The sequence below is a fragment of the Gordonia sp. IEGM753 genome (assembly GCF_050321825.1).
Taxonomy (GTDB): Bacteria; Pseudomonadota; Gammaproteobacteria; order Pseudomonadales; family Pseudomonadaceae; genus Aquipseudomonas.
On record NZ_JBNQGB010000001.1, the window covers coordinates 1,811,060 to 1,868,730 of the forward strand.

Sequence of the window (57,671 nt, forward strand, 5' to 3'; positions counted from 1 at the left end):
TGAATCTGGGCAATGCACAGAGTGTGTGCATGACGAAGATCCACTGTGGGAGACAGCCTGCTGGCGATGGCGCCAGCCGATTCAGCAATGGGCCAGGATTGCTACACACCGTTGAGGCAAGCCTGACAGACCGGGGCGCGTTGTTATTTGGCTTTGAGCTTCAGATACGACTGATGCAGGTCCGATGCCCAGCCATCGATCACGCTTTTTACATCATCGGCCTTCATCACTTGCGAATCGTTCTCCAGCGGCTTGCCGGTGCCTTTGCGTACTACTTGCGCCAGTACGTGATTGTCGCCGCCATCCAGGAACACAGCTTCGGTAGCCAGGTCGGTTTCCTGGTCACGAATGCCGCTGGCACTGCTGACCGCTGCCGCTACCAAGGCAATCGGGATCACTTCATAAGGCTTCAAGCCTTCGGTTTTACTGCTGACGGCGGTAATCGCCGCCCGCACCACGATCACACCGGGGCCTGGGCCGGTTGCCAATGGCAACGATTTACCCAGTTCGCGCTTCAGTGCCTGATCGTAATAACCAGTGATGCCATTCAAGGTGGATTGAGGGATTTTTACAGTCGGTTGCGGCTTGGGATAAAGCTGCGTCGGTTCGATGTAGACACTGGTGAATTTATTGACATCAAGCTTGGGGTCCATCCAGCGCATCACTGTCGCGCCCGATGGGGATTGTGCTTCTTTGAGCTGACTATAGTCCTTTAGAAATCCTGAATACTGATCCGGCTCGACGACTTTGCTTGCACAACCCACCATGCCAATCGAGGCAATGCACAGAGTGCTCATCATTAACGCTAGCTTCATGCTGTAACTCCTGTAAGTCGACAGATAACAGTGCTGGAAAGAGTGTTACAGGTATAGCCAATCCACAGCGTTTCGCCTCACTAAATCACACTATTCATCTAAGGCTGCGAGCCCGGTCACACGCCTCATTTGACATGTGCCAGCCATCCAGCAAAGCTGCACCCAGCTTGAACGCGCGCCGCCTGGCAAACGCACCTGGACTACGGAAGTCGCAATGCCGAAACATAATAATAGAAACGAAAAGCCAAACCCTGATTCGCAACCGAACCTTGTTAACCGCTACGTGTTTCCCGTCACCATCGGCGTGTTGTTACTCGCCGTTGTCGGTATCGGCTGGTTTTTGTTCAGCAGCAAGCCGAAGCCTGTGGCTTATGCGCCGGCCAAGGCGCCCGTGGTCCAGCCTGCCAAACCGCAACCTGTTGCCATGGCCCCCGCGAAGATGGTCGATGAGCAGCAGTGCCAAGGCTGCCACAGTGAGCAGGTTAAAGACTGGCAAGGGTCGCATCACCAATTGGCGATGCAGGAAGCCACTGCCGATACCGTGCTGGGTGACTTCAAAGACATCACCATCAAGGCCGAAAACGAAACCACCCGTTTTTCACGCAAGGGCGATGGCTTTTGGGTTAACACGCCCGGCATCGATGGCAAGAACAATGACTTCAAAGTGGCCTATACCTTCGGCATCGCGCCGTTGCAGCAGTATTTGATCGAGGTGGGCGAAGGCCGCTTGCAAGCCTTGGGCGTGGCGTGGGATACCGAAAAAAACCGCTGGTTTCATTTGTATCCAGGCCAGGGCGTGAACTTCAAGAACCCGTTGCACTGGAGCAAACCGAGCCAGAACGCCAATTTCATGTGCGTCGAGTGCCACACCACGGGTTACAAGCGTAATTTCGATGCCTCCAAAAACACCTTCGACAGTCACTGGAACAGCTTGGGCGTTGGCTGCCAGGCGTGTCACGGCCCAGCCTCCAATCACCTGGAATGGACGGCGAAAAAAGGCGATTTGATTCATGCAGGGTTTGCCGTGGACCTCAAGGACAAGAACGCCACGGTCGAAATCGAAACCTGCGCGCGCTGCCACTCGCGTCGTGCGCCGTTGGGTGACGGCTACACCGTCGGCAAGCGCTTGATGGATGACTACCTGCCAAGTGCCCTGACCCGCGAACTGTATGCACTGGACGGCAAGATCAAGGACGAAGTGTTCGAGCACGGGTCTTTTGCCCAAAGCAAGATGTTCGACAAAGGCGTGCGCTGCAGCAACTGCCACAATCCACACAGCACCGAGTTGAAGGCGCCCGGCAATGGTGTGTGCCTGCAATGCCACAACACGGCGGGCAAGACCACGGTGGAAGGTGTCGATGGCAAAGGCTTGCAAGCCAAGAATTATGATTCTATCGAGCACACCCGTCACACCATGGGTCAACCTGGTTCGCAGTGCGTGGATTGCCACATGCCCGGCAAGTTCTACATGGGCAACGACTTCCGGCACGACCACAGCTTTAGCATCCCGAACCCGGAACGCGCGAAGAAGCTCGGCACGCCCGACGCCTGTCTCACCTGTCACCAAGGCAAGGCTGGCGATAAGGTCACCGAGCAATTCAAGCTGTGGAATACGGCCAACGCCTCTGCCGTTCAGGCACCGCGCTACGACGAAAGCCTGTGGTTGATTCGCAATGGCCAACCGGGTGCCGCAAACGCCTTATATGAACAATTGCAGCGCAGCAATTTGCCCGCCATTCAGCGCGCAACCTTGCTCGCCGAATTGCCGCTGTACCCAAGTGAACAAGCGCTGAAGTTGGCCACCAATGACTTGCGCAACCCGGCACCGCAAGTGCGCGAAAGCGCCGTGCGGGCCATCAGCGCTTTCTTGCCACCACCAGAACGAGCGCCCTTGCTGACTCCGTTGTTGAGCGATCCGGTGAAAGCGGTGCGGATTGCCGCAGCACGTGATTTGCTGAGTGTGGCGCGCAATGGTTTGGGTGATGCGCAGGCCAACTGGAACACAGCAATCGCCGAATATGAGGACGTGCAAAAGAGTCTCGCCGAGCGTGCTGAAGCCAACCTCAACCTGGCCATGTTGTATCAGGCCAGCGGCCGCAGCGGGGAGGTCGAGGCGTTACTGCGTACGGCACTCAAGCGCGACCCGGATTTCTACCCGGCGCTGGTGACGCTGGTGCAGTGGCTGGAGGCCAATGGTCGCGGTCAGGAAGCTCAAACGCTACTGGCGCAAAGCGTCAAGGAGCACCCGGACGCGGCGCTGCTGCAGCACACGCAAGGCTTATCGCTGGTGCGTGCAGGCAAGACCGAGCAAGCCATTGCGGTGCTGCGTAAAGCCGCGCAACTGGAACCGCAGAACGGCCAGTTCGGTTACGTGTTGGCGGTGGCGTTGCACGACAGCGGCAAGGTCGATCAAGCCTGTGAGGAGCTGGAACGACTGCTGAAAGTCCAACCGGCCAATCGCAATGCGCGGCTGTCGCTGATCCAGTACTACCTCGAAAATGGCCAGGAGCCAAAAGCCCAGGTACTGCTGCAAGGCTGGAAGAAGATGAACATGGGTGATCCAGCGTTGAAGTGATCTCCCTGACGGGCGCGCCGGTACCAAAAACCATATCAGCCCGCGGCAGAACGCCGCGGGCTGATGCGCCATCTGATCCGTATAAATGATGTTTTCCTGAGTCTGTTTTGTTCAGGGCAGTGTTTCTACAGTGCACGGCATGTCAGGCCGCAAGGTCTGGAACGCCTTTGCAACCGTGGAAGCATTGACCATGAGCACAGCAACAATCGGGCAGGCCTATAACTACAAGGTCGTTCGCCAATTCATCGTCGCAACTATCGTCTGGGGTGTCGTGGGGATGGCCATGGGCGTGTGGATCGCCTCGCAACTGGTGTGGCCCGAAATGAACCTCGACCTGCCATGGACTACCTTCGGCCGCTTGCGTCCACTGCACACCAGCCTGGTGATTTTCGGTTTCGCCGGCAGCGCGCAATTCGCCGCCAGCTATTACGCGGTGCAGCGTACCTGCCAGGTGCGGCTGTTTTCGGACACGCTCGCGGCGTTCACGTTCTGGGGCTGGCAATCAGTGATCGTGATCATGCTGATCAGCCTGCCGCTGGGCTACACCACGACCAAGGAATACGCCGAAATCGAATTCACCGGCGCGGTGTGGATGACCGTGGTCTGGGTGGCTTATGCCGTGGTGTTTTTCACCACCGTGGTGCAGCGCAAGACGCACCACATCTACGTCGGCAACTGGTTCTTTGGCGCGTTCATCGTGGTGATTGCCATGTTGCACGTGGTCAATCACCTGTCGATTCCAGTGAGCTGGTTCAAGTCTTACCCGGTGTATTCGGGCGCCACCGATGCGATGGTTCAATGGTGGTACGGACACAATGCTGTCGGTTTCTTTTTGACCACCGGTTTTCTCGGGATGATGTATTACTTTGTGCCGAAGCAGGTGGGTAGGCCGGTGTATTCCTATCGCTTGTCGATCGTGCATTTCTGGGCACTGATCACCCTGTACATCTGGGCCGGCCCGCACCATTTGCACTACACCGCACTGCCAGACTGGGCGCAGTCGCTGGGCATGGCGATGTCGTTGATTCTGCTGGCGCCGAGCTGGGGCGGGATGATCAACGGAATGATGACGCTGTCGGGGGCCTGGCATAAATTGCGTACCGATCCGATCCTGCGGTTCCTGGTGCTGTCGCTGGCGTTTTACGGCATGTCGACGTTCGAAGGGCCGATGATGGCGATCAAAACCGTCAACGCCCTCTCCCACTACACCGACTGGACCATCGGCCACGTTCACGCAGGTGCCTTGGGCTGGGTGGCCATGATCACGTTTGGCGCGGTCTACCACATGGTGCCCAAGGTCTTTGGTCGCGAGCAGATGTTCAGCACGCCGCTGATCAACCTGCACTTCTGGCTGGCGACCATCGGCACGGTGCTGTACATCGCCTCGATGTGGGTCAATGGCATAACCCAAGGCTTGATGTGGCGCGCGATCAACGACGACGGCACGCTGACCTATTCGTTTGTTGAAGCGTTGCAGGCGAGTCATCCGGGGTTCGCGGTGCGTTTTGCTGGCGGCGTGTGCTTCCTCAGCGGGATGCTGCTGATGGCTTACAACGTGTGGCGAACCGTGCGTGTGTCGAGCGTCGAGATGGCTGAACGTGAAGCGCAGATAGCCTGAGGCGGGAACTTGAGATGATCGATTTTGTGCTGGGAAGTTTAGGCGTCGTGGGGCTTTGGCTGGCGGTTGGATACAGCCTGAAACGGCAAACGGCGCAGAGTCTTGAGGAGGCCAGCCTGATACCGTTTGCGGATGACCCGCAAGTGGCCCGGCGTGTGGAGTTGGCAACCGGCAAGACTGTGAATGCGGTTGCGCCAGAGGTCGCCAAGCCTGGGTGGGTTAATTGGGAGGTTTGAGCCAAGGCTACGGGCTCCATCGCGAGCAGGCTCGCTCTCACTCTGGTTAGGCGTTGAGCACGAGGTTTGGGATCAGCACTAACCCCTGTGGGAGCGAGCCTGCGCGCGACGACGGCGGATCAGCCTGCATCAATTTTGAATGCCGATCCGCAACCGCGAGCAGGCTCGCTCCCACAGGTTTTGCGTGTATCTTGGGGATCAGCCGCGTTCGCGGGGGATCAGGCTCTGCAGCTGCTGCGCCAGGAAATTTGCGTCGAAGGCGAAGGTGTCCGGGTCTTTCAGGCCGTTGGTCTTGCGCCACTGCCAGCTAGTGGACGGCGGCAGGCAGACCAGCGAAATGCTGCCATAACGCGCTGCGGTCAACCCCATCACGGCCAGTGAAATCTGACCCCCGGCGCCCATCACATCCGGCACGAACTCCACCGGTTTACCAGCGATCACGATAGACAGCTTCTCGGTTTTGAAGGTGGACGTTTCGGCGGGCACACTCGGCCCGGAAGCGATGTACATCTCGCGGCTGACCTCCAGCAGGTTCGGTGCTTGAACCGGTTCCAGCCACTGCTGGATCTGGTCGAACAGCTCACCAATGCGCGTCGCCCACACGGCCGATTGCGACTCAAACATCTGCTTCTTGTGCGCTTCGCTTTCTGCGTAGTGGCGAAGCATCTCGCCCAGTTGCTGTACGTCATCCATTGCGGTGTTCCTTTGGTTGAAGCAGTGCTGCGGACTTTGAGCATGGCAGATGCGCGCCATCGGCGTACGACTAAACGCCAATTGGTAACTTGCAGGTTTACGCGGCACTGGAATCGCGGGCACTGTAGGATCGTCCGTCAGCCCTCAACAGGAACACATCATGCGCACAATCGGCCTTATCGGCGGCATGAGCTGGGAGTCCAGCGCCGAATATTACCGCCTCATCAACCAACAGGTTCGCGACCGCCTCGGGCCGTTGCGCTCAGCGAAGTTGCTGATGTACAGCGTTGACTTCGGGCCGGTCGAACAGGCTCAACACGCCGGACGCTGGGACGATGCAGCAGCGATTCTGGTCGACGCGGCCAAGCGGCTTGAGGCCGGCGGAGCGGACTGTGTGGTGCTGTGTACCAACACCATGCACAAAGTGGCCGAACAGATTCAGGCCGCGATCAGTATCCCGTTTTTGCACATTGCCGAACCTGCCGGCCAGGCAGCGGTCGACGCGCAATTGCTGAAGGTGGGGTTGCTCGGCACAGCGTTCACCATGGAGCAGGATTTTCTCAAACAACGTTTGACCGCAATGGGTTTAACCGTGCTGGTGCCAGAGGAATCGCAGCGGCAAGCGGTGCACCGAATAATTTATGACGAATTGTGTGTGGGAGTGATCAGCGAGGCATCGCGCAAGGTGTATCAGCAGGTCATCGAAGCCCTGACCCAACGCGGCGCCCAGGCAATCATCCTCGGCTGCACCGAAATCAGCCTGCTGATCAAACCCGAAGACAGCGCCCTGCCCTTGTTCGACACCACCGAACTGCATGCGCAGGCGGCGGTGGCGTTTGCTCTGGGCGACTGACTCAACCCGCCTTGGGCGTGCGCCGCAGACGCGCCATGCTCAAGGCATCTACCAAGCCGCCGTCGCGCACGGCATAGTCACGAAACAGGCCTTCGTCCTCGAAGCCGAACTTGCGGTACAACGCAATGGCGGCTTCGTTATCGGCGTACACCGAAAGCTCCACCCGGTGCAGGTTCATCCAGTTGTCGGCGACTTCCAGCGCCGCCGCCAACAGCTTTGAACCCACCCCTTTACCCTGCCACGCCTGCGCAACGCCCATACCGAGGTTGCCGGCATGACTGCGGCGAATCCGCGAAAACTGCTCCAAGCCAATATTGCCGACAACAACGCCTTGATGCAGCGCTACCAGTTGCACCACCCGTTCATTGTCCGGTGCCAGGCGTTTGCGCCAGACCTCGGTCGATTGAAAGGGCATTTGCAGCACCTGGCGGGTGATGGCCGGATCGTTGTACAGCGCGGTAATGCCCTCAATGTGGGTTTCGTTGAAACGCTCGAGGGTGATAAAGGAATCAGCAGCGGTCATGGGTGGTTCATCCGTGATACAGACATGGCCGCTTACTCTACAACGCGGTAATTCATTGTGGCCAGAACCCATGCGAGAGCCTGGCTTGCCAGTGATGGCGTCTTCGGAATCGCCATCACCGGCAAGCCGGTTTCCTAAGGGATTTGCGTTAATCACAACAATCCGGCCTTCACCACCGAACCGTAGGAGCCTGCGTTAACCACAACAATCTCGGCCTTCACCGCCGATCAGCTGTCGAACCACTCCCGGCGTTCGTTGAAGGCGTTGTGAATCAGCTTGACGATCATCCGCACTTGGGCCTCGCCTTCGGAGCGGGCATTGACCGCCATCCACGCCTGGCGCTGCATTGGCTGGCTGAACAGCCCAGGCAGAGCGATCAGGCCACGGTCGAACTGGCTCATGTAGCCTGGCAGCAAACCAATGCAGGCGCTGCATCGAATCATCTCCAGCATCAATTCATAGGAGTGCAGTTGCACCACGCCAGCCAGGCGTTGCTCCACCAGACTATTCCAGGGCCCGAAGCTATCGACTTGGCTATCGTGCTGCCATTGCACCAACAGGAAATCAGACAGATCCTCCAGGCTGTCGGGGCGCGACGTGACCCGCGAATAGCGCTTGGCAATGTGCGGCAGGTAATTCAGTCGCGCCATCGGCAGCGGTTCGCTGATGGCAAAACTCGGGCCGGGCAGCGATGAATTGGTGTCGGCCAGCCACAACACCACATCGGCAGTCACCGCTTGCAAGCTCAGCTCACTGTCCAGGGTAATGATGTCCAGGCGCACACTGGCGTTGCGTCGCAGCAACGAAACTAGGTCTCGGCCGAGAATGTCATGCAGGATCGACTCGGCCACGGCCAGGCGAATCAATGGTTGTTCGGTCACCGGCATGTCGCGTTCGTGGGCCAGCGCTATCAGCTGTGCTTGCAATTTCTGGCCATCGTGGCTGAGCGTCAAAGCACTGCCGTGAAACTCGAACAACGTGCGCTGCAACTGACTTTCCAACTGCGCCAAGTCTTTGCGCAACAGGCTGGCCCGCACGTTCAGGCTGCGCGCCGCCTGCATGAAACACGCGCAGCGGGCGCTAACCATAAAATACTGCACCACCTGGGCATCGATCTCGCCGGCCAACGCCAGCCAGGATTCGGATGCCAGCCCCGAGGCCAGGTATTGGCTCACACCTGGATGCGCCATGGGTTGTGTAAACGTCATTTAATGACTCCCTGTCGATCTTGTTACGTTGGCGCTAGAGTTTTTCCTCCAGCACTTTGTTCAGCGCGGCCCCGTCGATACTGAGCGTGGCGGTATTGAGCATGCCGTCCAGATATGCCTTGGCAATTTGCTCCTGGCGCTGGGCACGCAAGGCCTGGGTCAAGCGTTCGCGCAGTTCGTCCAGCGATGCCACGCGTGCAGGTTGCTGCTCAGTGAGTTTGATCACATGAAAACCCGCAGCACTCTGCAGCGGCTCCGACACCGCCCCCACTTTCAATCGCGACACCGCACCGCGCACTTCAGGAACCAGTTGCTGCAAGGGTTGCAAACCGGTATCGCCCCCTGTTTCGGCGCTGGCACGATCTTGCGAATACTGACTCGCCAGCGCGGCAAACTCGCTCGGTGCTGCCTGGGCCTTTTTGCTTAATTCCAAGGCTTGCTTACGCACCGCCTCAAGGCTTTGCGGATCGCTGACGCTGAGGAAAATCTGGCTGACCCGGTACATCGGTGGCGTTACCCAGCCCGATTTACCGGCGTCGTATGCCTGCTGCAACTCGGCTTCGGCGGGATAACCTGGCGGCACCTGGCTGACCGACTGCAAGTAGTCGCGAAAGATGATTTGCTCAGTGGCAGCACGCATTTGCACCTCAATGTCGGGCCGCTGACGCCAGCCTTGGGCATCGGCTTGTTCGAGCACGGCTTTCTCGGCCAGACGCGAACGAATCCAGCCTTCAAGCGCCTGCCGATTGCCCCTCAGTTGCTCGCGAGAGGCTGGCGGCAACGTGGCAAGTAGCGCTTTGAGTTCTTCAGGTGCAACCCTTTGATTGCCAAGTTGCGCCACGGCGGGCTCATTTGCGGTCGGTGCCGAACGCACAGGCTGTGGTGCCGCCACCGGATCGTTACCCGGTTTTACACCCAACGCCACTGCGACCACCAATACGGCCAGCGCACCGGCGCTGGCCACTACCGTGCTTTTTTTCACAGGGCTGACTCCTCGTGTTCCGGCGCTTCTACGGTCGCATCAGGTGCCCGCATCTGCGCAGCGTTTTGGCTGAACTCGCGCAGGTAAACGATGAACTCCTGAAGCAAGCGATCCCACAGTTCAAGGTTGCCACGCAGGTGATCGGCGCTCACGCCAGCCGCCACCACAACGTCCATTTCCATCACCAGGAACTCACCCTGCACTGACAATCGGGCGAAGCGGCGCGAGGCATTCCACAGTTCTGCAATGCCTGCGGGCAATTCGCCCTGCACGCGCAGGGCGCAACTGAAGGTGAAGTCCACAAAATGGCCATGCTCCAGGGCCGGGTTGCCGAAACGCACGGAATAGCCGATGCCTTGGCTCGCGCTCAACAACTGTACGATGCCGTTTTGCTCGGTTTCGTTCACCCGGTAACCGGCGGCTTGCAGCACTTCGGTCAGGGCCAATGGCGATACGTGCGAGATCAATTGAGTCATGTGAAGTTCTTCCCTGGTGGTTAGTGAGCGACTGCGGCCCGAGGCGCGTCGAATTGCGTTTTGTAGAGCTCGTCGCCAAAGCCTTGGGCCAGCTCTTCGAACTTGACCCGTGCGCCACCGGCAAACGGTTGGCGTATCTTCATGACCTCGGCGACGTCGATTTTTTCGTAGGCCGCAAGCAGCTCTTTAGCCACGCCGTACATCTGTTGATTCTTGACCGAACATTGCTGCATTTGTGTGTCACGTTCGGCCAATTGCACTTGAAGCTTGGCGCGCTCGGTTTCTTTGGCTCGAGCCATGACCAGCAACTCGTCGTAGGCCTGCTTGAACTTGCCAATTTGCTCGCTGCTGTTGGCTGCTTGTGCCTGGGCCTGGCTGCGCAAGCTGTCTTGCTGGCCGGCCAATTGCTCGGCCATGCCTTTGGCCCTGGCCAGCTCGGCTGTCAGTTGCTTGATCTGCGCCTGCGCAGCCTTGGCCTCACCCTGCGCCGCCAATTGCGCGGCGCTGACTTGGGCTTGCTGGGTTTGCAGGGCTTGCAACTGTTGGGTGGTGCTGCGCAATTGAGTGCGCAGGCGCTCTTCCATGCCTTCGGCGCTAGCGCCCTGAGCCACCAGCAGCGTGATCGCAAGCAACAGGAATTTTGCGTTCATGTAGCCTCCTGCGCCTTAGAAGCGCGTGTTGATTTCTAGCTGCAAGACATCGATGTCGAACGGCGCGCCGTACACCGCCTCGGAACTCAACCAGCGACCGGTCGCGACCACGTTCTTGGCCAGACCGTAGTTGCCACCCAGGAAGTAACCTTTGGCGTTAGTGCCGCCGAGGTGGAACGACGAATCGTTGAAACCGTCCGGTAACGCATCGGGCTGGATGTACTTGTAGCCAGCAAAGAAATTCCAGTCGCCCTGCTTCTTCAGCTCCAGCTCGTTGCCGAGCGTGAACTGAACCATCCAGGCATTGGCGCCGCTTTCGATATTGCCGTCGCTGTCGAGGTTGTTAACTATCTGCCCGCCCGAGCGTTTGCGCATATCGCCTTCGTCATATCCAAGGTTGTGGATGTAGTTGCCCTGGCTGCGCAATTTGAAGTTTTCAGGCAGGTCGGCGTCCCACACCACGTTCAGGTCCAACAGATTGAACTCGGACGCCAGCCCGACGAATTGAGGCTGCGGCGTGGTAGCCGGGCTGAGTGGGTTGGGGGTGATGTCGCGCAACAGGAACACGCTGTTGCCCTTCTGCATGAACGCCGAACGGGTGCCATCGGTGTCGCAGCCCGGTGCGCCGGCCCACGGTTCGCAAGGGCTCGAGCGTTGGCCTTCGATGTCGTCGAAACGGTAATACGCCAGTGCACCCTTGAGGCGGTTATTGCTGTTGATTGCCCACTTGGCACCAATTTGCGCGCCGTACAGCCACTTGTTGGCGCTGTCTTCCTTGTCGAAACCGTTGCTGCTCGTGGTGTCGTTGGTGTACTCCACCGGGAATGCGCCCACGGTGCCAAACACCCCCCAATCGCGGTTGAGTTTGCGGTCGAAAATCGCCGCCACACCGTCAAAATTCAAGTCGTTGGAATACAGCATGTCAGTGGACAGGAACGGATTGGCAAACCGTCCGCCGGTCAGCGTCAGTGAGTCCGACGGCTTCCAGTTCAGATAACCCTGGTCCAGCCAGATGTCTTTCTTGGCGAAACCACCACCCAGCGTTTGAGTGGTGGACACCGGGTTATTGTCGGACCCGGTGCCAATGCGGATACCGGCGGTCCATTCCGGTGAGATCACCGCTTTCATGCCAAGGCGTGCCCGCAGGCGGAACAGGTTTTCGCGGTCTTCGCGGGTGTTGAGCAGCGGCGGCAGGCTGGTGCTGCTATTGGGATTGACGTCGTAGGGGCCACTGTTATTGAGCTTGGCGAAGTCGACGATTTCGTTACTGTTGGTGCCTGAGTAATAGCGCGACTCGTCACGCAGGCGTATATCGCCGTCGAAACTGATGCGTGAAACCCAATCCGGGAAGGTGTTGGGTTGGGCCCAGTTCTCTTGCTTGGCGGTGGCCATGACCTCAGCCTTGACCTGGTCGCGAATCTGATCACGAACGGCCGTCGGTACGTATTGCACCCGCACATCACCCGGCGCTGCGACTGGGCCTGTAGCCACGGCGGTTGGTGCATTGGCCGACTGGCGCGCTTGCGTCGCTTCGTTTTGGGCCTGGGCAATCAGTGCGTCAGCCTTGTCCTGTTTCAAAATGCCCTGCTCGACCAGTAAGCGGATCAGATTGATCGTGGCGTTTTCCGAGGGCGCAGGCGTTGCCAGCGCAGGCCCGATCAGGGTCGCCATGACCATGCCGACCGCCAGGGACAATCGATTCACGTTGAAAATCATTTGCACACAACTCCTTTGGGCAAAACTGAAATTTGGGTTAACCCGGACGCCGTCCTTGCAAGGACAGGCGCACGGGTAAAGTCAAAGTGGCCGGAGGCCGTTCGTTCAGGTGCGGCGCGCTACGCAATGCATCCATAACCTGCGCGTCAATCTCGGGTTTGCCACTGGACCGGATCAGCTCGACGCGGGTGATTTCGCCCGCCGCGCTCAGCCACACATCGGCCTGTAGCGAAAACGCCAGGTTGCGCAGCTCAGGGTTCTCCCGTAGCAGGCGCTGGAAAGTGAACGCGAGGAACTGGCTGTAGGTGCCGTTGCCCACACGGCCCCCACCGGAACCGGCCATGCCGCCGCCCTTGCCCGCACCGATGTTGAAACCGTCGTTCCCCGACTGCGCATCGCCGTCGATTTGCATCGGGTTCGCCAAGTCATTGGCGGGCGACGGCGGTGCTTCCTCCTGCGGCTTGACCTCTTCGGGCTCAGGTGTGGGTTGCGGCTCGAGTATTTTTTCTTCCACGGGTGTTTCCGGCTCCGGCGGTTTTTCCGGAGGCGGAGGTGGTGGTGGCGGCAACGGAATAATGGTCGGCACCTTAGGTGCTTCGCGGCGTATACCGCTCATGTCGTTGGCCCACTGCCAGAGAAACCAGGCAGCGAAACCCGCGATCAGTACCCCTGCACCCCACTTCACAAGGCGCAAGGGTGGCGTTTTGCGCGACACCGGTTTGGAGGATTGTTGTGCGGTCATGGTCAGCCCTGGTTCGGTTTGCCGGTCACAAGACCGACCTGGGACAGTTCCAGGCGACGTAACAGGTCCAGGACCTCGATAACCTTCTGGTACTGCACCATGGCGTCACCGCGCACGATGACGGGAAAATCAGGGTTCTGTGCCTTCTCGATGCGCAAACGGTCTTCCAGCTCCGCGAGGGTCACGGGGTAGGCATCGAGGAACACTTGACCGCCATCGTTGACCGAGATCGCCTTGGTCTTGGCTTCGGACAAAGACACCGAAGCGCTGGCCTTGGGCAGGTTTATCTGAATACCCGACACCTGCGCAGTGGCCGTGAGGATGAACATCACCAACACCACCATCAGCACGTCGACCAAAGGCGTGATGTTGATCGTGTCCACGGCCGCGTCATCTTCGTCGTCGTGGGAGACATTTACAGAAGCCATGGCGATCCTCCTCAGGCCGTTACGGGCGTGTTGGTGTGGTTGCCACGGCGATGAGCCGCTTCGCTGAACTGACTTTCGCCGTGCATTTCCGCCAGACGGGTAATGAACTCGTCGACAAACACGCGCATGTCAGCGCTGACTTCCTTGTTGCGCGTGATCAGGCGGTTGTAGCCAAACAGCGCAGGGATCGCGACGAACAACCCCATGGCCGTGGCCAGCAACGCGGCGGCCATGCCGGGTGCGATGGCGTTGATGTTGACGTCGCCGGCCATCGCCGTGCCCAGGAACACCACCATGATCCCCAACACCGTCCCGAGCAGGCCGATGTAGGGCCCGCCGGCAATGGCATTGGACAAGGTCGAGAGTTTTGAGCTGAGGGCCTGGTTTTCGCGGGTGCGCACGCCGTCCATCGAGCAGCGGATGGCTTCGATGGTCGCCGCCGAAACCGACGAAGTGTCAGCGCCCTGCTCGCGGCGGGTGCGAATCTCCTTGACGGCTACCTGGTACAGACGCCACAGCGACGAATCCTGCAGACGTTGTGCGAGGTTTTGGTCGTCGGCAAACATTTCCAGGCGCGTGCCGACTTTGGCGAACTGCTCGCGAAAAGCCTCATTGGCGGTGCTCACCCGGCTGACCATGCGATTCTTGCGGATCATGATCACCCACGACTGGAACATCATCAGCACCAGCACCGCGATGATCACCCAAGCATCCATCGGTACCGCGTTTAACAGAAAACCGAGACTGCCGAAGCCGTAACCAGACTGTTGCTCATCGACGCCGTAAGCCACCAGTTTTGATTCGGCGCCTTGAGCGCTCGCCTCGGCCAGTAACTGCGCAGCAGGCCGCGCGACCTTGGACAGGCGCAATTCATCCATGGCGCCGGCAAATGGCACGGAAAGCCCTGCGGCGAGGTCCGCGCCGACGGCGATGACCGAGTTGAAGGCGGGCATGGCAAGCGCGAGGCTCGCGGTTACCCGGCCTTGTACATACAGCAAAACATTGCTGCCTTCGGCGGTCAGTGCCAGGTGTTGCCATTGCCCGGGGTTCAGGGCTTGAGTCGATACAGCCCGGTGACCGTCGATTTCCACAAACGGCATGCCCTGATTCAAACCCAACAGCAGGCTGTGTTCGCCCTCGCGGCGGGCCAACAGCAACTGCTCGCCATTGGCCTGGTCCAGTCGCGCCCAAGCGCTGAAGGTGAACGCACTGCCCGCGCTGTGTTGCAGCGATGGGCTGGCTGGTAACAGTAGCGGCTTACCCTCGAACAGCAACGCCCGCCCGATCACACCATCGATGCTGGAGCCGGTTGCACTTTGCGCCGTGTTGCCATACGCCGTGGTGTCTTTGGCCGGTGTGCCACTGGCGCCATCGAAGTGGTAGAGCGCGGTGTAATTGGGGTCGAACGTCAGTTGCCCGTTGCCGGTGGCTGGCGCTTTCGGGTTGCCGTAATACATCCAGAGGTCTTGACGCTGGCCGCCCTCAACTTTCGGTACATCCACCCAGATCAACGCCATGCCCATCAGTGGATCAAAACTTTCGATCTGATAATTGAGCACTGTCTTGTCGTCGGCAGCGACAAAACGCAGGTCCGATCCGTCCTCCTTCACGCCATCAAACGTGAAGTTGCCGGTGTGCAGGCGCACCAGCAATGCGGTGCGACCCAATGCCTGGTTGATCGCCGCGCCCTGAGGCGTGGTGTCGATCGATATTTGTTTGCGGTAATGCCAATCGTCCTGCCACCAGGCCTGCGCGGTTGCCGGAAGCACGAAGCCCAGGCAGATCAAGAATGCGAGAAATAAGCGCTGCATGAAAAATTACTCCGTAGGTTCAGAATGTCGCTTGCAGGTTGAAATGCAGGCGCGATTCCTGTTTCGAGGTGTTCGGCCCTTCAAGCAACGGGTAGCCCCAATCGAGGCTGCCGGAGAGCCATTTGCTCAAGCTTGCGCGGGTGCCGAGGCCGACACTGGCCAAGGCATAACTCGCGTCCTGATCGGGAAGTTCGTCGCGCAAGGACAACTGGGCGCCTTCGGCGAAGGCATACAAACGCCACTCCTGGACGTAACTGCCCACGTACTTGGCGAGGGACGGCGTGCGCAGTTCCTGACTCAGCAGGAACCCGTCATCGCCGGTGCGTTCGGCGGCCAGATAGCCGCGAACCGATGTCGCGCCGCCGGCGGAGAATTGTTCGTTGGAGACCAGCGGTCCGGAGGCCAGTTGAAACGCGGCTTTACTGGCGCTCTGCCAGTCGTTGCCAAACGTAAAGGTGTACGTGCTGTCACCCTTTAGCACGGCAAAACTGGGGCTGGCGCGGTAGCGTTTGTAGTCGAAATCTTCATCGGAACTGCCGTAGCCGAGAAAACTGCGCGTGCCCGCGACCAGGCTCAGGCCCAAGCCCAATTGCGAGTTTTCGGTGTAGCGAAAGCCGTTATAGGCAAAGGTGAAAGGCGCGTATTTGAGCGGCACCTTGTCGACGTCGCCGGAGAAATTCAGCTGCTCATCGAAGTCCTTGAAATCGACACCGGCTGACAGCGAGTTGGACCAATTGCCACTGGAGGGCAATGTGTAGATCGCCGACACACCATAGGAATGGCCCTTGCCAAGCACATTGCTGCCACCGATGGTCGCCACGTTGCTGTCGGACTGATAACCGGAGAACTGCACGCTCCAGCGCTCGCTGATGGGCGCGGTGTAGGCGCCCGACCAGACTTTGGCGTTGGAGGTGTCCTGCGGTGCAGTAAAGAACGTGAGGGAGACGCTGTGCCCCAGTTGCCACAGATTGTTGTAACCAAGGCTGGCGACACTGCGCAGCTTCTCGGTGTCGGCGCTGTAGTCGTTGTTCAGGCCCAGACTGGCTTGCCATGGGTTTTGGTCCTCAACCTGCAAGTCCACGTCCATGGTGCCCGGCCGTTGGCCCTCGCGCACCAGCGGCATGACCTGCCGGCCTGGGTTTTTGTTGAGCTGTGCCAGTTCGGTCTGGACCTTGGCGAAGTCCGGAACCTGGTCCTCTTGCAGCGCCGGTACGTGGTCACGGATCTCCAGTGGGGAATAGTGCTTGGCCCCCACCACACGAACCCGGCCGACCTTGGTTTCGCTTATTTGCAGATAGACGATGCCGTCCTCGACCTTCTGTTCAGGCAACTCGACAAACACCGATTGATAGCCGTGTGCCTGATACGCTTTTTGCAACGCATCGCGAGCGCCTTCTATATCGGCAAGGGCTTTTTGCGGACCGAGAAACGGATAGACCGCTTCTTCGATAGCCTGGGCATCGAGCACCGTATTGCCGCGAACAAAATACTCGTTCACATCGACCAATCTGGTCGGCGTCGTCGCATCTTCAGCGAACGTCGGCTGAGCGCTGACGGCTACCAGCAGCCCGCTCAATAGCGTCACCCGCGACTTGAAAAAAAGCTCCACACCACCCCCTGAGTTCGAAATACCGAAACCGTCTGCATCTCGCCATCGTCCGGAAAAGTTGCCTTGCGGCCCTCCTCAAGCACGTCACATAGGCATGACCGGGCTGGCGAAGTGCTACCGAACTTTTGTCATGAAAGCTTCATTCAAAGAATCGGATGAGCTGAATCCGGCCTGTGAAATCGCCGTCACCGGCAGAGGGTTTCCTAAAGGATTGGGGAGTGAAAATCGGGTCAAAAAAAGGGCGACCCGAAGGCCGCCCTCACTGCTGCTCAGGAGCGTATCAAAGCGTAAGGCTGCTCTTTTCTTCGTCCGTCAGTTGGCCTTCCACAGCACCGGTGCCGAGCACCTGCACCGGGCTGTCGGGGTTGTATACCGGCGTTGGCGCACGGCTCGCACCCTCACGACCGGGCACCAATTGCTCGGAACCAAAGCTCAATACCTGCACAGTAAACACCGAGGCCTGGTTCTTGCGTGCCGCAGCCTGTTGCTGGCGGGACATGTCTTCTGCCGCCGTAGTAGCCGAGGTGGCTGCGGAGCTGGCCGAAGTGATCGCACCGGTGTTGACCGACGCCGTGACCGGAATCCCCGACGACTTGCCCTGCACCTGAATGTTCGCGGCGTTGACCACTTGCAAGGCAACGATGTTGATGTTGCCCGACACCCGAATCCCCGCCTCACCGGCATCGATAGTGCCCAATGGCGCGATCAGATCGATGTCACCCGGCGCTACTTCCGGGATCGGGTTGAGCGTGGCGATACCCGCACCGGTGCTCGGCACGGTTGGTGACAGCGTCACGTTGCCCCACGTGTCGTAAACGCGTTTAGGCGGCGTGAACACCACGGTGGTTTTCGACCCCCGACCCGCGTTGATGTCACCTTCGGCGGACCAGCCAAGAATCCCGCCGCCAAACGTAGTCATGATTCGGCTCTGCCCCAGCAAAATGCTGCCTTCTGAGTACAACTGGATATTGCCGGTGCCTTGGGTCACGATCCCCGCCGTGGAGGGTGGTGCCTCACCTTCGACACCGAACACCTGACCACCACCGGGGGTGAGCATCTGGATGTCGCCACCAAACAGCGTCTTGATCCCGGCGCCGCCGTACAGGGTGATGTCTCCATCGTAGCGAATCGGATTACCCATCGGATCGGTGGTTGGGAACAACGCAGCAATTGCATTGCGACCTCGTATATAGCTGCCTTCGCGTGGGCCGTTCTGGTCGCTGTACTCCAGGCCACCGGCGCGCAACTCAGCGAAATACACCTGCCGCGCAAATACCGATTGCTCGGCACCCGGCAAGGCAGCGAAGAACGCTCGCGCCTGTTCTTCATCACCGCTGAAGCCATAGCCCAGGGTCAGCCAGGCTTGCAGCTCCTCGCTGTAGTTCTTCACCACTTTGCCCGGTTGGTCGCTGAGTTTCACACCGCTTGTGGCGAGGTTTTTCGGGTCCAGATAACGCGCAATGAAGCGTCCGTAATCCGGACCTTGCGCGCCCACGCCGGCCTGTAACACGACACTCGCGCCGGGGCGTTCATCGCCCGCCCTGAGTGCTCCGATGCTGGTGATGGTGGCGCGGTTTTCCATCAGGATATTGCGCCCCGCGTTGATCTCCAGGGTACCGGGGCCACCGATATCGAAGCTACTGTAGAGAATGTCGCGGCCGGCGAAAACCCGCGACACGTCGTTTGGATTGTCATGGATGAATAGGTTGCCCGTGGAGTAAATGTCTTCGTTATTACGGCTGAGCCCGTCCTTGGGCACCAACGTTGGCTGGCCGAGGTTGGTGCCTGAGGCCACGATATCGCGGCCGGCGAACATCCATACCGGCCCTGCCGCTTCGTACCAGGTGCGCTGTGAAATACGGAAATCAACTGTCTCGCCACTGCGCACACCCACCAGATCTCCATTCATGGCATAGAACCGCGCCGGCCCCTGCACCTGGCTCGAACCTGAGTAGCTGTTAGCACCGAAAGCAAACAATGGGTATCGACTATTGACGTCTGCTGCGACTCCATCACCGCTGGTGTTGGTCATGATGGGAAGGCTCGACACGTTATTTGCGTAGCCATTGAACGCGGCGGCAAACGGCGTAGAAATCGCCAAGGGGCTGGCGCCGGACTGGTTGATCGCGTACCCGCCCGCATAAATGGAATCACCTGCCAACAGTTCAAGCTGTCCGCCATTTGATGGCGCAAGCGTCAATGAATACCCGACGGCGGGGTCAGTGTTATTGAAGCCGAATGCAGCCGATTGCCCCGTATAAATCGACCCTTGAGCGGCTACGGCACGCAGGATCGAGGGCATGAGGAAACTGCCATCGGTGGGTGACGTATTGAGGCCTGGAGCAGGCCCTTGGCTGGTGGTTTCGGCCATTTGGGTATTGGGCGTAAGGTTGCCTCCTGCGGCGAACAGATCAATGGCGGTGTGCTCAGTCCACAACGAAAAGCTGCTCAAACCGCCGCCTGCGTAGGTCACACCCGCTGAGGTGGTAAACGGAGTGGAATTCTGCAAACGCACCCGGCCCGGGTCCGAGGCACCGCCAAGCACCAGATCACCACGGGTGTTGACGCGCATGCCAGAGTCACCGGGAATCAACACAAGGCCACCACTGGCGTTGCTGGCAGTCGCGGTGAATGGGTCGATCGAACGCACTTCCCGACGATCCTGAAACAGTGACGAAGCGCCGTATTGCAGGTTTATTCCGCCCACCGCGCCGCCAGTCAATTGCACTGCCCCTCGCAGGTTGATCAGCGCTCCTTGCAAGTCGTGCCGCGGTACGCCGGTGCCGTTAAGCCCCGCCCTGGCCTGGAGTGATGGGTTGAGCGTGCCGCCGACGCGGATGTCCATGTCACCACCACCGGTCAACTGCAGGCTGCCATCACTGGCTACCCGGCCGGTACTGCCCACGGCCACGATGAGGCCCTGGCCGCGAGGGTTGCCCGTAGTGTCGCCCATTGGCTTGAGCATGCCCCCGTCACCCCCCACGCGCAGGTTGATGTTGCCGCCACCCAGCGTACCGAAACCGGTGAAACCCACCATGTAAGGCCCGGTATCGCGACCGGAATCCGGCAATGGCTGAGTCGCATAACTGCCGAAGTTGATCCACCACGCTGTAGGCACATTGCTGTCGCCGTTGCCTTGGCGCCATAGCCAGTTACCCACCGCCACACTGGGTATCTGCTCTCGCAGCGGTGCAACTTGATTGTAGGGTCTGCGTCCCAGCACATCCCCGGAAACCGAGCCGCCGGCAAGCACCGTCAGGTTGCCCCCGCTCTGCGTGAACCAGGCTTGATAGAGGCTATCGCTGCCCCCGTCGACCCATTTTTCATAGTCAGTGCCGGCGCTGCCCAACACCGAACCGTCATCCGACAATCTGCCGCGAGACTGGTTGTAAACAGAAGCAACGTTACTCGACTGCGTGCCTGCGGTGTACACCCCAAACGGCGAATCCATGCTCAGGTTGCCGGCTGCCATCAGGTCCAGATCAGCGGCGCCGGTGCGCAATACGCTGAACATCTGTGTGTGTGACTTCACGGCGATCCCGGGATCGTTGTTCTGGCACATCGCGGGCTCTGAAACGCAGTATTGCGCCACCTCGGCATCGCTCATTGGCGTGCCTGCCGCAATACCGAGCCGGTTATCCGCCGCCCACGTCCAGGGCGCCATCGGGGCACAGTCATTGGGGTCGATTTCACAGAGGATCAAAAAGTCAACCGGGACCGCCTCAAACGCCGGGAAACCATATTGATTCGTCTCGCTCCACACCTGTTTTGCGGTGCCTGCGGTGACCTTCAAGCCATAGTGAGTATCTGCCAGCCGCAGATTGCCTTGCGCCGTTACCGGTTTCACCGCTCGGTTATCGGCCGCGTCAAGATCGCCTCCGGCCACCACACGCATCGACCAGGACGTACTGCCCGAAGGCAGCATGCTTGCCAGCGCCCAGTTACGACCCTGCTGGTTACCAGTCAGTGGGCGCAGGTCGATGTAAGACGTGCCATCGGCCAACACCACGTCCGTCATTGAAGGAATAAGCGAGCCTCGCAACAATCCCAACGAGCCGCTCAACTGTGTGCCAACGATGCGTCCGGTGTCCGGGTCGAACACGCCTGGCAAAGGCGCGCCTTTGGGCCAGCGCATGCCTTGCAAAGCGGTATTGCCGTTCAAGCGGATTCCCGCGCCCAGTTGACTGCCGGCCGGCACGGTCACGCTGTCACTCAAAAGCGTTCCTGCGGCGTACAACAGATTACCGGCGGCATCATGTACCGCGCCGGCCAGTACCGTGCCGGCGTTGAAGGTGTAGTCACCGGCCAGAATGCCCTGGACAGGTAACAAGGTGCCGCTGGCCAAGGTCGCGGCCTGGATCGGCAAATCGTAATTCAAGGTTGCGCCTGCGGGGTATTTAGTGCCATTGGCCAGCGTCACGCCAGCGCCAGGCACGATCAGGTCGCCACCAAACGGCTGCACGCCCGGCACCAATTTCCAACCGGTGTCATCCACGGTTTCCGGTGGTGGCGCGAAACCATCGTTGATGCTGCCGTAGATATCGAGGTTGCCACCCGCGCGAATCACCAGGCTGCCGGATTCGCCAGAACCGTAGGCCGAAGTTTTCTGCGCATGAGGGTTAAGACTCGCATAGCGGTAGCCGGACAAATCGAGATCGCCCTGCACCACCAGATCGCCGTCAGTGGTTTTGCTGGCGATTTCTACACCTGGCCGCAGATGAAATGCCTCGGCATAACTCGCGTTATTCAACCCAGCCAGTTTGCGTTGCATCAACTGGTTATTGGCCAAGGCAGAACTGATGAACGCGGTGCTTTCAACGTGAATACGATCAAGGTAGGCCTGATCGATTATCTGGTACGGGCGACCGCTGGCCGCCGGGTCGATGCCGTCGGCCGCATCGATATAACGCCGAGTGGCGTTGAGCCCGATGGAGCGTGCACCCTGGATGTTCAACGCGCCGCTGGCATCAATCGCAATATCACCGGCGCCCAGGCGCGCGGCGTTCAGTTCCAGCGTGCCACGCAATTGACCGTCGTACTGGCCGGGTAACTGACCTGTCGCGACGTCGGTGCCATGGCGCAAGTCGATTCGGGCACCGGAGCCCAGCGTCAATACACCGTCACCGGAACTCAGTTCGACGATGGCGCGGTTTGGTGCATCGATGATCTTGCCGTAACTGTCGACCCGCAACAGGCGACCATGGGCATCGAGCACGGCGTTGCCGGCCACGGTCAGGCCGTTCTTGGCGGACAAGCGAATACTGCCGACCCGCTCGCCACTGGCGTCGATCAGGCCAACGACCGAGAGGCTGCCATTGTCCACCGAAACATTGATCTCGCCGGCATTAAGGCCGTCGCCAATCACCAGGTTGCCCTGCTTGAGCTGGAAGCTGCGACTGCCCAAGACCTGGCCGGCGTTCAGGCGCTGGTTGAGGGCGGCAAATTCCCCATTCAAATCACTGCTGCTGCCCAGTTGTTGAGCGCGGATGTCTACGCCGCCAGCCTTGTAGGGCACCCAAGTACCGCCAGCGTCGTAATACCCGCTGCTGGCGCCCAGGATTTCACCCTGCAGGTCGACCACACCCGCTCCTGCGGCCAGTGCCACGGCACTGAGGTTGCCGGCCTGGTTGTTGCTGGCTGACACATCAATGCGCGAACCCCTCGCTTGGCGGATGTTGCCGTTGCTGCTGTAGAACGCCACGTCGCCGCCCCAACTGTATTTATTCACGTCGTAGAACGGCAAGGTGCGCCCGGCCATGTCGACATTAGCGGCATCGGTCAGGGTCAAATCTTCTTCGGCCTTGACCGTCAATTTGCCGCTGGCCAGGGCAATCCGGCCGTCCAGCACCACGGTGCGCGCCTCCAGGCTCAACTGAGCCCCCAAGGCATCGGCTGCCGAAGCCGCGCTACCGTTTGGCGCGGAGAGGTTCAGGCTGTTACCGGCCTTCAGCAGGTTGACCGATGCCGCTTCACCGGTGAGCAGTGGCGTGTACAGATTCAAGTTGCCGCCACTGTAGGCATAGCCGTTGACCGGATCGTAATCGCCCTGCTGTTCGTAAACCGCCAGGCTGCCCTTATGGTTTGCCGTGATGCGCTCGCTGGCATTCAGGTTGACGTTGGCAAAACCCAGCGCCAGACGATCGTTCTGATCAATGCCGTTGGGCTGCGGGTTCGGGCCGTAGCCGAATTCGATGCGCTGGGCCTGGATATTCAGGGTGCCGTGGCCTGTACCGGCACCACCACCGACCACTGTGCCCGGATCCTGAGTGGCACCGTTCCAGATCAGGTTGGTGGTACGGATGGTTGCTGTGTCGTTGGCATTGCCGAGGCCATAGAGTGCCGGAGCGCCGAGCACCAGGTTTTGCAGTTTGCTCTTGCCGGTGAGCGGATCCAGGGTGTCGAGGGTGATGGTGCCGAAGAAGTTGAAGGCGTCGCGCACTGTCAGGCTCAAGGACTCCAGCGCTGGCGCACCAAACTGGGTATCACCTTGCAACAACCGATCAAGCACGTTCTGGTTCAGCGTCAAACCGGCAGGCACACGGTTGCCTGCCGCCGCAAGCGCTTCAGCGCTGCCGGCGTTCACCGCCCCGACTGCCAGACCCAAGTGTCGCGTACCGAAACGCACGCCCTCGCCCAACTCAAACTGATTGTCGGTGGCGGCGGTTATGCTGCCATTGGAGTAAAGCAACGCCGGGTTACTGCACGCCGTCGTCGGGCACGTGCCGATTCGAATGCTGCCTGCGCCACCTGCCTCCGGTGCCAGGACATTGGTCCAGCCGTTGGATACCACCAGCAAGCTGCCCTTCCCTGGCTCATAGACGAAACCGTCCGTTGAGTCATAGGGTACATCGCCGCGTCCAAGCGTATTGATGCCAGCTCCGGCCTCGATGGTAATGCCGTCATAAATGCTGTTTGTGCGCAGCAGAACTTCCGGTGCCGACAGTATCGCGCCCTCGCGCAGGGTAATACTGGCTGTGCTGCTGTAGAACTTGATCGAGCCGCCCTCAGTCCCGTAGTACACGGTCGGGACCGCGCCGATAGTCAAGCGCCCGGCATTGAGGTTATTCAGGGTTTCGGCGTACAGCGAGACCCCGCTGAACCCTTGGGTCCGAGATTGCCCGGCGCCCAGAATTTCAAAATTGCCCCCGCTATTGCCACCCAATACAACTGCAGTGCCCGTTACGCCTCCCTCGGCGGGGTTGAACAACACTTTTCCATCGAAATTCAGGGCGATGTCCTCAGGCCCACCACTGGCCAGGTGCAGCGTCAGGGGTTTGCCGTCCATGGGTGCCAAGGCCCGTGGCACACCGCGACGTGCCGCATCGCTATACACGAATTGGGTGAAACCCGTTTCGTTGTACTGGGAATAGCGACGCAAAACGTCGGCCGAGGTCAGGATGACCTGGCTGGCGAGGCTGCTGTGCAACCCCGTGTTGGCGATCGACATTTGCCCGGAACGGGTCCATGAACCGTTGCGCATTTTCAACGCGCCATCGACCGTGCCCGTGGCCTGACCGTTCACCTCGACCCGAAACGCGCCGGGCAACAAGGCAAAGGTCGACGGCAGTAACGTGTAAGTGCCGGCCGCCAGGCCGGGCACACCGGCACCGATAGTGATCTGCTGACCAATACGCGGGTCGACAGCGCCGCCTTCCGCCAGCATCGGCGCGTAGGCACTCTGGTTGCCGGGAACAATCGCATAGACCGGGTTGCTGGCAAGGCCCGGAAGGCTGAACGTGCCATCACTGGCATTGCGCACCAGTGGGTTGAAGCGCGCATCGGTGGAACCCCCGCGCCCAGAGACAAAACCGGCCCCTCGCAAGTCGCCACCACCGGACAGATCAATGACTGCGCCGCTTTGCACATCGACGAATTGCCCGGTCAGGCTGACGCCGTTCAACTCACCGGCAATACCGTTCAAAATGACTGACTTGCCGTTGTAGCGATAATCGATGCCGTCGGTAGTGCCGCCATAAGGCATGACCAGCCCAGCACCGCTGACCGACGTCAGGCTGCCGGGAAGTACATGCACTTGCTGGGTTTTACCCAGGGAATCCTCGCCCAGCGAGATCCATCCCAATGGTGCGCGGACGACACCGCCTTGTTCGACTATTCCGGCGGTTAGCACCAGGCTGCCAAATACCGAATAAGGCAACGCAGCAGGCGCCGCACCATGACTGCTGATGCGTAAGGTTCGTTCGAACCCCGGGACAGGAACAGCGGCCTGATACCCGGCACGCACATCGGCTTTTACATCACTGGCTGGATAGATTTGCGCGGCTCGCAGGTGCATGTCGCCGGCCGTCCACAAGCGTGTCTTCTGTTGTTCATCGGTTTGCGCCAGGAAGCGCATGTCGCCGCTGCTGTCGAGGGTGACCAGGTCAAAACTACGGCGACTGAGCGCCACGGCCGGCCCATTGAGTTGCGTCACCGTGCCCTCTGTACCGAAAGACAAGGTATTGCTCAGGTCCAACAAATTGGCCGTCGCGTTGAACTGCGCGGCCGAAAGAACCGTGGTCGGATTGCTCATTACCCGTGGCCGGTAACGTCCGTCAGTCGCCAGGTTAGCCCCCATCCCGGACAGCCGTAGGTAAGGCGCGGACAGGTTAATCCGGGCGTCGTTTTTCGAACCCTCAGCCAATGACAAGGAGCCGGTAAACAGGCTCAGGCTTTGATTCATGTGCAGGTCGACATCGCCGTCGAATGTCAGCAAGCCGTTGCTCAACAACGTGAGGTTGTCGAAACCGCCCGACATCAACTGTTCGGCACTCAAGCGAGCGCGACCGTAGCGCAGCATCGGTGCGGCTTCACCCGCTCGCAAATCCTCCGGCAAGGCTTCACCCGGTCCTTGGCCGATGATCATTTCCCTCGGCGCCCGCACCTCGTTCGTGGCTTGAGCCGACAGGTATAAAGGCGTTTCCAGCGCGATGTCCAGACGACCGCCAGCGGCCCCCAAGCCACCTGCCGCGGCCCGCAGATTGCCCTCGATAAACAGGCCGTTGTAGGAGCTCAAGGAGATTCGCCCACCGTCCGTGGCCACCCGAGTGCGGCCCTGTCCGCCGATATCCAGCACCGCCTCGGCACCGGAAGCCTCCAGGCGTGCGCCGTTGCGAACAATCACATACGCATCTGCCGAGATGGCACTGGCCTTCTTCGAATCTATCTCGCCTCCGATGATGATGCTGCCGCCCTTGGCGACCTGGCCATAGGTGCGTCCCAAAGCGTCAATGGCCGTGTTGGCGCGCCCCGCGACATCCAGTACTGCGTGTTCACCCACCCAAATCGAACGGTTATGAGCCGTCGGGTCTGCGGTCTGGATCGAGGTTGCGGCATCAATCGCAGCGAACTGTTGCTGACGAATATCGATCGTGCCGCCCCAGGCATTGAGTTCACCGTCGACCGTAATCTGTCCGGGGCTGCGCAGATTGATGCGCTGGCCGGGGTCGACGCTGATGCGCGAACCTTGGCCGATGGTCAATGCGCTGGTTATCGGGACAGCCGCACTGATCAGGTCAGCGCCGGCCTGCAATGACAGGCTCGCCCCAGCCCGCTGGGTCAACACTCCCTTGATCGGGTTTTCCTGGAACAGTGGCGGTGTCCATACTTGAAGTGCTGTGCGTGGATCGATACCGCCAGGTTGATTCGGTGCCGAGTCGGCGAAACGATAGACTGGCATCGACACGTCGATCACTGTCTCATCCGCTACCTTCAGACCGTTCAGGCCCACAATGTTGTAGGCCGAAAAGCCTGTGTTGAACAGGCTTGGTGCCAGGAGCAAAGCGTGGTCTGTAACAGAGTCACTCGATGCCGAGATCAACACCTTGTCGGCCTGGATCGCCAAGGTTCCGCCACCCGTGACGCCGTAGCCACGGAGCTCGCCTTCGAGGGTCAATCTAGACTGGCCAGACGTTGCAAGCGCATTCGACTCAAGGCTAATGTCCCCGCCCTTGCCGCCTCGGGTCTTGCCATTGGCCAGAACTGCCGCGCCGGACGACACGTCTACCAGGCTGCCGTTGGCGAGGCTGACATCACCGCTGCTGCGAATCGACACCAGGCCGCCGTTGATGTACGCCAGGCGGGTTACATCCTCCGGGTTGTCGCGCAGGTTGCTCCACACGCCACGGGTATCAAGCTGAACGCCCTCGGCTACCGTTACCCTGATTGGCTTGCCCGATTGCGCCGGTAGCTGGGTGTCGGCACGTTTATCCCCGACAATCTGATTTAACACGTTGCCTAAATGCAGGCTGCCACCGCGCGCCAGCAGGTCAGCGCGCACCTGCACGTCCGGGGCGTACAAAGTAATGTCACCACCGGTGTCCACAGCCACTGCGTCGTTGACGTCGATCCGGTCTTTGGCTGCGACCTTCAATGCACCAAGTTGCCAACCATTGAGCTGGTTGGTGTCTAGAAACAGCTTGCCTTTGCGTGCGTCGGACACCGCGTCGATCAGTCCGCCAGCCGCGACCTCGTCCGGATGTTCGCCACCGATCACAACCTGATCAAGGATCGGGTCGAGTCGATACAACAAGCCTGCGGATGCCGCAACCCAGGTCGGGTCGTAATGGCCGACAATCAACTGGGCCCGGCGCGCCATGGCAGTCTGGGCCTGGGCATAGCCGTCGAGCGCGACGCGAGGCGCCTGGTTCTGGCGCTCACCTTGAAAGACATCGCCCAGCAACTGCCCGTCCAGTACCGCGTTGCTGCTGCCTATTACCAGTTGTCCGGCATCGCGCCCCACGGTGTAACCTGATTCGAAGCGTCGGGTCGGTGCAATCAGCGGATTATAGTAAAAACTGCTTTGGCCCCAACGCTCGCTACGGTCCTCATAACCCTTGTAGAGCCCGCTGTAAAGAATGTCGCCAGGTGCCCGTGATACCTCGTACAAACGGCCATCAGCGCCCCGCAGCCAGCTCTGGCGGATAAACCCGCTCTGGACATCCAGGGTGCCGCCGGACAGGTTGATCAACGAGCCCTTTTCTGTCACCACATCGTTGCCGGTAAAACTGACGGTACCGCCCTGCGCCATCCACTCGCCAATACTGTGCCCCTGGGTGCCCAAATACCCGCCCACTTCCAGCAAGCCACCGGCGGTGTACCAGCGGTCAGTGGCATAGCCATTGGTGCCGGCAGGTACGAAAATCAGCTCACGCACATCAACCCACATGTCGTTGCTGTTCAGGGCGCCGCTCTCACGGTTCACCGACGCATCGCGCTGCTCGTTACCCTGCACGCTGATCTTGATGTTATTGGCTTCCATCGCCACGTTCACGCCAATGGCCCCGGACACATCGATTAACGCGCCGTCACGCACCACACTGCGCAGTCCGGCCGCTACCGCGACCTGTCCGCCAGTAGCAACGGTAATAGAACCGTTCTGAAATTCGACAGTGCCACCGCTGCCGATGTCGACGCGCGACTGATCGCTGCGGATGCGGTTGTTGACGTTCACCGCAGACAACGCGGCATTGTGCTGACTGTCCAGCGCCGTGACGTCGCTGCTGTCGAGAAGGATGGCGCTGACGCTACCCTGGCCGAGGGTCACGCTGCCCGTGGTGTCGGTCGCCGGGTTGAGCAAATGCAGGGTACCGCGCGTGTTCACCGAGGTACTCGCCAGCAACACGCCGTTTTGCTTCACCTCATGCCCGGTCAGCGTGATGTCGCCGGTCGCGGCCTGAATCAACCCGCTGTTGCTGACCTTACCCGAACCACCGGGCTTGAAACCTGGAATGACCTCGCTGCCGAACGTGGTGGAAAACCCGTTGCCGGCGGTGCCCGAGCCTTTGCGAATGTAAAACCGGTCGCCTGCGCCGAGTACGGTCTGCCCCTTGGCTGTAATGATGGTTCCTGCGTTCTCCACCTCATTGCCCAGTAGCAAGGCATAGCCACCGGAGTCAGTCGACAGTGTCGGGCTGCGGGTTTCAATCCGTGCGCCACGTTCCACCAACACTGCGCCGGCAGCCTCGGTAAAGGTCGGCTGGCTGGCGCTGCTGTCGTAGTAAAGGCCCCGATCGCGGAACTGGATGTCAGTAATGTTCGCTGCCGCAGCCACCAGATTACGCACGTTGACCTGGCTGGTTGCGCTGAAGACGATACCGTTGCGGTTGACCAGCATCACCGTGCCGTCAGCTTTGATCTGGCCCTGGATCTGGCTGGGGCGCGCAGCGGGATCATTGATCCGGTTCAGGACGGCCCAGTTCGACTGCTGGGCGAATTCCACGGTGGTATTGCGCCCGACGTTGAAGGTTTCCCAGTTAAGAATGGCCTTATCGGCCGTCTGCTCGATTTTTACCAGAGCCTTGCCATCAGCCTGTGACTGCTGCGGCCCTTTGGCGTTTTGCCAGCCTTGGGTCAGGCCAGTATCGACTTTCAGGCCTCCCTCGCCGATGCCGTCCGGCACGAACTGAACGGTGGCGAACGCCGCTGCCCGCCCTGCGGCCTGCGCGGCCTGCTGTGCTGCAATGGCCGCGACGGTGTTGTTCAGCGTTTGTACCGAGCGCTGCAACTGTTCCCGGGCACGTTGTTGCTGTGCCAGTGGCGGTGTCATGCCAGGCAACGCACCGCCAGGCCGCGCAGCCGCCGCTTGCTGCGCCGCTCCCTTGGCTGCGAACCAGCTGGAACTAAACGCCGTTGCCGCCTCGGCGCTGCCCGCCATCAGGCACAACGCGATGGCTTGCGCCAATGGCTTGAGCAACCACAGCGCAGGCTCCGCCGAGCGAACGGCGTCGGTGCGTAGAGGCAACGATTGGGTATTGCGACGGGCTTGGCGAGCGAGCATCACTACTAGGTCCTTTTCGATTGGCGCAAGAGGCCGCAGGCCGTGTAGCACCTGCTGTTACGGCTTAGGCGGTTGGCGAGGGTCAGGACCGAACGGATGTCACACAAACTTCATGATCGGGGAGTAGCAAAAGAAATGGCAGCGCATGGCAAATACCAACCCGTTAAAGGCTGCGCTGTCACTGTGGCGAGCCGAGTTCAACTCAAGACCACGACCCCACCCGGCAACTCGGTGCACTTGGCCCCGTAGGCATCACGAATCAACAATGCCACGCCCGCCAGTTGGTCAAGCCTGAAGCGGGCCTGAACCTTGCGTTGCCCAAGCTCACGGTTAAGCAGCAACAGCATGCCAGGGCGGTAGCGGTTGATTTCATCGATGACCTGGCTCAGGGTCGCGTCGTTGAACACAAGGACCTGCTGACGCCAGGCGATCACCGGCGACGTGTCGACCGCTTGAGTGGCGCTGACGTGCTGGGGGTCATAGGTCAACTGTTGGCCCGATTCCAGGCGAATCTGGCGGTTTTGCACGTCCACTTGCAGTGCACCGCCAAGGCAGGTGATGCACACGTGGTGATCAATATTGCGCAGGTTGAAATGTGCCTGGCTCGCGCTTATCCACCCGGCTCCGGCCCGCACCTTCAAAGGCACGTTCTGTGGGGCGTGCACTTCGACTTCACCACTGAGTAATTCAATACCCTGACCGCCATCGGGCCATTGCCGCCGACTGACGCGCGTCTGGGTATTGAGCTCCAGACTGACACCATCGTTGAGATCGAAGCGGCGCTGTTCACCCACCGCGGTGGCGTAGTCCGCACCGATTCCAGAAAAACCTCCCGGCACGGTATTGCGCACCAGAAAGAACGCCGCCGAGGCCGCCACGGCACCACCGAGAAATGCCCTGCGTCCAAAATGCCGTGGAGCTTGTAAGGCCTCGGCCGCAGGTATCAGGCCTTGCCACAGGGCTTTGCTGTGCTCAAAAGCCTGGGCATGCTCGGTACTTTGCGCGCACCACTGGCGCAACGCCGCCGCATCGGCAACGGTGGCTCGGCCCGACGTCAGCAAGACCAGCCAATCGTGGGCTTCACTTTGCAGTTCGGCATCAGGTGACGGCGTGGATGATGGAAAACGAAAGATATTCAAGCGCTCAGGTTCTCACACGTTAATCCGGACTCTTCTATCAAGACGGTTTTCCCGCGCCGGGACCGAACCGCTGAATCACTTTTCTTTCCAGTCGGGCCGCGCAATGCCCCAAAGCGGCCTTGATCTCTTTCTCGACCATGCGCGTGGAAATACCGAAACGTTGGGCGATGTCCAGATGAGGCGCTTCCTCCAGCCGCGCGGCAATAAAGATCTTGCGGCGACGCGCCGGCAGCTCGTAAAGCGCCTTGAGCAAGGTTTGTATCTCTCTCTGCCCGCCCACTACCCGCGCCGGATCCAGGGCTTCGTCAGAGACTTGCAACAGTTCCTCGACTTCGCTGCCGGTCAGCAGACGCGCATCGGACTGCCGGCGGTCGGCAGCGATGTTCAGCGCCATTCGGTACAGGTAAGCGTTGGGCTGGGTGATGTTCAGCGGTTCGATCATGCGATCGACCCGCAGATACGTTTCGTGCAAAACATCATTGGCGAGGTCTTCACAACCAAGACGCCGACGCAGACGCATCTTGAAATCGTCGTAAGAGGTCAGGAACAACCTGACCATCGAACTCTGTCCACTGTCTTTCATGCCCCGAAGGCTCCTTCCTGCTGCATGCAGTCCATGCGTTTTCCTGGCAAGTCCGGTACTAAAAGCAACGTCACTGGCTGGCGCACCGAGCTTGGCGGCGCCCGTTCTATCTTCAGGTGTTGCACGATTTCCACCAGCGCCGCATCGCGCTCAACATCGCCGCTGGACGTCACCAGGCGGCTATGTTGTACCGCGCCATCGCGGCCAATCCATAACTGCAGCAATGCCCGAAAAGTACCGGGACGGGTCAAGGTCGACCCACATAAACGACGCTCGATAGCCGATTGAATCGCCGCTGCATAACTGTTACTGGCCGGGTTCGCGCCACTGGAGGCAAAGCCTTTGGGCAATGGCACTTCGCCGACCTGTGCCACTTGCAAGGTCACCGCATCGGCACGGGAATAACGGGCCATCAGCCCCGTGCCGGTGAGCATCAGGTTCAAACCCTGGGCGGCACTGAAACGGCCCTTGACCCCCAGAGAACGTCGGCCAAGGGTCAATTGTCGGTCCACCAGCACCGCCATACCGCTGTCACGACTGAAAGCTTGCAGCGCGCCGGTCAGTTCCTGGGCAGGAATATCGAACACTATCGGCACGTCGCCAGACCCCGCATGTGCCCGGGCAAGCATCAGCCACATCGCAAATGCGAACAGACAGGCCTGGCGTACCCAGTAATGAGCACTGCGCACTGAACCCCGATACCGATGGCCGGTTGTGCCTCGATGCACGGCTGATGCACCCCAGAAAACCGTCATCCTGAGGGCTGTATATGACTCTGTTGTGACGGTCGCTGCAAAAAAAGCATCACGGGGCCATCATCGACTTTGCACTAGACTCAAGCGGCATAGCGGCCCTATCTTGCGGCCGGCCAGGAGGCAGATGATGAAGAGTATTTGGCCGTTGGCAGCCAGTTTGCTGCTGGTAACCGGGATGCCTGCAGCACAGGCGGAACAGTCCGAAGGTTGCATGGAAGTGAGCGTGGCCGGTTACAAGGCGCCAGATTATGGGTGCCTTGGCCAGCAAATGGGCAGCAACACCAATGGCGCAGCCGCCGATGAGCGCAATCAGGCGGCAATCAACGGAGCACTCAACAAAAAAGCGCCAAATCAGAAAGGCCTGGCCACACCCGCCGCGACCAGTGTGCGCATGGGCAATACGTTCGGCACCTCGGCCAAACCTCAGCGCCCGGCGGTGAACAGCAGTACGGCACCTTGACAGCGTTGGTTCAAGCACTGGGCGCTTGGCGAAAACTCACTGCCAGCCGATTCCAGCTGTTGATGGTGGTGACCGCAATCGTCAAGTCAACCATTTCGGCTTCGCTGAACTGTTCCCGCGCCTGCGCGTAAACTTCATCGGGCACATGGCTTTGCGCGAGCAGCGTCACCGCTTCGGTCCACGCCAGCGCCGCTCGCTCGCGCGAATTGAAGAAGCCGCTGTCACGCCACACCACGAGTGAATACAGGCGTCGGTCGGACTCGCCGAGGCGCCGCGCGTCCACCGAATGCATGTCGGTGCAGAAGGCGCAGCCATTGAGTTGTGACGCACGGATTTTGATCAGGTGCAGCAACGCCTGTTCGATGCTCAGGTTGCTGGTGAGGGCTTCCATGGCAATCATCGCTTTCATCGCCTTGGGCGATGCGCTGTAGTAATCCAGACGGGAATTCATGGCGAGCCTCATGGATCGATAAGTCGCCTGAACGGTAAGCGTTGATGCGTGGCCGTTACAGATCCAATTCTGCGAAATAAGCATGCACCACGCATGATCAGGCCAATTCGGCGTTTTTCGACCACACAACTTCATCACGGCAGCGCTTGCGGGTAATCTGACGCGACCCTTAATCACCCCCGGGAGCCTGGCCGGTATGGAACTTCACGTTGTCATCAACGGCCGCAAGGACTTGTCAGGGCAGTTGTATAACCAACTGCGCAGCGCCATCGAATCCGGGCGTCTTGCCGCCGGGACTCAACTGCCGCCCAGCCGTTTGCTGGCGGAGCAACTGGGTATCTCGCGCAAGACCATTTCCGACACCTACGCTCAACTGACCTACGAAAACTTCCTCACCGGCGTGATCGGCAAAGGCACGTACGTTAATGCCCGGGTCGCGAAAAGCGTGCCCAAGCAAAGCCATTCACAGTTGGCGAGTGCCGAAGTCATCGAGTCGTGGCGCAATTTGCCGGTGTTTTTGCGTCATCCGACGCTAGAAAACTCGTTGCGGTATGACTTCATTGGCGGCGCGACCAGCAAGGGCCAGTTTCCTCAGGATGACTGGCGGCGTTGCACCTCACACGCGCTGCGCCAGATCGCCGGTTCGAAGGGTTTCTACAGTTTGCCCGAAGGGCTGCCCGCGCTACGTAACGCCATTGCCCGGCACATCGCGTTTTCACGCGGGGTCAATTGCCAGGACGAAGACGTGGTCGTGTGCAACGGCGCGCAACAGGCGTTGGACCTGATCTCGCGGGTATTGACCCGCCCCGGCAGCATTGTCGCCATGGAAGACCCGGGTTATCCGCCCGCGCGCTTGTTGTTCGCCAGTCATGGCGCCACGGTGGTTGGTGTGCCGGTAGACGCCGACGGCATTCAAGTCGACAAGATACCGCTGGGCACGCGGTTTATTTATGTCACGCCATCGCACCAATTTCCGCTCGGCTTGCCAATGAGCCAGGAACGACGAGTAGCGCTGCTGGAGCGGGCGTACGAGCTGGGGGCGATTATCATCGAGGACGATTACGACAGCGAATTCCGCTACGAAGGTCGGCCCACAGACTCGCTGCAAAGCATGGACGACCGTGGTGTCGTTGCTTACGTCGGCACCTTCTCGAAAACCCTGCTGCCGGAGCTGCGGCTGGGCTTCGCGATCTTGCCGCCAGCGATTCTGGAGGCAGTGATCAGGGCTAAACAGCTCACCGACCTGCACACCTCGACCCTGCCACAATGGGCGATGGCTAAATTCATTGCCGAGGGTTGCCTGCTGAAACACATCCGCCGCTGCCACACGATCTACGCCGGGCGCCGCGAGCGCATCCTGGCGCGTATGGCGGGGGATCTTTCACCGTGGCTTGAGGCCGTGCCCTCAACGGCGGGTTTCCACATGGTGGTTATGTGCAAAGTGGCTATCGATATTCCTTTAGTGATCGAGCTTGCGCGAAAAGTTGAAGTCGGGCTGTACTCCATAGAAGGCTTTTTCTACCAACAAGCGCCACGGTCCGGTCTTCTCATGGGGTTTGGCGCAATTGAAACACTGGACATCGACATCGCGCTGGACCGTCTGCGGGACATCTTGCAGCAGGTTGCCTGACGATTGGTCTTCGGCTTTATTCGGCGATTGGCTATTGGTGGTCCGCCCTCACGGGCCTATTCTGCATGGGCGTTATCCCTCAATGAGCAGGATCCGTCCGGCCCGATTCAGGAGTGTGAGCAATGTCCAACGAAGTGTTCAATACCGTACAGGTGCAGGCCGCCGCTGGCCGCACGGAAGAGCTGGGCAAGCAACTGCAAAAGATTGTCGAAACCCTGCGCGAACTTCCGGGCTGTGATTCCTATATGGTCGACCGCTGCCCCGAGGACAGCAACCGCTGGAACGTCAGCGCCCGCTGGCAATCGGAAGCGGCCATGCAATCTCATTTCAACTGCCCCGAAGTGCAGGGCTTTATCGGCCTGATCGATAGCCAATTGGCGAATGCCGTGGATTTCAACAGCTTTCCAATCCGCTAATCAATCGTTCCCACGCTCGCGTGGGAACGATCAGCGCACGTTGATTGGTCCCCTCACCTTCCCGAAAATTGGCCGTTTTATTGGTCCGGCGCCAGGCTTACTGTGATCCCTGACGACTAACTCCCCAGGTGATCAACCATGAAAGCACTGAGTTTACTGGCCGCCCTCGCCCTCACAGCCTCCACCGCAGCGTTCGCCCACGATCCATCGGAAAAGATAACCGTGCTGCAGGACGAGTTGCTGAAGAATGTACCTGGCAAAAAAGCCATGATGATCGAAGTCGACTACAAGCCTGGCCAGGCGTCGATTGCACATAAACATGAAGGCACGGCCATGGCTTACGTCATTTCCGGCTCGATCATTTCTCAAGTGAAGGGTGAAAAGGCTATCACCTACACGCCCGGCCAATACTGGTACGAACCGGCCGGATCGGAGCATTTGATCTCGAAAAATGCCAGCACTACCAAACCCGCCAAACTGTTGGTGTTCATGGTGTTGTCGCCGGATGAAAAAGTGTTGATCCCCTTGGAAAACTGATGCCTGAACGTGCAGCCATAAATAAAAAGGCCCGAACTTGAGATTTGGGCCTTTTTATATCCCAACGCAATTAACCACGCATTGTTACAGCAAACAAAACTAGGGGCAGGCCTTAAAGTTTAATGGATGGCTATTTAATTCATTGTGGACAGGTTTAGTCTGGAATCACCGCCGGTTTAATCCGGCAACTCTACTCGTTGACTGAAGCTGTTTCCCTGGAGAAGCACTATGAAACTTGCGCTTGTCAGTACCTTGACGATGACCGCTCTTCTAACGGCGTGTTCCATTCCCACGGCCCCCACGGCGGTGTCTTCGCTCGACGGGATTTTCACGCAACCGGTCGGCCGCAGTAACACCGCAAACATTAGCAATGGCAGCAACGTTTCGCTGGGCGTCGTCTACAGCCGCAACACCCAGACCAACCGTGCTTACCTTGAGCATTACCAGGCGAACGCCGGCACCGGTTTTGGCCAGAGCCTGCTGGTACAACCCATCCACGACGCCTACGTCGCCACCTCCAAACCGGACCTGGCGGTGGATTGGGTCAAGGCCTCCTTGCAACGCCAATTTGGCTCGGTAACGGTGTACCCGGACATGCAAAGCCTGCGCGCAGCAAGACCGGATGTGGTGGCGATCATTGACACTCGCAGTCAGTTGATGACGTCGCGCAGTTCGGACATCAAAGCCGATGTCAGTGCAGACTTCTACGACTCGAAGTTCAACTACATTGGCACTGCGCAAGGGCATGACGCCAAAGCGTTAAGCCCGTTATGGGCAGATTTCAAACGCAGCGAAGAGATTGTGGCGGACATTAACCAGCAACAGGATGTGCAAGTAAGGGCGCTGCAGAAATTTGACCAGTCGCTCAACAATTTACTGACCAAGCCGTCAACTAACGTGTCGATGATTGATAATAACCCGGGCCAAAAGTTGTATTAAGTTTGATGCCTCGTCGCAGGCTTGCTTGCGATGTGGCCTAAGCAGACATCACACACTTCAGGCAAAAAAAAACCCGCACCTTTCGATGCGGGTTTTTTCATTCAGTCGCTAATCAGGCAGTGGCAGGAATCACCGCTTGCCCGCTCAACGCCAGGTCCAGCAGTTCGCGGTTGGCGACTGCATACATGGCGTAATCGGTGCCGCTGGCGGCACGGATTTCTACCAACATGGTGCGCCAGCGCTCGACCATGCCTTCGTGCTGCTCCATCCACAGCGCCAAGCGTGTTTCCACGTCCATGGTGCCGTCGCCCTGTTGCAGGACGGAGATGGTGATTGCACGTTGCTGCCAGTCCACATCATCACGGAACGCTTCACGGGCCAGTGCTTGCCAGTTGTTTTCAACCGGCAAGGCGCTGATCTGTTGCAAGTACCAGGTGATGTCCAGCGCGCTGCCGACGGCGAAGTAAGCCTTCGCAACGTCTGCTGCGTTCTGACCGGTCACGTCCGAAGCTTCGATGATCGGCAGCAAGGTATACAGGTGCGTGGTGCCTGCAACCATGCGCGCCAGCAACTCAGGCACGCCAGCTGCGACGTAGGCCTGATAACGGGTCTGCCAGCCTTCGCGAGTCGGGCCTTCCAGCAGTTCGTCGAGTTTGAGGCCCAGCGCTGCCAGGTGCGGACCGAAGTGTGCGACGTCACGCGCGGCGTTCTGCTCGTTGCGGCGGCTGCGCAGGAACCAGCGTGTAGCACGGCGGCCCAGACGCATCAGCTCGTCCATCAGCTCCAGTTGCACGTCAGCGGACACCTGGTAATCCAGGGCTTCGATCTGACGGAACCAATGCGGGAGATGGAAGATGTCACGCACTATCACATACGCACCGGCCACGTTCGCCGGGCTCATACCGGTCGACTCTTTGAGTCGTTGAACGAAGGTGATGCCCATGTGGTTCACCAGATCGTTGGCGATCTGGGTGCTGACGATTTCACGCTTCAAACGGTGACGGCGCATGGCTTCGGAGAACTTGCTGACCAGGCTCGGCGGGAAAGCGGTTTCCATGTCGCGTGTCAGGTAGTCGTCGTCCGGCACCAGCGAGTTGAGCAACTGCTCCTTGAGATCGATCTTGCTGTAGGAGATCAGCACCGACAACTCGGCACGCGTCAGGCCTTGGCCTGCAGCGACGCGTTCGTTGATGGCTTCTTCCGCCGGCAGGAACTCGATGGCGCGGTCCAGTTTGCCGCGGCCTTCCAGGTCGTTCATCAAGCGCTTGTATTCAGCAATGCGCTCGTAGGCACGACGTGCAGCCAGCGACAACGCTTGAGTCTGCTTGTAGTTGTTGCCCAACACCAGATGGCCGACTTCGTCCGTCATGCTGCCCAGCAACTGGTTACGTTGCTTCTCGGTCATGTCGCCGGCCTGAACCACTTCGTTCAGCAGGATCTTGATGTTCACTTCGTGGTCGGAGCAATCCACACCACCGGCGTTGTCGATGAAGTCGGTGTTGGAACCGCCGCCATTCAGGCCGAATTCAACACGACCCAATTGAGTCATACCGAGGTTACCACCCTCGCCCACGACCTTGCAGCGCAGTTCGTTGCCGTTGACGCGCAGCGCATCGTTGGCCTTGTCGCCGACATCGGCGTGGCTTTCGGTGCTGGCCTTGACGTAAGTGCCGATACCGCCGTTCCACAACAGGTCTACCGGCGCCTTGAGCAAAGCGTTCAGCAGTTCGGTCGGGGTCAGCTTGTCGGCCTGAATGTCAAAACGCTCTTTCATCTGCGGGGAAATCGCGATGCTTTTTGCGCTACGCGAGAAGATCCCGCCGCCTTCAGACATGATGCTGGTGTCGTAATCCGACCATGCCGAACGCGGCAGATCGAACAGGCGCTGACGCTCGGCAAAGCTGTTGGCAGGCTCTGGGTTCGGGTCAATGAAGATGTGCAAGTGGTTGAAGGCGGCGACCAGTTGCAAGGTTTCGGACATCAACAAGCCGTTACCGAACACGTCACCGGCCATGTCACCCACCCCGACCACGGTGATGCTGTCTTTCTGGACATTGATGCCGCGCTCGCGGAAGTGGCGTTGTACGCCAACCCACGCGCCTTTGGCGGTGATGCCCATTTTCTTGTGGTCATAACCGGCCGAACCACCGGACGCAAAAGCGTCGCCGAGCCAGAAGCCGTAATCGATAGCGATGCCATTGGCGATGTCAGAGAAGGTCGCAGTGCCCTTGTCCGCCGCAACCACCAGGTACGGGTCATCGTCGTCGTGACGCACCACGTTCAATGGCGGCACCAGCGCGCCGTCCTTCAGGTTGTCGGTGATGTCCAACAGGCCCGAAATGAAGATGCGGTAGCAGGCGATGCCCTCGGCCGCGATCTCGTCACGGCTGCCGCCCAGAGGCAGACGACGTGGCAGGAATCCGCCCTTGGCGCCCACCGGCACGATCACCGAGTTCTTCACTTGCTGGGCTTTTACCAGGCCCAGCACTTCGGTGCGGTAGTCTTCTTCACGGTCGGACCAGCGCAGGCCGCCACGAGCAACGTTACCGAAGCGCAAGTGCACGCCTTCGACGCGTGGCGAGTAAACGAAGATTTCGAACTTCGGTACAGGCTTCGGCAGTTCTGGAATCTGGTGCGGGTTGAACTTGAAGCTGAAGTAGGACTTGTTCTGACCGTTGGCGTCAGCCTGGTAGAAGTTGGTCCGCAAGGTCGCTTTGATCAGGTCCAGGTAGCGACGCAGGATGCGGTCTTCGTTCAGCACCTGGACGTCGTCCAGTGCAGTCACGATGGCTTGTTCCAGTCGTTGCTGCTTGTCTTCCAGATCATCGCTGGTGAGCTTGCGCGCCAGGTAGAAGCGGGTCTTGAACAACCGGGTCAACTCGCGAGCGATGTCGGTGTGGTTGTTCAGGGTGCTGGCGATGTAACCCAGGTCGAAGCCCAGGCGGATCTGCTTCATGTAGCGCGCGTAAGCACGCAGCAGCGCCACGTCGCGCCATGGCAGGCCGGCGGTCAGCACCAGGCGGTTGAATGCATCGTTCTCGGCATCGCCACGCACGATGTGGACAAACGCGTCCTGCAAGGTGTCGTTGAGTTGCTGGATGTCGAGTTCCAGGCCTTCGGCCGCGGTGAACGCGAAATCATGAATCCAGAATTCACGACCGTTGTTGTGACGCAGGCGATACGGGAACTCGCCCAGCACGCGCAGGCCGAGGTTTTCCAGGATCGGCAACACGTCGGACAGTGCCAGCGGGGTATCGGCGTGATACAGCTTGCAATGCAGTTCGCGCTGGCCAGAGACCTGACCCAGTGGCTGATAGAAGCTCATCACCAATGGATTTTTTTCGGTCAGGCTCAGCAGGTGCTGCATATCGACCACGGCCGAATGCGCTGCAAAACGCTCGCGGTAACCGGCCGGGAAGCCTTTCGGGAAGTCGGCCAACACGTTGGTGCCCTGAGCTTCGCCGAAGCTTTCCACCACCAGGCTGGCGTAATCGTCCTGCCAGCTGCGGCAAGCCTGCACCACTTCTTTTTCCAGCAGGATCGGGTCGATGTCGAGACGGTTCTTCGGATCGACGCGCAGAATCAGCTGCACACGGGCCAGCACGGACTCGGAGAAGAAGGTCCAGAACTCGCAGTCCGACGCTTTCAGGCGATCCATCAGCACTTGCTGGATCTTCTGGCGCACTTCGGTGGAGTAGATGTCACGCGGCACGTACGCCAGGCAATAGCAGAAACGGCCGTACGGGTCTTTGCGCAGGAACACGCGGATCTTGTTGCGTTCCTGGATCTGCACGATCGACATCACGGTGCTGAACAGTTCGTCGACCGGGGTCTGGAACAGGTCATCACGCGGCAGCACTTCAACGACCTGTGCCAGTTCCTTGCCCAGGTGAGCCTTGGACTGGAAGCCGGAACGGCGCTCGATTTCTTCGACCTTGCGGCGGATGTACGGGATAACCCGCACGCTCTCGCCATACACCGAGGAGGTGTACAAGCCCATGAAACGGCATTCCTTGATGACTTTGCCGTGCGCGTCGATTTCACGGATGGACACGTAATCCGGGTAAGCCGGACGGTGAACACGGCTTGGGTGCGCAGCCTTGGCGAACGACAGCAAGGTCGGTTCGCGCAGGTAATTCACGGCGTAGTCTTCGATGCGCAGGTCATCGTAGGTCAGGCCGGTGCGCAGCAATTTGGTCAGGCCCAGGAAGGAGTTCTGGTCGTAAACGATGTGGCCGCCATCGGCTTCGTCTTCAACCACGAACTCTTCATAGCCGAGGAAGGTGAAGTGGTTGCCCACCAGCCATTCCAGGAAACTTTTGATTTCGGCTTTTTCTTCGCCATCGACCGCAAACTGGCTATTGTCGAGGCCGGTGAGGATTTCCTGCACCTTGGCTTTCATCGGTTCGAAATCGGCTACCGCGACGCGGACTTCACCCAGAACCTGTTCCAGCTCTTTGCTCAACACATTCAGTTCGGCCGCGTTGGCGCAGCGGTCGATTTCCAGGTACATCAACGACTCTTGCAGAATGCCGTCGCCCTGGGTGCCCTTCGGCAAGATTTCCAGCAACTCGCCCTTGCTGCCGCGACGCACGCTCAGCACGGTGGTTTGCAGGGTATGAATGCTGTAGCCGCGACGGTTCAGCTCGGTGCGCACCGAATCCACCAAAAATGGCAGGTCGTGATGCAGCACTTCAACCGCGGTATGGGTCGACTGCCAGCCATGGCGTTCGTAATCAGGGTTGTAGACGCGCACTTGTGGTTGCGCGTGATCGAAGCGCTCAAGCAGGCGCCACGCAGAAAGAGTACAGCCAGCGAGGTCGGACAACCGACGCTGCGTCAGCTCGTCCAGGGAAATGATGCCGAAGAATTGTTCAGCGAACAGCGCCACTTGTGGCAGTGCCTGTTCACTGATGTGCTGCGCCAGTGCCGCTTGCAGTTGGTGCTGGAAGTCGGCTTTGCTGGCTGCGGTGAAGAACGCCATCTGTGGTACTCCGCTTGGGCTTGTTATTGATGGAAGCGTCGCGTGCAAAACCCCTTTCGGGGCGATCCGTCACCCTGTTCCTGATTCTCGGGCAGAGGAAACAGGGCGACAGGTGGGTGAAGCTGGACGAGACACTCAGGTCACATTCACCTTCCGGGAATGGGCATCTGCAAAAACCACTGCGCGATGGATTGCGCACTGTCTTTACGGGTATCCATTCGATGCGCAGCTTAACCAGTGCGGCAAGGCCTGTGCTTGCGGTCCTGCGACATATTCGGTCATCTGCACGCAGCTCACGCTGGATGCATCGGACAACACTAGCAGTCGTACAGGGAAATGGGCGTTTAAAGCCAGGGTTTACGGCACATTCGTACGAAAAATGACCGATCAACGTCATTTCGTACTCGACATGTTTTATGACACAAATACCCGCAAGCAGTGCGCGATAGATGCAATGAGTATCGGCAGATTCGCGGTTTCCACACTCATCAAGTGGATGTGCGCACTCGGGAATTGAATGTGACCGGCTCGTAATCATCATGCCCTGCGGGCATCATGGATTTGTTTTTCACAACGTAATGGAAATAGCCCACCCGAGAAGTCTCTCCGGGCTGAAGCCGCTTGTAGTCACGCTCCATTTTTGATGCCATGACGACCCCTTTATAGCCTTTAACGGGGCGCTGGGTGATTGAGGATAAAGCCTGCGCAAACGAAGGCTTCATTTCACCCGTTGAGGTGTGAACGTCACTACCGGAATAGCACATTACGGTGCGAATATTTTCATATCGTTCAAAAGAATAGCCCTTGCTTATCGCAAGATCATGAAGACTTTTCGCGTTTATAGTTCTACGACGGCTGAACATCATGTGGTCGCTGTCCGGACCACCATGCCCCTGGAAACTTAGTCTGGGCTTATTTTTGTATGTATCCTCGAACGCAAATATACCTTCAGAGAGCCTTGTCACATTTGTAACGCGCTTCACGGAGTGACCGCTCGATAGGAAATCGACAGCAGCACTCATTTTTATGAAGAGATTCAAAACAGAAAAATTACCCTCTGGATCGGTCCGGTTAATCGGATCACCCACGCAATACGCATACGCATTCAACCCGCCCTTTCCAAACGGACTCACACTGTCGGGACTGTTGAATCGCATCAGCACCGGGTTAAACGCCCGATAACCATTGCCCAGCAAATAATGCCCGGTGACGGGGTCCGGACGCTGCCCGTTGAACCCCAGCAAACTGCTCAAACCGCTGGCGCAGGGTCGATGACCGTAGGGCGAATAGGCGTTGGGCCGGGTGCGTTTGGGCTGTAGCGAATGGAGCACAGAACGCTGCTGATCCGTCGCCAACAGTGCAGTGGCAGGCCCACTGTTTTGGCGCTGTTGCTGCGCAAGCAACTGATCCCCGTGCTGCACTATTGAAATCTGCTCACAGCCCTGGGTCTCGGTCACCAAACGGCCTTCGCGATAAAAGTGCTGGCGTTCGTTGCTGTCCAACTGAGCGTAGCTACTCAGGAGATCGAGCGCGTCGTAGCGATAAAGGGCAAGCGGGGCCTTCGGGTAGCTGGGCACCGCGCGCTGGATTTTTCCATTCTTCAAGTTATTCGGTTCGCACATTAGGAAGGATATGTTCAGGTAGAAATTTGACGGGCGCGTATTGCACGTTGAAGAAGGTGGAGCGCCGCGACTCAGATCTCTTCGTGATGCTGAAATACTCTGTTCGGTTAGACGTTTCTCCGATATTTAATCGACTAATCGAAGATGATTGTCGCGGTCCCGCCAGGAGCTGCCCCCTATAAGCCTTTACCGGAAGACCTGAAAAATCAGCGAACATTTGGCCGAATGCGGCATTCAGTGGATTTAGCGAATGATTAAACGTACTCCCGGAATGGCATGTTAAAAGGCGAGCACTCTCAAATGATTCAAAATTAAAACCTGCATTTTTCACAAAGGTAGAAAGGCTGTTGGGCCCCAATAATGTACGCGCCTCCCTCAAAACTCCTCCTGACGATGCTCCATGCCCAAAGATATTCAACCTTGAGCCGCCCTTATATTCATCTACAAAAACAGACAAATCTTCGGAAATTCTTGTGTATTGCTTCACCGGTTTAACGTGATCGCCTGTTACGAATGATAAATAACGTGCCTTAACTTTAGTAAACAGGGTCGAGAGCGCTGAAAAAGCATGCCCTGTCGGATCACTCCGATTGATCGGATCACCCACGCAGTACGCATACGCATTCAACCCGCCCTTTCCAAACGGACTCACACTGTCGGGGCTGTTGAATCGCATCAGCACCGGGTTAAACGCCCGATAACCATTACCCAACAAGTAATGCCCGGTGCTGGGGTCCGGCCGCTGCCCGTTGAACCCCAGCAAACTACTCAAACCGCTGTCGCAGGGTCGATGACCGTAGGGCGAATACACAAAGTGGGCCGGGCGGCTTGCAACCAGGGTATTGAGAACAGAATTCTGCAGGTCCGTGGCCAGCAAGGTAGTGAGGAGCCCGCCGCTATTTCGCTGTCGCTGCGCGAGCAACCTGTCATCGTGCTGAACGATTGAAATCTGCTCGCTGCTCCCGGTCTCGGTAGCCAGGCGACTTTCGCAGTAGAAACGCTGGCGATGCACATTGTTCTGCCCGCCATGGCTCGTCAGCCGATCCAGTGCATCGTATTGATAACCGATGAGACGGGTTTTCTGTGGAGGGGACATGGGGACGATCTCCGCAAAATCAGGATCAGGGATGCTCCTGCACTGTCGATGGTTTTGCGCTGATCGACAACTATCACAACTGATAGTCCCAACACTGTTCAGCAAAAATTCCCCGTCACTGGCAAAATCACGTTTTGCCTGTCAACACCGCGCTCAGCGCCAGGAATTTCCCATGCAAATGACCACCGCACTTCTGATCGTCAACCCGTGCGATGAAGAAGAAGACAACATGGCCATGCTCGCCTGCCATAGCGACCAAGGCGAGATGTTCCTGATGGCTCGTTACCCGGACGAAGACGAACTGGAAATCACCCTGGACGGCGAGCCTTCGACGCTGGACGGCGTGAAAGTGACGCTCAGCCCTACCCGGCTGCTGATCGAGATCGCGGCGGTGGATGCTGATGCCCTGAATGGGGATGATTCGCTGGAGATCACCCATAATACGGACGCAAGCGATCTGGCCGAGGTGGAAGAAACCTTGCAGAACATTCTCAAGGGCACCGGCACCTATATCAGCGAGCTGTGATTTTCGGCGTCTGAGCCGGCACCATCGCGAGCAGGCTCGCTCCCACAGAAGATGTGCAGCGGATGCAAAATTGGCATCCGGCACCGTTCCAATGTGGGAGCGAGCCTGCTCGCGATGAGGCCCGTGAGATCACCGCCCAACCTGCGGCCATACAATTTACAAACAATCTCGCCAACCATTTCCCGCCCTTCAAGCAAAAAGCCGTTAGTCGCAGCCCCCCGCGATGCATTAAAGTAACGCCCCCAGCCCTGGCGTTATTCGAACGCCCTCGGTCACCCTTTCCAGGAACAGTCATCGATGGAACATCGTGAAGCGCTGCTTGCGCTGCGAACCTTTCTTTCAACGCAGATTCTCGGCCAGGAAAAACTCATCGAGCGCTTGCTCATTGCCTTGCTTGCCGACGGCCACATGCTGGTCGAGGGCGCTCCTGGCCTGGCCAAGACCAAGGCCATCAAAGAACTCGCCGAAGGCATCGAGGCCCAGTTCCACCGTATCCAGTTCACCCCTGACTTGCTGCCCGCCGACATCACCGGCACCGAAATCTATCGCCCGGAAACCGGCAGCTTCGTGTTCCAGCAAGGCCCGATCTTTCACAACCTGGTACTGGCGGACGAAATCAACCGTGCCCCGGCCAAGGTCCAGTCGGCATTGCTTGAAGCCATGGCCGAGCGCCAGGTCAGCGTCGGGCGCAGCACTTACGAACTGTCGCCGCTGTTTCTGGTGATGGCCACGCAAAACCCCATCGAGCAGGAAGGCACCTATCCGCTGCCTGAAGCTCAGCTCGACCGGTTTCTGATGCACGTCAAAATTGGTTTCCCGGACGCCGCCGTCGAGCGCCGCATCCTGCAACAAGCACGCGGTGAAGCCTTGAACGGCGAAACCAAGCCAGAACGCCGGGTCAGCCAACAGGCCATTTTTGCCGCGCGCAAGGAAATCCTCGGTTTGTACATGGCCGATGCCGTGGAGGAATACCTGGTGCAACTGGTCATGGCCACGCGTACGCCGGGAAAATTCGATCCGGAAATGGCCGAATGGATCGCCTACGGCGCCAGCCCCCGCGGCTCGATTGCCCTGGACCGCTGCTCCCGGGCGCACGCTTGGCTCGCCGGGCGCGACTTCGTCAGCCCGGAAGACATTCAGGCCGTGCTTTTCGATGTATTGCGCCATCGCATCATTCTTTCGTTTGAAGCCGAGGCTGCAGGCATCGACCAGGACCGGGTAGTGCAGCGGATTCTCGACGTCGTAGCCGTAGCCTGACCGCGATGAACGCCCTTTTGCCGCCCGAGCCGGGTATACGTGTCAGCCTCGCCGAGCTGATCGAAATGCGCCACCGCGTGCGCGAAGTGCAGCTGTTTTCAACGCCTAGCCAGCGCAGCCCATTGATTGGTTTGCACCACTCCAAGCTGCGCGGGCGTGGCGTGGATTTCGACCAGGTGCGGGTCTATCAGGCCGGCGACGATGTGCGCACCATCGATTGGCGCGTCACCGCACGCACCCAGGAGCCGCACACCAAGCTGTTCCACGAAGAGCGTGAGCGGCCGATTTTCATTATGGTCGAGCAAAGCCGCAGGCTGTTTTTCGGCTCTGGGCTGATGTTCAAATCGGTGCTCGCCGCACAAGCCGCGAGTCTGATTGGCTGGGCGGCACTGGGCCACAATGACCGGGTCGGCGGCCTGGTGTTCGGCGACGACGAGCACTACGAAATCAAACCCCGGCGCAGCAAGCAGAGCCTGCTGCAATTGCTCAACCGGTTGGTGCGCGTCAACCAGTCGCTGCACACCGAAGCTGAAACCGACCGCGATGCCCTGAACATGGCCCTTCGCCGCGCACGCGAAGTATTGCGGCCAGGCAGTCTGGTGATCGTGATCTGCGACGAGCGTGCCTTGACCGAAGGCTGCGAACAGCAACTGAGCCTGTTGTCGCGTCACTGCGATTTACTGCTGCTGCCGCTGTCCGACCCACTGGATCACGCCCTCCCCGCTGCGGGCCTCCTGCGCTTTGCCGAACGCGGCGCGCAGCTCGAACTCGACACCATGAATTTTGACTTGCGCCAGACTTACCGCGCACAAGCCGAAGCACGCATCGCCCGTTGGGAACTGCTCGCGCAAAAACTGCGGGTGCTGTTAATGCCGCTGAGCACCCAGAGTGAAATGGTCGAGCAACTGCGCGAATACCTCAACCCAGAGAAACCGGGGAAGAGTCGATGAGCAGCCTCGATCAACTTCAGCCATTGATCTCGCCGCCGCCCATCGGCTTTTGGCCGCCAGCCCCGGGCTGGTGGTTACTGCTGCTGTTGTTGCCGCTGATGGGTTTCGGCCTGTGGCAGCTGCGACGGTTCATCCCAAACAAGCGCCCCATCGTTCGGGCCGAACAACCGCTGGACCCGGTGCGTGTGGCTGCGCTGGCAGAGCTTGCGTTGATGCCCAAACCGTATGATGGCGCGCCGGCGGGTGCCTGGTTGCAACAACTCAACGGACTGCTGAAACGCCTGTGCCGCAACCACTATCCGTACAGCCAGAGCCACACACTGAATGGCCGAAAGTGGCTGGCGTTTCTCGACAACCGCTGCCCGGCTGCGGGCCTGACACGCTGGATGGTATTGGTTGAGGGCGCTTATAAGCCCGAATGCAAACTCGACGACAAGGCCATTGCCGGCCTGACGCAAGCCGTCGATACCTGGATTCGCAAACATGTTTGAGTTTGCCTGGCCGTGGATCTTCACCCTGTTGCCGTTGCCTTGGCTGATGCGCGTTTTGCTGCCAGTTGCCGACAGCGGCGAGCCGGCACTGAAGGTCAGTTTCCTCAGCGACCTTGAAGGCCTGGCCCGACGCCGCGCCCGCGCCAATCTACCGGCCTGGCGCCAGCAGGCTCCCTTCATCCTGTTGTGGCTACTGCTGCTGATGGCCGCTGCACGCCCGCAATGGCTGGGCGAGCCGCTACCGATTGCCGCCAGCGGCCGCGATCTGCTGGTGGCGGTGGACGTGTCTGGCTCGATGGACTTTCCCGACATGCGTTGGCAGGACGAAGATGTCAGCCGCTTGTCGCTGGTCCAGCATTTGCTCGGTGACTTTCTGGAAAGTCGTGAAGGCGATCGGGTCGGCCTGATCCTGTTTGGCAGCCAGGCTTATCTGCAAGCCCCGCTGACATTCGACCGACGCACCGTGCGCATCTGGCTCGACGAAGCACGCATCGGCATTGCCGGAAAAAACACCGCCATCGGCGATGCCATCGGCCTGGGCTTGAAACGCCTGCGCATGCGTCCGGCCCAGAGCCGCGTGTTGATCCTGGTCACCGACGGGGCCAACAACGGCGGCGAAATCGATCCGCTCACGGCGGCGCGATTGGCGGCCAGAGAAGGCGTCAAGATTTACCCGATCGGCATCGGGGCCGACCCCGAGGAAAGCGGTTCGGCGGGGTTTCTCGGCGTCAACCCGAGTCTTGACCTGGACGAACCAGCCCTGAAAGCCATCGCTCAAGTCACCGGTGGTCAATACTTCCGGGCGCGTGATGGCAAGGAGCTGCAAGCTATCAAGGACACCCTCGACCAACTCGAACCCGTTACTCAACAGCCAACTCAGGCCCGTCCGGCCCAGGCGTTGTATCACTGGCCTCTGGCGATGGCGTTGTTGTTGAGCATGTTGCTGGTGATGCGCGAGCGTTGGCCGGACAACCCGCTGCAACGGCTGCTCAGCAAGGAACTGTTTTTGCAAACACAACTGCCGGACTGGCGCCAAAGGCTTAAACGCCTGCGGCTGCGGAGGCGCCGATGAGTGCGCTGTGGCCGTACTGGTTTCGTCCGTGGTGGCTATTGGCATTGCCGGTACTGGGCTGGTTGCTGTGGCATCTTTGGCATCGGCAGAAGCGCGCTGGGCGCTGGCAGATGATTCTGCCGCCAGCCTTCCATGCGGCATTGCTCAGTGGCGGTAACGGTCGCGACAGCAAGCTGCCGTGGGTGGTGCTCGGGTTTGCGTGGGTCCTGACGCTGCTGGCACTGCTGGGGCCGAGCTGGGAACGCGTCGAGCAAATCAGTCAGAAGCCTGCAGACCCGCTGGTGGTGGTGCTTGAACTGACGCCGGAAATGCTTGCCACCGACGTCGCGCCCAACCGATTGGAGCAAGCACGACGCAAGCTGTACGACCTGCTACAAGCGCGCAGCGATGCGCAAACCGCAATTGTCGTGTACGCCGGCAGTGCCCATACCTTGGTGCCGTTATCGGATGACCTGTCCACCAGCCGCAATTTGCTCGACGCATTAAAGCCGTCACTGATGCCCGAGGCTGGCCATCGTGCGGACCTTGCCGTGGTCAAGGCGCTGGCATTGCTCGATCAAGGCGCGCTGGGCGCCGGTCGAATCCTGCTGATCGGCTCGTCGCTGACAGAACAGGAACGCCAGGGCATTCGACGGTCGCTGGAAGGCAAGTCCACGCAATTGCTGATGCTCGGTGTCGGTACCGCTGAAGGCGCGCCGATTACCCAGGAGGATGGCAGCTTCCTCAAGGATGATCAGGGTGCGATTCTGGTGCCTCATCTGGATGAGCCGAGCCTCAAGGCCTTCATCAACGGTTTGGACGGGCGCTATCGCCACGTACGCCTCGAAGAGACTGACCTGCGGGGCCTCGGCCTGCTCGATGGCCCGCGCACGTTGCGTAACGATGGCCAAACCTTGCGTCTCGACACCTGGGCCGACCAGGGTTATTGGTTGCTGTTGCCGCTATTATTACTCGCGGCCTGTGCCGGCCGCCGTGGCTGGTTGTTCTGTTTACCGTTGTTGTTGCTGCTGCCCCAGCCCAGCTACGCATTCGACTTTGAAGACTTGTGGTTGCGCCCCGATCAGCGCGGGCTGCATTTACTCAAGCAAAAACGCCCCGACGAAGCTGCCCGGCATTTTGCAGACCCGCAGTGGCAAGGCGTGGCCCTTTATGAATCGGGCGACTACAGTGGCGCCGCCGAGCGTTTCGCTGAAGGTGACGACGCTCGCGCCCACTACAATCGTGGTAATGCCCTGGCCAAAAGCGGTGAGCTGGAGGCGGCGCTGGATGCGTACGAGCAGGCGCTGGAACGCCAGCCGGATTTGCGCCCGGCCCTGACCAACAAGGCGCTGGTAGAAAGTCTGCTCAAGCAGAAAAACACGCAACCCAAAGCCGAGCCGGACGAAAAGACCAGTGAAGCGCCGAACAAACCGTTGCCGGAACAACCCTCCGGAGCCGCCACTCAACCTTCGACGGATAGCCCACCCAAACCCGACGATCAACAGGCACCTCCGGACGCTGGCCAGCCACCCACAACGCCGCCAAAACCGGGCGCCAATGAAGTGCCGGGCAGTGAACTGGGCGATGAGCAACATACCTCGCCACCACTGCGTCCCGCGACTGAATCCATAGACGGTGAACAACGTCAGGCGCTCGAACAATGGTTACGCAAGATCCCGGATGACCCGGGCGAATTGCTCCGACGTAAATTCTGGTACGAACAGCAACAACATCAGGATCAGGGAAAAACTCGATGAACCGCTTCAGCGCTTTCTCACTCACGCTGCTGCTCTGGACCCTGCAGGTTCAGGCCTCCGGGCTGGTCGCCAGTGTGGATCGCAGCCGTCTCAATTCCGGAGAGACGGTCGAGTTGACCCTGGAATCCAACGATGTAACGCAGTTTGGAAAACCTGATCTGGCGCCACTCGAACCGTTGTTCGAAGTGCGCGGCACCCGCCAGGTCAACCGATTGAACACCCTTAACGGTGACAATCAGGCGACCACCCGCTGGATCATTACCCTGCTGCCGCGACAGAACGGCAGCGTGACCATTCCACCGTTGCAATTAGGTGAAGCGCAGAGCCAACCGATTACCGTGCAGGTCATCGAAAGCGAAAACCAGGACACGGCAAACAAACTGGCCCCGGTGTTTATCGAAGCCAGCCTCGATCAAAACAGCGTGTATGTGCAGGCTCAGGCCGTCCTCACCTTGCGCATTTACCATTCCGTGTCGCTGTACGACGACAGCAGTCTGACGCCACTGCAGATTCCCGATGCGCGCATCGAACAGTTGGGCGAGTCACGCACCTACGAGAAGGTAATCAACGGCCTGCGCCATGGCGTGATTGAAATGCGCTATGCGATTTACCCGCAACACAGCGGTGTCTTGAACATTCCGGCCCAAGTGTTCAGTGCCACGCTGGTGGATGTACAGCCAGCAACGGACGCCACGGCGCAAGGGCCAAAACCGGGTAAGCTGATGCGCGTCAGTTCTGCGCAAATACCGCTGACGGTCAAGGCCAAACCCGCCAGTTACCCCGCAGACTTGCCTTGGTTGCCGGCGCGCAGCCTGAGCCTTGGCGAGAGCTGGAACCCTGAACCGGATCACGCCCAGGTTGGTGATTCACTGACCCGCAGCCTGACGGTGAAAGCTGAAGGCCTGGCCAGCTCACAGCTGCCGCCGTTGCCCGCGACGGACGTCAACGGTTTGCGGCGTTATCCGGATCAACCCGTGCTGAGCAATCACAACGGCGAACGCGGCCTGATCGGCAGTCGCGAGGACCGCGAGGCGCTGGTCCCGGCACGCAGCGGTGACATAGAGTTGCCTGCGGTTGAAGTAGTCTGGTGGAACACTTTTGAGGATCACCTGGAACGCAGCAGCTTGCCAGCGCAAACCCTGCAGGTGGCTAACAACCCGAGCCTGGTGGTCGATACGCCGGCCAGCACGCCTCAAGTCTCGGTGCCAATTGACAGTGAAACGCTCTGGCGCTGGAAACTCAGCACCCTGATTCTGGCGTGCACCACCCTGCTCGGTTTCGGCCTGTGGTGGCGCGCCCGCTGGCAGCCAGCAATCTTGCGTACCGCGCAAACCGGCCCGAGCCCGCGCACCGTACTCGACGATCTGAAGCGCGCCTGCCAGGCCAACGACCCCCATGCAACACGCCAGGCGCTCGACGCCTGGGCCCGGCAGCAACCGGAAACACTGGCCGACATGGCCGCACGCTTCGTGCCGCTGTCCGATGCGCTCGACGGCCTGAACGGCGCGCTGTACAGCGAAACCGGCCAACATTGGCAAGGCGAAGATCTGTGGCGCGCCATCAAAGCGATCCCCACTACCGAGCGCATTCAAGACCCGACCGGTGACAGTGGCCTGCCACCGCTTTATCCGAAATAAAAAAACTGCCCGTGTTCGGGCAGTCTTTGACGCGCAGCGGCCGGCCTCTTGGGTCGCCGCTTACCTCATCGGGAAGGATACTTGACCCAAAGTACCTCGCTTGAGTCCTGACCCGGTGCCCAGTCGGTCGTGTAAGACGTGTGCTTTTGCAAGCAACGCCAAATACCGCCGAGATGGCTCACAAGCGCGTTGGTTTCATAGAACGTGTTTAGTTTCCACGCCGGATATTCGCCGACTTCGCCTTGGGTCTTGACGCTAAGGATATTGCTCGGTGACGACAGCTTGCCGTTGAGGTCGCGTGCCTGCACCCTATAGCGATACTGGGTATCAGGCGTCAGGCCCGTATCATTGAACGTGGTTTGATTTGCACTCACCCGGCCGATCTCGACATCGTCACGGTAAATGAGGTAGTTAACGATCGGCGCAGGTCCGGTGGAGCCTCCCCACATCAAACTGATACTTTCCTGAGTCTGGCCCATGCTGTGCAGGTTCTGCGGCGCAGTCGGCCGCTCCTCCCCGCCTTCTGGCAGCGTGTGTACCTGGACAGGACGGCTCGGAGAGGAAAAATTCCCGAGTTCATCGTGGGCACTGATCGTGTAGTTATATTGGGTTTCAGGCGCAACGCTATTGTCGGTCCAGGTCAGTAGCGGCGCGGACACATCGACCGTGGTGCTCCCATTACGCTCGATACGGTAAAAGGAAATTGGCGCTGGGCCGGCCGCTACATTCCAGGTCAATACCACTTGCTTGTCCGTGACCGTGTCAGCACTCAGGCCGGTTGGAATGTCAGGACGATCACCTCCTCCTTCTGGCGGTAGAAAATCGAGATCCACCACCTGAATAAACGAATTGCCGGTATCAACCACCTCCCAAATGCACAGCAACACCTGGTAGCCAAGACGCCTGGGCAAAGGAAGTGCATGGAGGGTCGGTGAGGACGGCTTCATTTCAGATGAATGCGCCCAGTACGGCTGTTGATTGTTTTGCACGACGTAAAAAGGTTCCGGTTCGAATTGATCGCGCGCCAGTACCTTGCTCGGATCCCACCCCTCGCGAGTCAGGAAATAGTTCCAGCGGCGTGTCGGGTGATTCGCGGTGAAGTTCCACGACACATCCAGGATTTCGCCACTGCGAACCTCGTGTTTTTTCCAATGACTGCCCGGCTCGTCCAGCATTGCACCGGTCAGTTGATTAGCGCTGGCGATTTTTCCGTCTGGAGGCGGAGCGAAATTCGCAACATCGTCCCGGGCGTAGGGATCAAGCAAGCCGCCAGCCGTTTGAGGAAAGAATTTTCCGGATTCCCGCTGATTTAAAGCGCCCTCATCCAGATCGCCGGCCTGCCAGGCAAAGTAGGCTCTAGAGGCGGGGGAAAACACGTGACCGTGACGGGGAGCATGGCTTCTGCTGACCGTATTAGAATGACTCCGAGACATGATGTTTCTCCATTTTATTGACTCATTTGTCCTGCACTACAAGGGCCGGTGCCCAGATCAATTAAGCCTTTCAATAGAGCGCGGAGATACTGTCAGAAATGTCAGTTCGGATGACCGTTCGTAGGATTTACAGTGAGTGGCCGATGTCCAATCGTGCTGCACGCTCAGCAACCTTCGCCGTTTGCCAGTAAACTCTCTTCCCTTTCGCCGCCGTCATTTTCCCCGCGGCCATTACCTTATTTCCTACGGAGTTTGCCTTGCGTCTGTTTCACACCTCCGACTGGCACCTTGGGCAGAACCTGCATGGCCAGGAACGCGATTTCGAGCACGGCTGTTTCCTTGAATGGCTGTTGCGCCAACTGAAGCTGGATCAACCCGACGTATTGTTGATCGCTGGCGATATCTTCGACACGGTCAACCCGCCGGTAAAAGCTCAGGAACGACTTTACGATTTCATCGTCAGCGCCCATGAACAACAGCCACTGCTGACCATTGTGATGATCGCCGGCAATCACGATTCCGGTTCGCGCATCGAACTGCCAGCGCCGCTGATGCGGCGCCTGCGCACCCACGCGCTCGGGCGAGTGCTGTGGCTGGATGACGGCCAACTGGACGCCGAACGCCTGTTGCTGCCATTGCCGGACGCCAGCGGTGAAATCGCCGGATGGTGCCTGGCGCTGCCGTTCCTACGCCCCGCGGAGGTCACCGGGGCACACTTGGGCGACAATTATTTACGCGGTATCGGCCAGGTTCACGAATGGCTGATCGCAGCCGCCAACGCCAAACGCAAACCAGGCCAGGCGATGATTGCCATCAGTCACGCCCACATGGCCGGCGGTTCGGTGTCGGAAGATTCAGAGCGCAGCCTGATTATCGGTAACGCCGAAGCGCTGCCTGCCAGCCTGTTCACGCCCAGTATCAGCTACGTCGCCCTCGGTCATTTGCACAAGCCGCAAAAGGTCAACGGTGAGGAGCGCATCCGCTATTGCGGTTCGCCGATTCCGTTGTCGTTTTCGGAAATTGGCTATCAGCACCAGATTCTCGACGTCAAACTGGACGGCGAAACGTTGGTCAGCGTCGAAGCAAAACTGATCCCGCGCGCGGTCAACCTGCAACGTGTTGGCCCGGCCCCCTTGGCCGAGATTCTGCTGCAATTGGCCGATCTGCCAAACATTGATTTGCTGGCCGATATCCAACGCCAGCCGTGGCTGGAGGTTCGTGTTCGTCTCGATGAGCCGCAACCCGACCTGCGCCATCAAATCGAGACCGCCCTGCAAGGCAAAGCGGTGCGCCTGGTGCGCATTGCCGCCGAATATGCCGGCAATGGCAGCCGTGACGGTGCCGAGGACGGTGCGGCGTTGATTGAGCTGGACCAACTCACGCCTCAGGAATTGTTCAGTCGAGCCTGGCAGGACAATTACGGCACCGAGGTTGATGAACAAACGCTGAAAGACTTCGCCGAGTTGCTGCAAGACGTGCAAATGGAGAGCGAACAGCCATGAAGATCCTCGCGATCCGCCTGAAAAACCTTGCCTCGCTGGCCGGCCCTTTTGAAATTGATTTCACTGCCGAGCCGTTGGCCAGCGCGGGTCTGTTTGCCATCACCGGGCCGACCGGCGCCGGCAAAAGCACCTTGCTCGATGCCTTGTGCCTGGCCTTGTTTGGCGCCGTGCCACGGCTGAACAACACCGGACGCGACGCCAAAGTACCCGATGCCGATGGCGAGATCGGCACTGGCGATCCGCGCACGCTGCTGCGCCGAGGAACGGGCGACGGATATGCAGAAGTAGATTTCGTCGGCATTGACGGTCGTCGTTACCGCGCTCGCTGGGAAGCCAACCGTGCGCGAGAAAAAGCAGGCGGCAAACTGCAAGCCAGTCGCCAAAGCCTGCGTGATATCGATCAGGATCAACTGCTGGCCAGCCAGAAAGGCGAGTACAAAACGCAACTCGAAGCCGCACTGGGTTTGAATTTCGAACAATTCACCCGGGCGGTGCTGCTTGCGCAAAGCGAGTTCAGCGCATTCCTCAAGGCCGATGACAACGATCGCAGCGAACTGCTCGAAAAGCTCACCGACACTGCGCTTTACACCCGCCTCGGCCGCCGCGCATTCGACAAGACCAAAGAAGCACGCGAGGCGCACAAGCTGCTGCAGGACCAGGCGAGCGGCGTCACACCGTTGCCTCCCGAGGCTCGCGCCGAACTGGACGAGCGCTTCAACCAGGCGCAACAGCACCTCAAGACGCAACAGGCGCAACTCAAACAACTGGAATTGCAACACACCTGGCTCAAGGTCCTGCGCCAGTTACAGGATGAGCAGCACAGCGCCACCGAGCAGTTGCGTAGCGCTCAACTGCATTGGGAAAGTCTGTCTGATGAGCGCTTGATGCTGACTCGGCTGGAGCAACTGGCACCGCAACGGCACCAATTCGCCCGCAAGACTGAACTGACGGCGCAGCTGACACCGCTGGCCGCGCAGATCCAGGCGCACAGCCAACAGCAAATCGAACTCGGCGCGCGCCAGGCACAACTCGAACACAGCCTGAGTACGGCGCAAACCGCACTGCTTGAGTCTCAACAGCGGCACACCAGCAGTGCGCCCTTACTGCGTGAAGCATTCGAGGCGCAGAGCACCCTCGCCCGCCTCGCCAAAGAGGCCAGCCTCAGCGCAGACCTCAAGCAACAGGCAGAACAGGCCTGCACGGGAGGCCAAGCGGCGATCCAGGGATTGCTCGAACAACAGCAACGGGTGAGCGAGCGTCTGCAACAGATTGCCGGGGAGCTTGAGCAAAGCACGCATCTGGCGCCGTTGAGCGATGCGTGGAATGCCTACCGGGATCGTCTGCAACAGTTGATGCTGATCGGTAATCGTTTGAACAAGGGCCAGGCTGAAATGGCCGCCCTTGAACAAAACGCCGCCCGTGCGACAGAAGAGTTTGCAGCGCAAAAGCAGAATCTGGAGGTGCTGTACAAAGAGGCCGGCGCCGAGCCCGAGGCAGTGGCTGAACAAGTGCAGTTGCTGGGCAACCTGTTGCAGGACAACCGCAAGCAACTGCGGGCCTTCGAAGAACTGACGCGGCTGTGGGCCAGCCATCAGGAACTGGACAAACGCCTGAGCGAATTGCAGCAACGGCAACTCGCGGCGCAGCACGAACGTGACCGTCTGACGCAGGACGGGGTTAACGCCAAAAACCAGTTGACGGTCGCCGAGCAGACCCTGACCGTTACCCGCGAACTGCTGGAGCGTCAGCGGCTGGCGCGCAGTGCCAGTGTCGAAGAATTGCGCGAGCAACTGCAGGACGACCAACCGTGCCCGGTGTGTGGCAGCCCGGACCATCCGTATCATCAGCCGGAAGCGTTGCTGCAAAGCCTCGGCCGGCATGATGAAGGCGAGCAGGCCAATGCGCAGAAAGCCGTGGACCTGCTGAAAGAAAAACTTACCGAACTGCGCGCCGAAGTGGGCGGCCTGATTGCTCAGCAAAAGGAGTTTCTGCAACAACAGGAACAACTGGCGAGCCAGCAACAAGCACTGTCACCGAGCCTGGAAGCACATCCGCTGTCTGCCCAGTTGTGGGCACAGGACACGGCCAAACGCGAGGCCTGGCTGTCCCAACAGAACAGCCAGTTGAATCAGAGCATCACTCAGGACGAACAACGGCAAACCGCCCTGCTCACCCTGCAACAGGAGGCTGCTCGGCTGGCCCAGCAACTGCGCAGCGCTGAAGCGGCAAGCCAACAGGCCGCCCAGCACCTTGGCACACAGCAACAAGCGATGGGCAACGATCGACAACGCCTGGATGAAGAGCTGACAGCCTTCAGCACCTTGCTGCCGGCCGACACGCTTGCGGCGTTGCGAAGCGAGCCGGCGGCGACATTCTTGCAACTCGACCAGCAAATTTCGCAACGTTTGCAACAGCTCGACCAGCAACGCGACGAACTCGGCGAACAGCAACAACGCCAGCAAACACTCGACAAAGAGCAAGACCGCCAACTCCTGCGCGTACAACAACTGGAAACGGCGCGGCAGCAATTGTCAGCCCTGACCGAGCAACAGCAGGTTTGCCAGCAGCAGCTTGTGCAATTGCTGGGCGAACACAGCAGTGCCGAGCAGTGGCAACAACAACTGAGTGACGCCGTCGAGCAGGCACGCAACGCCCAAACCTCTGCCAACCAGGAGCTGCAAACCGTGCGCACGCGGTTAGTGCAATTGGCGGCCGAGTTGAAGGCGCAGCATGATCGACGGCAGG

At 59.3% G+C, this 57,671-nt stretch carries 39 protein-coding genes (1 of these 39 cut by a window edge); 18 read left to right on the forward strand and 21 right to left on the reverse strand.

The genetic code is table 11. The features are described 5' to 3' along the window. Positions 1-143: 143 nt before the first annotated feature. Positions 144-815 (reverse strand): DUF3313 family protein, encoded by a 672-nt coding sequence (locus ACQR3R_RS08210; RefSeq protein ID WP_428271506.1) that lies wholly within the window; start codon positions 813-815, stop codon positions 144-146. A gap of 214 nt (positions 816-1,029) precedes the next feature. On the opposite strand from ACQR3R_RS08210, the gene ACQR3R_RS08215 reads away from it, so the two are divergent. The 3 genes from ACQR3R_RS08215 (at position 1,030) to ACQR3R_RS08225 (ending at position 5,244) form a co-directional block, all read left to right on the forward strand. Continuing rightward, positions 1,030-3,390, forward strand: a complete 2,361-nt coding sequence (locus ACQR3R_RS08215; RefSeq protein WP_428271507.1) for a tetratricopeptide repeat protein — start codon at positions 1,030-1,032, stop codon at positions 3,388-3,390. A gap of 190 nt (positions 3,391-3,580) precedes the next feature. Beyond that, positions 3,581-5,008, forward strand: a complete 1,428-nt coding sequence (ccoN, locus tag ACQR3R_RS08220) for a cytochrome-c oxidase, cbb3-type subunit I (RefSeq protein WP_428271508.1) — start codon at positions 3,581-3,583, stop codon at positions 5,006-5,008. 14 nt (positions 5,009-5,022) lie between these two features. Continuing rightward, on the forward strand, positions 5,023-5,244 hold the full coding sequence (locus ACQR3R_RS08225) for a hypothetical protein (protein ID WP_428271509.1): 222 nt from the start codon (positions 5,023-5,025) through the stop codon (positions 5,242-5,244). Between the two features lie 198 nt (positions 5,245-5,442). On the opposite strand, the gene ACQR3R_RS08230 is transcribed toward ACQR3R_RS08225, so the two are convergent. Then, positions 5,443-5,937: a hypothetical protein gene (locus ACQR3R_RS08230; protein WP_428271510.1), complete on the reverse strand. Its 495-nt coding sequence runs from the start codon at positions 5,935-5,937 to the stop codon at positions 5,443-5,445. A 160-nt stretch (positions 5,938-6,097) separates the two neighbouring features. Between ACQR3R_RS08230 and ACQR3R_RS08235 the strand changes: the two genes are divergently transcribed. Beyond that, positions 6,098-6,790 (forward strand): amino acid racemase, encoded by a 693-nt coding sequence (locus ACQR3R_RS08235; protein ID WP_428271511.1) that lies wholly within the window; start codon positions 6,098-6,100, stop codon positions 6,788-6,790. Position 6,791: 1 nt separating this feature from the next. Here ACQR3R_RS08235 and ACQR3R_RS08240 read toward each other — a convergent pair whose 3' ends face one another. The 14 genes from ACQR3R_RS08240 to ACQR3R_RS08305 all read right to left on the reverse strand — a co-directional run bounded on the left by ACQR3R_RS08240 (position 6,792) and on the right by ACQR3R_RS08305 (position 32,160). Then, positions 6,792-7,313 carry a GNAT family N-acetyltransferase gene (locus ACQR3R_RS08240; RefSeq protein ID WP_428271512.1) on the reverse strand — a complete coding sequence of 174 codons (522 nt, stop codon included), beginning with the start codon at positions 7,311-7,313 and terminating at the stop codon, positions 6,792-6,794. Positions 7,314-7,540: 227 nt separating this feature from the next. Further along, positions 7,541-8,521: a LysR substrate-binding domain-containing protein gene (locus ACQR3R_RS08245; protein WP_428271513.1), complete on the reverse strand. Its 981-nt coding sequence runs from the start codon at positions 8,519-8,521 to the stop codon at positions 7,541-7,543. A gap of 34 nt (positions 8,522-8,555) precedes the next feature. Then, positions 8,556-9,503 (reverse strand): peptidylprolyl isomerase, encoded by a 948-nt coding sequence (locus ACQR3R_RS08250; protein WP_428271514.1) that lies wholly within the window; start codon positions 9,501-9,503, stop codon positions 8,556-8,558. Further along, positions 9,500-9,979: a YbjN domain-containing protein gene (locus ACQR3R_RS08255; protein ID WP_428271515.1), complete on the reverse strand. Its 480-nt coding sequence runs from the start codon at positions 9,977-9,979 to the stop codon at positions 9,500-9,502. The genes ACQR3R_RS08250 and ACQR3R_RS08255 overlap by 4 nt, the downstream gene beginning before the upstream one ends. A gap of 20 nt (positions 9,980-9,999) precedes the next feature. Next, positions 10,000-10,629, reverse strand: a complete 630-nt coding sequence (locus ACQR3R_RS08260; protein WP_428271516.1) for a hypothetical protein — start codon at positions 10,627-10,629, stop codon at positions 10,000-10,002. A 15-nt stretch (positions 10,630-10,644) separates the two neighbouring features. Then, positions 10,645-12,345, reverse strand: a complete 1,701-nt coding sequence (locus ACQR3R_RS08265) for a putative porin (protein ID WP_428271517.1) — start codon at positions 12,343-12,345, stop codon at positions 10,645-10,647. Between the two features lie 37 nt (positions 12,346-12,382). Then, on the reverse strand, positions 12,383-13,087 hold the full coding sequence (locus ACQR3R_RS08270; RefSeq protein ID WP_428271518.1) for a TonB C-terminal domain-containing protein: 705 nt from the start codon (positions 13,085-13,087) through the stop codon (positions 12,383-12,385). A 2-nt stretch (positions 13,088-13,089) separates the two neighbouring features. Next, positions 13,090-13,515: a biopolymer transporter ExbD gene (locus ACQR3R_RS08275; RefSeq protein ID WP_428271519.1), complete on the reverse strand. Its 426-nt coding sequence runs from the start codon at positions 13,513-13,515 to the stop codon at positions 13,090-13,092. An 11-nt stretch (positions 13,516-13,526) separates the two neighbouring features. After that, the gene (locus tag ACQR3R_RS08280; protein ID WP_428271520.1) at positions 13,527-15,326 is read right to left on the reverse strand and encodes a DUF2341 domain-containing protein; all 1,800 of its coding nucleotides are present in this window, start codon (positions 15,324-15,326) and stop codon (positions 13,527-13,529) included. A 19-nt stretch (positions 15,327-15,345) separates the two neighbouring features. Continuing rightward, a complete protein-coding gene (locus ACQR3R_RS08285; protein WP_428271521.1) occupies positions 15,346-16,935 on the reverse strand; it encodes a ShlB/FhaC/HecB family hemolysin secretion/activation protein in 1,590 nt (529 codons plus the stop codon). A gap of 280 nt (positions 16,936-17,215) precedes the next feature. Continuing rightward, complete coding sequence (locus tag ACQR3R_RS08290; protein WP_428271523.1) at positions 17,216-29,710, reverse strand: filamentous haemagglutinin family protein; 12,495 nt, start codon at positions 29,708-29,710, stop codon at positions 17,216-17,218. A 197-nt stretch (positions 29,711-29,907) separates the two neighbouring features. Next, a complete protein-coding gene (locus ACQR3R_RS08295) occupies positions 29,908-30,849 on the reverse strand; it encodes a FecR domain-containing protein (protein WP_428271524.1) in 942 nt (313 codons plus the stop codon). A gap of 37 nt (positions 30,850-30,886) precedes the next feature. Next, the gene (locus ACQR3R_RS08300; RefSeq protein WP_428271525.1) at positions 30,887-31,432 is read right to left on the reverse strand and encodes a sigma-70 family RNA polymerase sigma factor; all 546 of its coding nucleotides are present in this window, start codon (positions 31,430-31,432) and stop codon (positions 30,887-30,889) included. Next, a complete protein-coding gene (locus ACQR3R_RS08305; protein WP_428271527.1) occupies positions 31,429-32,160 on the reverse strand; it encodes a TonB C-terminal domain-containing protein in 732 nt (243 codons plus the stop codon). The genes ACQR3R_RS08300 and ACQR3R_RS08305 overlap by 4 nt, the downstream gene beginning before the upstream one ends. Before the next feature lie 154 nt (positions 32,161-32,314). Between ACQR3R_RS08305 and ACQR3R_RS08310 the strand changes: the two genes are divergently transcribed. Then, positions 32,315-32,647: a hypothetical protein gene (locus ACQR3R_RS08310; RefSeq protein WP_428271529.1), complete on the forward strand. Its 333-nt coding sequence runs from the start codon at positions 32,315-32,317 to the stop codon at positions 32,645-32,647. A 10-nt stretch (positions 32,648-32,657) separates the two neighbouring features. On the opposite strand, the gene ACQR3R_RS08315 is transcribed toward ACQR3R_RS08310, so the two are convergent. Further along, the gene (locus ACQR3R_RS08315) at positions 32,658-33,098 is read right to left on the reverse strand and encodes a carboxymuconolactone decarboxylase family protein (protein WP_428271530.1); all 441 of its coding nucleotides are present in this window, start codon (positions 33,096-33,098) and stop codon (positions 32,658-32,660) included. A 196-nt stretch (positions 33,099-33,294) separates the two neighbouring features. On the opposite strand from ACQR3R_RS08315, the gene ACQR3R_RS08320 reads away from it, so the two are divergent. The 4 genes from ACQR3R_RS08320 (at position 33,295) to ACQR3R_RS08335 (ending at position 36,620) form a co-directional block, all read left to right on the forward strand. Next, complete coding sequence (locus ACQR3R_RS08320; RefSeq protein WP_428271532.1) at positions 33,295-34,728, forward strand: MocR-like pyridoxine biosynthesis transcription factor PdxR; 1,434 nt, start codon at positions 33,295-33,297, stop codon at positions 34,726-34,728. Between the two features lie 122 nt (positions 34,729-34,850). Then, entirely contained in the window at positions 34,851-35,144 is a 294-nt protein-coding gene (locus ACQR3R_RS08325) for an antibiotic biosynthesis monooxygenase (protein WP_428271533.1), read from the forward strand. Positions 35,145-35,282: 138 nt separating this feature from the next. Then, complete coding sequence (locus ACQR3R_RS08330) at positions 35,283-35,681, forward strand: cupin domain-containing protein (protein ID WP_428271534.1); 399 nt, start codon at positions 35,283-35,285, stop codon at positions 35,679-35,681. 228 nt (positions 35,682-35,909) lie between these two features. Then, on the forward strand, positions 35,910-36,620 hold the full coding sequence (locus ACQR3R_RS08335) for a hypothetical protein (RefSeq protein ID WP_428271535.1): 711 nt from the start codon (positions 35,910-35,912) through the stop codon (positions 36,618-36,620). 112 nt (positions 36,621-36,732) lie between these two features. On the opposite strand, the gene ACQR3R_RS08340 is transcribed toward ACQR3R_RS08335, so the two are convergent. The 3 genes from ACQR3R_RS08340 to ACQR3R_RS08350 form a co-directional block, all read right to left on the reverse strand. Beyond that, entirely contained in the window at positions 36,733-41,604 is a 4,872-nt protein-coding gene (locus tag ACQR3R_RS08340; protein ID WP_428271536.1) for an NAD-glutamate dehydrogenase domain-containing protein, read from the reverse strand. A 488-nt stretch (positions 41,605-42,092) separates the two neighbouring features. Beyond that, on the reverse strand, positions 42,093-43,208 hold the full coding sequence (locus tag ACQR3R_RS08345; RefSeq protein WP_428271537.1) for an RHS repeat-associated core domain-containing protein: 1,116 nt from the start codon (positions 43,206-43,208) through the stop codon (positions 42,093-42,095). Between the two features lies 1 nt (position 43,209). After that, positions 43,210-44,322 carry an RHS repeat-associated core domain-containing protein gene (locus ACQR3R_RS08350; RefSeq protein WP_428271538.1) on the reverse strand — a complete coding sequence of 371 codons (1,113 nt, stop codon included), beginning with the start codon at positions 44,320-44,322 and terminating at the stop codon, positions 43,210-43,212. A 172-nt stretch (positions 44,323-44,494) separates the two neighbouring features. Here ACQR3R_RS08350 and ACQR3R_RS08355 point away from each other — a divergent pair, with 172 nt between their 5' ends. The 7 genes from ACQR3R_RS08355 to ACQR3R_RS08385 all read left to right on the forward strand — a co-directional run bounded on the left by ACQR3R_RS08355 (position 44,495) and on the right by ACQR3R_RS08385 (position 51,991). After that, entirely contained in the window at positions 44,495-44,848 is a 354-nt protein-coding gene (locus tag ACQR3R_RS08355; protein ID WP_428271539.1) for a hypothetical protein, read from the forward strand. A 297-nt stretch (positions 44,849-45,145) separates the two neighbouring features. Next, positions 45,146-46,105, forward strand: a complete 960-nt coding sequence (locus ACQR3R_RS08360) for an AAA family ATPase (protein WP_428271540.1) — start codon at positions 45,146-45,148, stop codon at positions 46,103-46,105. Between the two features lie 5 nt (positions 46,106-46,110). Beyond that, the gene (locus ACQR3R_RS08365) at positions 46,111-47,055 is read left to right on the forward strand and encodes a DUF58 domain-containing protein (protein ID WP_428271541.1); all 945 of its coding nucleotides are present in this window, start codon (positions 46,111-46,113) and stop codon (positions 47,053-47,055) included. After that, positions 47,052-47,546 (forward strand): DUF4381 family protein, encoded by a 495-nt coding sequence (locus ACQR3R_RS08370; RefSeq protein WP_428271542.1) that lies wholly within the window; start codon positions 47,052-47,054, stop codon positions 47,544-47,546. Before ACQR3R_RS08365 ends, ACQR3R_RS08370 begins: the two co-directional genes overlap by 4 nt. Further along, positions 47,539-48,618: a VWA domain-containing protein gene (locus ACQR3R_RS08375; protein ID WP_428271543.1), complete on the forward strand. Its 1,080-nt coding sequence runs from the start codon at positions 47,539-47,541 to the stop codon at positions 48,616-48,618. The genes ACQR3R_RS08370 and ACQR3R_RS08375 overlap by 8 nt, the downstream gene beginning before the upstream one ends. Next, a complete protein-coding gene (locus tag ACQR3R_RS08380) occupies positions 48,615-50,354 on the forward strand; it encodes a tetratricopeptide repeat protein (protein WP_428271544.1) in 1,740 nt (579 codons plus the stop codon). Before ACQR3R_RS08375 ends, ACQR3R_RS08380 begins: the two co-directional genes overlap by 4 nt. After that, positions 50,351-51,991, forward strand: coding sequence for a BatD family protein (locus ACQR3R_RS08385; protein ID WP_428271545.1), 1,641 nt, complete (start codon positions 50,351-50,353; stop codon positions 51,989-51,991). Before ACQR3R_RS08380 ends, ACQR3R_RS08385 begins: the two co-directional genes overlap by 4 nt. 65 nt (positions 51,992-52,056) lie before the next feature. Here ACQR3R_RS08385 and ACQR3R_RS08390 read toward each other — a convergent pair whose 3' ends face one another. After that, on the reverse strand, positions 52,057-53,424 hold the full coding sequence (locus tag ACQR3R_RS08390) for a lytic polysaccharide monooxygenase (protein WP_428271546.1): 1,368 nt from the start codon (positions 53,422-53,424) through the stop codon (positions 52,057-52,059). 257 nt (positions 53,425-53,681) lie between these two features. Between ACQR3R_RS08390 and ACQR3R_RS08395 the strand changes: the two genes are divergently transcribed. Continuing rightward, on the forward strand, positions 53,682-54,926 hold the full coding sequence (locus ACQR3R_RS08395; protein WP_428271547.1) for an exonuclease SbcCD subunit D C-terminal domain-containing protein: 1,245 nt from the start codon (positions 53,682-53,684) through the stop codon (positions 54,924-54,926). Then, a protein-coding gene (locus ACQR3R_RS08400) for an SbcC/MukB-like Walker B domain-containing protein (RefSeq protein ID WP_428271548.1) crosses the window boundary here: on the forward strand, positions 54,923-57,671 show its 5' portion. It continues 893 nt past the right edge of the window; only the first 2,749 of its 3,642 coding nucleotides appear in the window; its start codon is at positions 54,923-54,925; its stop codon lies beyond the right edge, outside the window. The genes ACQR3R_RS08395 and ACQR3R_RS08400 overlap by 4 nt, the downstream gene beginning before the upstream one ends.

Bases quoted from the DNA above. Each gene is read 5' to 3' on its own strand.
- ACQR3R_RS08280 (WP_428271520.1), bottom strand. From the start codon at position 15,326: ATGCAGCGCTTATTTCTCGCATTCTTGATCTGCCTGGGCTTCGTGCTT.
- ACQR3R_RS08265 (WP_428271517.1), bottom strand. From the start codon at position 12,345: ATGATTTTCAACGTGAATCGATTGTCCCTGGCGGTCGGCATGGTCATG.
- ACQR3R_RS08340 (WP_428271536.1), bottom strand. From the start codon at position 41,604: ATGGCGTTCTTCACCGCAGCCAGCAAAGCCGACTTCCAGCACCAACTG.
- ACQR3R_RS08350 (WP_428271538.1), bottom strand. From the start codon at position 44,322: ATGTCCCCTCCACAGAAAACCCGTCTCATCGGTTATCAATACGATGCA.
- ACQR3R_RS08235 (WP_428271511.1), top strand. From the start codon at position 6,098: ATGCGCACAATCGGCCTTATCGGCGGCATGAGCTGGGAGTCCAGCGCC.
- ACQR3R_RS08330 (WP_428271534.1), top strand. From the start codon at position 35,283: ATGAAAGCACTGAGTTTACTGGCCGCCCTCGCCCTCACAGCCTCCACC.
- ccoN (WP_428271508.1), top strand. From the start codon at position 3,581: ATGAGCACAGCAACAATCGGGCAGGCCTATAACTACAAGGTCGTTCGC.
- ACQR3R_RS08375 (WP_428271543.1), top strand. From the start codon at position 47,539: ATGTTTGAGTTTGCCTGGCCGTGGATCTTCACCCTGTTGCCGTTGCCT.
- ACQR3R_RS08270 (WP_428271518.1), bottom strand. From the start codon at position 13,087: ATGACCGCACAACAATCCTCCAAACCGGTGTCGCGCAAAACGCCACCC.
- ACQR3R_RS08370 (WP_428271542.1), top strand. From the start codon at position 47,052: ATGAGCAGCCTCGATCAACTTCAGCCATTGATCTCGCCGCCGCCCATC.
- ACQR3R_RS08290 (WP_428271523.1), bottom strand. From the start codon at position 29,710: ATGCTCGCTCGCCAAGCCCGTCGCAATACCCAATCGTTGCCTCTACGC.
- ACQR3R_RS08325 (WP_428271533.1), top strand. From the start codon at position 34,851: ATGTCCAACGAAGTGTTCAATACCGTACAGGTGCAGGCCGCCGCTGGC.
- ACQR3R_RS08335 (WP_428271535.1), top strand. From the start codon at position 35,910: ATGAAACTTGCGCTTGTCAGTACCTTGACGATGACCGCTCTTCTAACG.
- ACQR3R_RS08380 (WP_428271544.1), top strand. From the start codon at position 48,615: ATGAGTGCGCTGTGGCCGTACTGGTTTCGTCCGTGGTGGCTATTGGCA.
- ACQR3R_RS08245 (WP_428271513.1), bottom strand. From the start codon at position 8,521: ATGACGTTTACACAACCCATGGCGCATCCAGGTGTGAGCCAATACCTG.
- ACQR3R_RS08240 (WP_428271512.1), bottom strand. From the start codon at position 7,313: ATGACCGCTGCTGATTCCTTTATCACCCTCGAGCGTTTCAACGAAACC.
- ACQR3R_RS08225 (WP_428271509.1), top strand. From the start codon at position 5,023: ATGATCGATTTTGTGCTGGGAAGTTTAGGCGTCGTGGGGCTTTGGCTG.
- ACQR3R_RS08230 (WP_428271510.1), bottom strand. From the start codon at position 5,937: ATGGATGACGTACAGCAACTGGGCGAGATGCTTCGCCACTACGCAGAA.
- ACQR3R_RS08260 (WP_428271516.1), bottom strand. From the start codon at position 10,629: ATGAACGCAAAATTCCTGTTGCTTGCGATCACGCTGCTGGTGGCTCAG.
- ACQR3R_RS08315 (WP_428271530.1), bottom strand. From the start codon at position 33,098: ATGAATTCCCGTCTGGATTACTACAGCGCATCGCCCAAGGCGATGAAA.
- ACQR3R_RS08360 (WP_428271540.1), top strand. From the start codon at position 45,146: ATGGAACATCGTGAAGCGCTGCTTGCGCTGCGAACCTTTCTTTCAACG.
- ACQR3R_RS08320 (WP_428271532.1), top strand. From the start codon at position 33,295: ATGGAACTTCACGTTGTCATCAACGGCCGCAAGGACTTGTCAGGGCAG.
- ACQR3R_RS08365 (WP_428271541.1), top strand. From the start codon at position 46,111: ATGAACGCCCTTTTGCCGCCCGAGCCGGGTATACGTGTCAGCCTCGCC.
- ACQR3R_RS08390 (WP_428271546.1), bottom strand. From the start codon at position 53,424: ATGTCTCGGAGTCATTCTAATACGGTCAGCAGAAGCCATGCTCCCCGT.
- ACQR3R_RS08210 (WP_428271506.1), bottom strand. From the start codon at position 815: ATGAAGCTAGCGTTAATGATGAGCACTCTGTGCATTGCCTCGATTGGC.
- ACQR3R_RS08215 (WP_428271507.1), top strand. From the start codon at position 1,030: ATGCCGAAACATAATAATAGAAACGAAAAGCCAAACCCTGATTCGCAA.
- ACQR3R_RS08255 (WP_428271515.1), bottom strand. From the start codon at position 9,979: ATGACTCAATTGATCTCGCACGTATCGCCATTGGCCCTGACCGAAGTG.
- ACQR3R_RS08355 (WP_428271539.1), top strand. From the start codon at position 44,495: ATGCAAATGACCACCGCACTTCTGATCGTCAACCCGTGCGATGAAGAA.
- ACQR3R_RS08300 (WP_428271525.1), bottom strand. From the start codon at position 31,432: ATGAAAGACAGTGGACAGAGTTCGATGGTCAGGTTGTTCCTGACCTCT.
- ACQR3R_RS08310 (WP_428271529.1), top strand. From the start codon at position 32,315: ATGAAGAGTATTTGGCCGTTGGCAGCCAGTTTGCTGCTGGTAACCGGG.
- ACQR3R_RS08275 (WP_428271519.1), bottom strand. From the start codon at position 13,515: ATGGCTTCTGTAAATGTCTCCCACGACGACGAAGATGACGCGGCCGTG.
- ACQR3R_RS08385 (WP_428271545.1), top strand. From the start codon at position 50,351: ATGAACCGCTTCAGCGCTTTCTCACTCACGCTGCTGCTCTGGACCCTG.